This is a genomic window from Agarivorans sp. DSG3-1, from assembly GCF_046774965.1.
Lineage (GTDB): Bacteria > Pseudomonadota > Gammaproteobacteria > Enterobacterales > Celerinatantimonadaceae > Agarivorans.
On the sequence record NZ_CP177241.1, the window covers coordinates 2,591,175 to 2,648,181 of the forward strand.

54 protein-coding genes and 11 tRNA genes (2 of these 65 only partly in view) are annotated in these 57,007 nt (G+C 44.3%); 34 read left to right on the forward strand and 31 right to left on the reverse strand.

Going from position 1 to position 57,007, the window contains the following annotated elements:
- The 3 genes from ACLD71_RS12060 to ACLD71_RS12070 form a co-directional block, all read right to left on the reverse strand.
- A protein-coding gene (locus ACLD71_RS12060; RefSeq protein WP_411990863.1) for a methyl-accepting chemotaxis protein crosses the window boundary here: on the reverse strand, window positions 1-1,041 show its 5' portion. Its footprint begins 621 nt before the window's first position; only the first 1,041 of its 1,662 coding nucleotides appear in the window; it begins with the start codon at window positions 1,039-1,041; its stop codon lies off the left edge, out of view.
- A gap of 159 nt (window positions 1,042-1,200) precedes the next feature.
- Window positions 1,201-2,862, reverse strand: coding sequence for a methyl-accepting chemotaxis protein (locus tag ACLD71_RS12065; protein WP_303510199.1), 1,662 nt, complete (start codon window positions 2,860-2,862; stop codon window positions 1,201-1,203).
- Between the two features lie 112 nt (window positions 2,863-2,974).
- Complete coding sequence (locus ACLD71_RS12070; protein ID WP_411990864.1) at window positions 2,975-3,844, reverse strand: patatin-like phospholipase family protein; 870 nt, start codon at window positions 3,842-3,844, stop codon at window positions 2,975-2,977.
- Window positions 3,845-3,989: 145 nt separating this feature from the next.
- Here ACLD71_RS12070 and ACLD71_RS12075 point away from each other — a divergent pair, with 145 nt between their 5' ends.
- A complete protein-coding gene (locus ACLD71_RS12075) occupies window positions 3,990-4,775 on the forward strand; it encodes an endonuclease/exonuclease/phosphatase family protein (protein ID WP_411990865.1) in 786 nt (261 codons plus the stop codon).
- Here ACLD71_RS12075 and ACLD71_RS12080 read toward each other — a convergent pair.
- Window positions 4,750-6,351, reverse strand: coding sequence for a LysM peptidoglycan-binding domain-containing protein (locus ACLD71_RS12080; RefSeq protein ID WP_411990866.1), 1,602 nt, complete (start codon window positions 6,349-6,351; stop codon window positions 4,750-4,752). The genes ACLD71_RS12075 and ACLD71_RS12080 overlap by 26 nt on opposite strands.
- 61 nt (window positions 6,352-6,412) lie before the next feature.
- The gene (gloB, locus tag ACLD71_RS12085; RefSeq protein ID WP_411990867.1) at window positions 6,413-7,183 is read right to left on the reverse strand and encodes a hydroxyacylglutathione hydrolase; all 771 of its coding nucleotides are present in this window, start codon (window positions 7,181-7,183) and stop codon (window positions 6,413-6,415) included.
- A 71-nt stretch (window positions 7,184-7,254) separates the two neighbouring features.
- Here gloB and ACLD71_RS12090 point away from each other — a divergent pair, with 71 nt between their 5' ends.
- A complete protein-coding gene (locus ACLD71_RS12090) occupies window positions 7,255-7,971 on the forward strand; it encodes a methyltransferase domain-containing protein (RefSeq protein ID WP_137674936.1) in 717 nt (238 codons plus the stop codon).
- On the opposite strand, the gene rnhA is transcribed toward ACLD71_RS12090, so the two are convergent.
- A complete protein-coding gene (gene rnhA, locus ACLD71_RS12095) occupies window positions 7,968-8,441 on the reverse strand; it encodes a ribonuclease HI (RefSeq protein ID WP_137674937.1) in 474 nt (157 codons plus the stop codon). The genes ACLD71_RS12090 and rnhA overlap by 4 nt on opposite strands.
- Before the next feature lie 51 nt (window positions 8,442-8,492).
- Between rnhA and dnaQ the strand changes: the two genes are divergently transcribed.
- The 7 genes from dnaQ (at window position 8,493) to ACLD71_RS12130 (ending at window position 11,079) form a co-directional block, all read left to right on the forward strand.
- Window positions 8,493-9,269 carry a DNA polymerase III subunit epsilon gene (dnaQ, locus tag ACLD71_RS12100; RefSeq protein ID WP_137674938.1) on the forward strand — a complete coding sequence of 259 codons (777 nt, stop codon included), beginning with the start codon at window positions 8,493-8,495 and terminating at the stop codon, window positions 9,267-9,269.
- 5 nt (window positions 9,270-9,274) lie between these two features.
- Window positions 9,275-10,345, forward strand: coding sequence for a TIGR03503 family protein (locus ACLD71_RS12105; protein ID WP_411990868.1), 1,071 nt, complete (start codon window positions 9,275-9,277; stop codon window positions 10,343-10,345).
- On the forward strand, window positions 10,330-10,527 hold the full coding sequence (locus tag ACLD71_RS12110; protein WP_411990869.1) for a hypothetical protein: 198 nt from the start codon (window positions 10,330-10,332) through the stop codon (window positions 10,525-10,527). The genes ACLD71_RS12105 and ACLD71_RS12110 overlap by 16 nt, the downstream gene beginning before the upstream one ends.
- Window positions 10,528-10,673: 146 nt before the next feature.
- A tRNA-Asp gene (locus ACLD71_RS12115) sits at window positions 10,674-10,750 on the forward strand.
- Window positions 10,751-10,786: 36 nt separating this feature from the next.
- Window positions 10,787-10,863: transfer RNA gene (locus ACLD71_RS12120), tRNA-Asp, on the forward strand.
- A gap of 23 nt (window positions 10,864-10,886) precedes the next feature.
- A tRNA-Asp gene (locus ACLD71_RS12125) sits at window positions 10,887-10,963 on the forward strand.
- 39 nt (window positions 10,964-11,002) lie between these two features.
- Window positions 11,003-11,079 (forward strand) — tRNA-Asp (locus ACLD71_RS12130).
- Window positions 11,080-11,150: 71 nt separating this feature from the next.
- On the opposite strand, the gene ACLD71_RS12135 is transcribed toward ACLD71_RS12130, so the two are convergent.
- Window positions 11,151-12,677, reverse strand: coding sequence for an HD domain-containing phosphohydrolase (locus tag ACLD71_RS12135; RefSeq protein WP_411990870.1), 1,527 nt, complete (start codon window positions 12,675-12,677; stop codon window positions 11,151-11,153).
- Window positions 12,678-12,801: 124 nt separating this feature from the next.
- Window positions 12,802-15,273 carry an acyl-CoA dehydrogenase FadE gene (fadE, locus tag ACLD71_RS12140; RefSeq protein ID WP_411990871.1) on the reverse strand — a complete coding sequence of 824 codons (2,472 nt, stop codon included), beginning with the start codon at window positions 15,271-15,273 and terminating at the stop codon, window positions 12,802-12,804.
- Window positions 15,274-15,491: 218 nt separating this feature from the next.
- Here fadE and lpcA point away from each other — a divergent pair, with 218 nt between their 5' ends.
- The gene (gene lpcA / locus ACLD71_RS12145; RefSeq protein WP_137674942.1) at window positions 15,492-16,067 is read left to right on the forward strand and encodes a D-sedoheptulose 7-phosphate isomerase; all 576 of its coding nucleotides are present in this window, start codon (window positions 15,492-15,494) and stop codon (window positions 16,065-16,067) included.
- Between the two features lie 38 nt (window positions 16,068-16,105).
- A complete protein-coding gene (locus ACLD71_RS12150; protein ID WP_411990872.1) occupies window positions 16,106-16,870 on the forward strand; it encodes a class II glutamine amidotransferase in 765 nt (254 codons plus the stop codon).
- A gap of 24 nt (window positions 16,871-16,894) precedes the next feature.
- On the opposite strand, the gene purN is transcribed toward ACLD71_RS12150, so the two are convergent.
- Window positions 16,895-17,536 (reverse strand): phosphoribosylglycinamide formyltransferase, encoded by a 642-nt coding sequence (gene purN, locus ACLD71_RS12155; protein WP_137674944.1) that lies wholly within the window; start codon window positions 17,534-17,536, stop codon window positions 16,895-16,897.
- A gap of 8 nt (window positions 17,537-17,544) precedes the next feature.
- A complete protein-coding gene (gene purM, locus ACLD71_RS12160) occupies window positions 17,545-18,585 on the reverse strand; it encodes a phosphoribosylformylglycinamidine cyclo-ligase (protein ID WP_137674945.1) in 1,041 nt (346 codons plus the stop codon).
- 173 nt (window positions 18,586-18,758) lie between these two features.
- Between purM and upp the strand changes: the two genes are divergently transcribed.
- The 3 genes from upp (at window position 18,759) to hda (ending at window position 21,199) form a co-directional block, all read left to right on the forward strand.
- A complete protein-coding gene (upp, locus tag ACLD71_RS12165) occupies window positions 18,759-19,385 on the forward strand; it encodes a uracil phosphoribosyltransferase (protein ID WP_137674946.1) in 627 nt (208 codons plus the stop codon).
- Window positions 19,386-19,427: 42 nt separating this feature from the next.
- Window positions 19,428-20,423 (forward strand): DUF2066 domain-containing protein, encoded by a 996-nt coding sequence (locus ACLD71_RS12170; protein ID WP_411990873.1) that lies wholly within the window; start codon window positions 19,428-19,430, stop codon window positions 20,421-20,423.
- 71 nt (window positions 20,424-20,494) lie between these two features.
- On the forward strand, window positions 20,495-21,199 hold the full coding sequence (gene hda / locus ACLD71_RS12175; RefSeq protein ID WP_137674948.1) for a DnaA inactivator Hda: 705 nt from the start codon (window positions 20,495-20,497) through the stop codon (window positions 21,197-21,199).
- On the opposite strand, the gene ACLD71_RS12180 is transcribed toward hda, so the two are convergent.
- Genes ACLD71_RS12180 through ACLD71_RS12190 form a run of 3 tightly spaced genes read right to left on the reverse strand, consistent with a single transcriptional unit; the run spans window position 21,196 to window position 23,395 of the window.
- Complete coding sequence (locus ACLD71_RS12180) at window positions 21,196-21,591, reverse strand: DUF2069 domain-containing protein (protein ID WP_137674949.1); 396 nt, start codon at window positions 21,589-21,591, stop codon at window positions 21,196-21,198. The two genes, hda and ACLD71_RS12180, sit on opposite strands and share 4 nt — an antisense overlap.
- On the reverse strand, window positions 21,584-21,934 hold the full coding sequence (gene arsC / locus ACLD71_RS12185) for an arsenate reductase (glutaredoxin) (protein WP_137674950.1): 351 nt from the start codon (window positions 21,932-21,934) through the stop codon (window positions 21,584-21,586). Before arsC ends, ACLD71_RS12180 begins: the two co-directional genes overlap by 8 nt.
- A gap of 21 nt (window positions 21,935-21,955) precedes the next feature.
- A complete protein-coding gene (locus ACLD71_RS12190; RefSeq protein ID WP_137674951.1) occupies window positions 21,956-23,395 on the reverse strand; it encodes a M48 family metalloprotease in 1,440 nt (479 codons plus the stop codon).
- Between the two features lie 129 nt (window positions 23,396-23,524).
- Between ACLD71_RS12190 and ACLD71_RS12195 the strand changes: the two genes are divergently transcribed.
- On the forward strand, window positions 23,525-23,752 hold the full coding sequence (locus tag ACLD71_RS12195) for a sulfurtransferase TusA family protein (RefSeq protein WP_411990874.1): 228 nt from the start codon (window positions 23,525-23,527) through the stop codon (window positions 23,750-23,752).
- 10 nt (window positions 23,753-23,762) lie between these two features.
- The gene (locus tag ACLD71_RS12200) at window positions 23,763-24,845 is read left to right on the forward strand and encodes an AI-2E family transporter (protein WP_137674953.1); all 1,083 of its coding nucleotides are present in this window, start codon (window positions 23,763-23,765) and stop codon (window positions 24,843-24,845) included.
- 10 nt (window positions 24,846-24,855) lie between these two features.
- On the opposite strand, the gene bcp is transcribed toward ACLD71_RS12200, so the two are convergent.
- Entirely contained in the window at window positions 24,856-25,320 is a 465-nt protein-coding gene (gene bcp / locus ACLD71_RS12205; RefSeq protein WP_137674954.1) for a thioredoxin-dependent thiol peroxidase, read from the reverse strand.
- 24 nt (window positions 25,321-25,344) lie between these two features.
- Window positions 25,345-25,872, reverse strand: coding sequence for a glycine cleavage system protein R (locus ACLD71_RS12210; protein WP_137674955.1), 528 nt, complete (start codon window positions 25,870-25,872; stop codon window positions 25,345-25,347).
- Window positions 25,873-26,106: 234 nt separating this feature from the next.
- Here ACLD71_RS12210 and bamC point away from each other — a divergent pair, with 234 nt between their 5' ends.
- Both bamC and ACLD71_RS12220 read left to right on the forward strand, forming a co-directional pair.
- Window positions 26,107-27,294, forward strand: coding sequence for an outer membrane protein assembly factor BamC (gene bamC, locus ACLD71_RS12215; RefSeq protein WP_411990875.1), 1,188 nt, complete (start codon window positions 26,107-26,109; stop codon window positions 27,292-27,294).
- Between the two features lie 218 nt (window positions 27,295-27,512).
- Window positions 27,513-27,878, forward strand: coding sequence for a hypothetical protein (locus tag ACLD71_RS12220; RefSeq protein WP_411990876.1), 366 nt, complete (start codon window positions 27,513-27,515; stop codon window positions 27,876-27,878).
- 177 nt (window positions 27,879-28,055) lie between these two features.
- Here the strand turns inward: ACLD71_RS12220 and ACLD71_RS12225 are convergent, their stop codons facing one another.
- The 9 genes from ACLD71_RS12225 to cysK form a co-directional block, all read right to left on the reverse strand.
- Window positions 28,056-28,226, reverse strand: coding sequence for a DUF2897 family protein (locus tag ACLD71_RS12225; protein ID WP_137674958.1), 171 nt, complete (start codon window positions 28,224-28,226; stop codon window positions 28,056-28,058).
- A gap of 26 nt (window positions 28,227-28,252) precedes the next feature.
- Window positions 28,253-28,954, reverse strand: a complete 702-nt coding sequence (locus tag ACLD71_RS12230; protein WP_411990877.1) for a hypothetical protein — start codon at window positions 28,952-28,954, stop codon at window positions 28,253-28,255.
- Window positions 28,954-29,643, reverse strand: coding sequence for a M15 family metallopeptidase (locus tag ACLD71_RS12235; protein ID WP_411990878.1), 690 nt, complete (start codon window positions 29,641-29,643; stop codon window positions 28,954-28,956). The genes ACLD71_RS12230 and ACLD71_RS12235 overlap by 1 nt, the downstream gene beginning before the upstream one ends.
- Complete coding sequence (dapE, locus tag ACLD71_RS12240; RefSeq protein ID WP_137674961.1) at window positions 29,643-30,779, reverse strand: succinyl-diaminopimelate desuccinylase; 1,137 nt, start codon at window positions 30,777-30,779, stop codon at window positions 29,643-29,645. Before dapE ends, ACLD71_RS12235 begins: the two co-directional genes overlap by 1 nt.
- 5 nt (window positions 30,780-30,784) lie before the next feature.
- Window positions 30,785-31,150: an ArsC family reductase gene (locus ACLD71_RS12245; protein ID WP_137674962.1), complete on the reverse strand. Its 366-nt coding sequence runs from the start codon at window positions 31,148-31,150 to the stop codon at window positions 30,785-30,787.
- Window positions 31,151-31,304: 154 nt separating this feature from the next.
- Complete coding sequence (gene crr, locus ACLD71_RS12250; RefSeq protein ID WP_137674963.1) at window positions 31,305-31,814, reverse strand: PTS glucose transporter subunit IIA; 510 nt, start codon at window positions 31,812-31,814, stop codon at window positions 31,305-31,307.
- A 44-nt stretch (window positions 31,815-31,858) separates the two neighbouring features.
- Complete coding sequence (gene ptsI / locus ACLD71_RS12255; protein WP_303516683.1) at window positions 31,859-33,586, reverse strand: phosphoenolpyruvate-protein phosphotransferase PtsI; 1,728 nt, start codon at window positions 33,584-33,586, stop codon at window positions 31,859-31,861.
- Between the two features lie 47 nt (window positions 33,587-33,633).
- Entirely contained in the window at window positions 33,634-33,891 is a 258-nt protein-coding gene (locus ACLD71_RS12260; RefSeq protein WP_137674965.1) for an HPr family phosphocarrier protein, read from the reverse strand.
- A gap of 418 nt (window positions 33,892-34,309) precedes the next feature.
- The gene (gene cysK, locus ACLD71_RS12265) at window positions 34,310-35,278 is read right to left on the reverse strand and encodes a cysteine synthase A (RefSeq protein ID WP_303516685.1); all 969 of its coding nucleotides are present in this window, start codon (window positions 35,276-35,278) and stop codon (window positions 34,310-34,312) included.
- A 292-nt stretch (window positions 35,279-35,570) separates the two neighbouring features.
- On the opposite strand from cysK, the gene ACLD71_RS12270 reads away from it, so the two are divergent.
- Window positions 35,571-37,046: an HD-GYP domain-containing protein gene (locus ACLD71_RS12270; RefSeq protein WP_137674967.1), complete on the forward strand. Its 1,476-nt coding sequence runs from the start codon at window positions 35,571-35,573 to the stop codon at window positions 37,044-37,046.
- On the opposite strand, the gene ACLD71_RS12275 is transcribed toward ACLD71_RS12270, so the two are convergent.
- Together ACLD71_RS12275 and cysZ are read right to left on the reverse strand one after the other, a co-directional pair.
- The gene (locus ACLD71_RS12275; protein WP_137674968.1) at window positions 37,043-37,339 is read right to left on the reverse strand and encodes a hypothetical protein; all 297 of its coding nucleotides are present in this window, start codon (window positions 37,337-37,339) and stop codon (window positions 37,043-37,045) included. The genes ACLD71_RS12270 and ACLD71_RS12275 overlap by 4 nt on opposite strands.
- 1 nt (window position 37,340) lies before the next feature.
- Entirely contained in the window at window positions 37,341-38,099 is a 759-nt protein-coding gene (gene cysZ, locus ACLD71_RS12280) for a sulfate transporter CysZ (RefSeq protein ID WP_137674969.1), read from the reverse strand.
- A gap of 103 nt (window positions 38,100-38,202) precedes the next feature.
- On the opposite strand from cysZ, the gene smc reads away from it, so the two are divergent.
- The 8 genes from smc to ACLD71_RS12320 all read left to right on the forward strand — a co-directional run bounded on the left by smc (window position 38,203) and on the right by ACLD71_RS12320 (window position 50,205).
- A complete protein-coding gene (gene smc / locus ACLD71_RS12285; protein ID WP_411990879.1) occupies window positions 38,203-41,628 on the forward strand; it encodes a chromosome segregation protein SMC in 3,426 nt (1,141 codons plus the stop codon).
- A gap of 20 nt (window positions 41,629-41,648) precedes the next feature.
- Window positions 41,649-42,611: a cell division protein ZipA gene (gene zipA, locus ACLD71_RS12290; protein WP_411990880.1), complete on the forward strand. Its 963-nt coding sequence runs from the start codon at window positions 41,649-41,651 to the stop codon at window positions 42,609-42,611.
- A 69-nt stretch (window positions 42,612-42,680) separates the two neighbouring features.
- Window positions 42,681-44,690 (forward strand): NAD-dependent DNA ligase LigA, encoded by a 2,010-nt coding sequence (gene ligA, locus ACLD71_RS12295; protein ID WP_411990881.1) that lies wholly within the window; start codon window positions 42,681-42,683, stop codon window positions 44,688-44,690.
- A 177-nt stretch (window positions 44,691-44,867) separates the two neighbouring features.
- Window positions 44,868-45,707: a formate transporter FocA gene (focA, locus tag ACLD71_RS12300; protein ID WP_411990882.1), complete on the forward strand. Its 840-nt coding sequence runs from the start codon at window positions 44,868-44,870 to the stop codon at window positions 45,705-45,707.
- Between the two features lie 248 nt (window positions 45,708-45,955).
- Entirely contained in the window at window positions 45,956-47,266 is a 1,311-nt protein-coding gene (locus ACLD71_RS12305; protein ID WP_411990883.1) for a hypothetical protein, read from the forward strand.
- 150 nt (window positions 47,267-47,416) lie between these two features.
- Window positions 47,417-48,232, forward strand: coding sequence for a GNAT family N-acetyltransferase (locus tag ACLD71_RS12310; RefSeq protein ID WP_411990884.1), 816 nt, complete (start codon window positions 47,417-47,419; stop codon window positions 48,230-48,232).
- A gap of 126 nt (window positions 48,233-48,358) precedes the next feature.
- Window positions 48,359-49,204: a helix-turn-helix domain-containing protein gene (locus tag ACLD71_RS12315; protein WP_411990885.1), complete on the forward strand. Its 846-nt coding sequence runs from the start codon at window positions 48,359-48,361 to the stop codon at window positions 49,202-49,204.
- Window positions 49,205-49,269: 65 nt separating this feature from the next.
- A complete protein-coding gene (locus ACLD71_RS12320) occupies window positions 49,270-50,205 on the forward strand; it encodes a homocysteine S-methyltransferase family protein (RefSeq protein WP_411990886.1) in 936 nt (311 codons plus the stop codon).
- Between the two features lie 433 nt (window positions 50,206-50,638).
- Here the strand turns inward: ACLD71_RS12320 and ACLD71_RS12325 are convergent.
- The 5 genes from ACLD71_RS12325 to ACLD71_RS12345 all read right to left on the reverse strand — a co-directional run bounded on the left by ACLD71_RS12325 (window position 50,639) and on the right by ACLD71_RS12345 (window position 51,315).
- Window positions 50,639-50,714 (reverse strand) — tRNA-Val (locus ACLD71_RS12325).
- A 49-nt stretch (window positions 50,715-50,763) separates the two neighbouring features.
- A tRNA-Val gene (locus ACLD71_RS12330) sits at window positions 50,764-50,839 on the reverse strand.
- Between the two features lie 50 nt (window positions 50,840-50,889).
- A tRNA-Val gene (locus ACLD71_RS12335) sits at window positions 50,890-50,965 on the reverse strand.
- A 148-nt stretch (window positions 50,966-51,113) separates the two neighbouring features.
- Window positions 51,114-51,189 (reverse strand) — tRNA-Val (locus ACLD71_RS12340).
- Window positions 51,190-51,239: 50 nt separating this feature from the next.
- Window positions 51,240-51,315 (reverse strand) — tRNA-Val (locus ACLD71_RS12345).
- Window positions 51,316-51,545: 230 nt separating this feature from the next.
- Between ACLD71_RS12345 and gltX the strand changes: the two genes are divergently transcribed.
- The 7 genes from gltX to ACLD71_RS12380 all read left to right on the forward strand — a co-directional run.
- The gene (gltX, locus tag ACLD71_RS12350; protein ID WP_137674978.1) at window positions 51,546-53,033 is read left to right on the forward strand and encodes a glutamate--tRNA ligase; all 1,488 of its coding nucleotides are present in this window, start codon (window positions 51,546-51,548) and stop codon (window positions 53,031-53,033) included.
- Window positions 53,034-53,655: 622 nt separating this feature from the next.
- Window positions 53,656-53,967, forward strand: a complete 312-nt coding sequence (locus ACLD71_RS12355) for an STAS domain-containing protein (protein WP_137674979.1) — start codon at window positions 53,656-53,658, stop codon at window positions 53,965-53,967.
- Window positions 53,967-55,664 (forward strand): SpoIIE family protein phosphatase, encoded by a 1,698-nt coding sequence (locus ACLD71_RS12360; RefSeq protein WP_411990887.1) that lies wholly within the window; start codon window positions 53,967-53,969, stop codon window positions 55,662-55,664. The genes ACLD71_RS12355 and ACLD71_RS12360 overlap by 1 nt, the downstream gene beginning before the upstream one ends.
- A gap of 144 nt (window positions 55,665-55,808) precedes the next feature.
- A tRNA-Ala gene (locus ACLD71_RS12365) sits at window positions 55,809-55,884 on the forward strand.
- 23 nt (window positions 55,885-55,907) lie between these two features.
- A tRNA-Ala gene (locus tag ACLD71_RS12370) sits at window positions 55,908-55,983 on the forward strand.
- 132 nt (window positions 55,984-56,115) lie between these two features.
- Window positions 56,116-56,514: a hypothetical protein gene (locus ACLD71_RS12375; RefSeq protein ID WP_411990888.1), complete on the forward strand. Its 399-nt coding sequence runs from the start codon at window positions 56,116-56,118 to the stop codon at window positions 56,512-56,514.
- Window positions 56,515-56,660: 146 nt separating this feature from the next.
- Window positions 56,661-57,007, forward strand: the 5' portion of a protein-coding gene (locus ACLD71_RS12380; RefSeq protein WP_137674982.1) for an iron-sulfur cluster assembly scaffold protein. Its footprint extends 346 nt past the window's final position; 347 of the gene's 693 nt are visible here — the first part of the coding sequence; its start codon is at window positions 56,661-56,663; the stop codon falls past the right edge of the window.

The window sequence follows — 57,007 nt, forward strand, 5'->3', positions numbered from 1 at the left end:
CTCTCCAGCGCTATTATCTACTTGTTGAGCAGAGTTTGCGGCTTGATTGGCGTTGTCTGATACATCATGAGCAGATGCGGTCATTTCTGTCATAGCGGTGGCCACTTGCTCGGTTTCTTCACGCTGCTCAACCAACAGCTGGTCTACCGAGTTGGCTCTGTCTGACATAGATGAGGTTTCTTTTGAGACGTCTAAGGCAACTTTACCTACCATGCTGATGATTTCATGTAGCAATTCAATAAAGGCATTGAAGTTACCCGCCAACTGACCAAACTCATGAACATAATCGGTCTTAAGGCGAGCACTTAAATCGGCTTCGCCGGAGGCTAATTTAGCAAAAGACTGATTCAAGTCTTGCAGCGGCGCCATAATGCTTCGGTTAATGAAGTAGCTAATTAACACAGCAAGCCCCAGTAATGCCGCACCAGTAAGGAATATGAAAAACATCGACGATTCTAAGCTAGCTTGTGCTTCTTCTTCCAGTTTTGTGATGAGGGCATCAACATCATCGGTGTAAAACCCGGTGCCAATAAATATATCCCACTTATCTAAATAAATGGCGTAACTAAGCTTAGGAAGCGCTTGATTACCGCCAGGCTTGGGAAAGTAGTAGGTATAAAACTCACCTGATTTAGACGCTTTGAGTAAATCGCGAATGATGTACTGATTTTGTTTATCTTGTAAGGACCAAAAGTTATCGCCAATACCCTTATCATTTTCGCCTAGCAGCACTCGTGTACCGGTTTTGTGGTAGCCAAATAGATAACCTGATTCGCCATACTTTAGGCGTTTAAGTGTTGGCATAGCTTGCTCTAAGCTGCCACCGCTTTCGTAAATGCTGGCGACTGATGAATAAGCCATGTCCATATAAGCTTTTAGCTCGGCTTTTTTCATTTCCATCATGTTTTCTTGAGTTTCTGAGGACTGAGCTTGGCTGAGTGCTTTGGTTTCGTTGTAGCTTAGATACAACATGCTGGTAGCAAGAATAAGAACTGGCCCTAGGGCTAAAACGAGTAAACGTTGGCGAATTGTAAGAGACATAGTTGGATCCTGTCTTGTTGATTTTTATTAGAGGTCTTTTTTATTATTCGGCAAGCTAACGCAAGGCCTTAGTCATTTTTGTGAATTATTCAGGCTAGTTAACAATTGATATAAAAAGCCTCAAATAAATTGAGGCTTTTTGTGAGCGACCTGCTGAGTTTATAAAGTAAATCGTTTAACGAGCTCTTCAAGTTGTTCTGCTCGCTCATTAAGATTGACACTGCCGCTGCGATTTTCCTGCGCAAGACCCGCTGATTGACTTGATTGGTCGGCAATATGCACAATCCGTTGAGAAATTTCTTGCCCCACATGGCTTTGCTCTTCTGTGGCGGTGGCGATTAAGGCGTTCATATCCATAATGTGTTGAATCGAACTTTTAATCAGTTGTAGTGCTTCACTAGCGGCGTTTGCACCAGTTACCGCTTCTCCGCTGCGTTCTTGGCTGCTATCCATGGCTGATACTGCCGCATCAGACCCACTCTTAAGGCGCTCGATCATGCCATGAATTTCACCGGTACTTTGTTGAGTACGACTGGCAAGTTGGCGTACTTCGTCGGCAACTACGGCAAAACCGCGACCTTGTTCGCCCGCACGTGCAGCCTCAATGGCCGCGTTTAGAGCGAGTAAGTTGGTTTGCTCGGCAATGCCTTGAATCACACTTAGTGCTGATGAGATATTTTGTACATCGCCTTCTAGTTTGGCGATAACTTCACTCGCTTGTCCTATCTCGTTTGCCAAGGACTGCACAGTAGCTGCTGCGCTATCTACTGTGGTCATTGCGTCACCAGCGCTGTTATCTACTTGCTGAGCAGAGTTAGCGGCCTGATTAGCATTGTCGGAAACATCATGCGCCGAAGCGGTCATTTCAGTCATGGCGGTGGCTACTTGCTCGGTTTCTTCGCGCTGTTCAACTAAAAGTTGGTCTACAGAATTGGCTCGGTCAGACATCGACGAGGTTTCTTGGGCTACGTCATGCGCCACTTTGCCTACCATGCTGATGATCTCATGCAGCAGTTCAATAAAGGCATTAAAGTTAGTGGCGAGTTGACCAAATTCGTGTACGTAGTTGGTATTTAGGCGCGCACTTAAGTCGGCATCGCCACTGGCCAGTTTCTCAAAAGACAGGGTAAGATCGTGCAGCGGAGACATAATGCTGCGATTAATGAAGTAACCAATTAACAGGGCAAAGGCTAACAGGGCAGAAGCGGTTAAGCCTAAAAATATCAATGAGGAGTTTAGGCTCTCTTCTGCATGCTCTTCAAGCTGAGCGATAACCGCGTCTACATCGTCGGTATAAAAACCTGTTCCCATCATTAGATCCCAGCGGTCTAAGTAGACAGCATAACTAAGCTTGGGAGATGACTCAGTAGCACCTGGTTTGGGGAAGTAGTAGGTATAAAATTCTTCTTTTTGTGATGCTTTGATTAAGTCTTGAATTAGATACTGACCTTGCTTGTCTTGTAAGGACCAAAAGTTATCACCAATGCCCTTATCTAAAGTCCCCATGAATACTCGAACACCTTTATTGGTGTAGCCAAAAATATACCCTGATTCGCCATATTCTAAGCGCTGCAAAATGGGCAGTGCTTGTTCAAGCGTTCCTCCGTTTTCATAAATTTCGGCGACGGCGGAGTAAGCCATGTCCATGTAGGCTTTTAACTCAGCCTTTTTCATGGCAACCATATTCTCTCGCGTCTCGGTTGATTGACCGTGAGTGAGTTTTTGAGTTTCTGAAATTGTCAGTAATAAGATACTAATTGACAAAATAAGTACGGGGGCAAGGGCAAGTATTAACAGTCTTTTGCGAATGGTTAAGGACATAATCTTTCTTCCAAATTGTTTTATTTTACAGCTTTTTATAAGTGTAGACGGCAACTGGAGCTAGTTTGTATTAACCATTAGTCATGACTAAAAACGTGATCAATACATTGTTTTAATTAATTTTTTTGTCATTTTGAGGGGCGGGGTGTTGTTGATGCCAAATTTTAGCTGGAACAATATCAAGTGCAGTTTTATATCCAGTGTCGAATAAGCGAAGCTTTGCTTGATCGTCTAAATGAAAATCTACCGGTGAGGTGTTGCCAGTATTAACCACAATAGTGCGATGCCAGAATTTCTCGTTAACATATTCTCGAGAAATGGTGGTCATAAAAGTACGTATTAATAGTGATATGTATGCCGCGAGTGGAAAAATCCCGTTGGTTTGAAGTGGCTTAATATCGTTATCACCACGTAAGCGAAAGCAAATTACCGGTGTGCCATCGGTGGCCCAGTCTTGATGTAAAGCATCTTCAGACAAAATGCTACCGTCTACCATTAAATGGTCTTGGTAGGGCTTGAATGAAAAGATAAGCGGAATCGACATTGAAAAACGCACAGCCCGAGAAACTTTGAGATCAGGGGTTCTTTTAGCATCAAATACTACAGGTGAACCTGAGCGTACATCGGTGGCTACTACGTGCAGTTGTAAAGGAAGTTCTTTGAACGTAGCACCGTTAAGCAAATCATCTATCCACGCTTCGAATTTGTCGCCTGAACATAGCCCGCCGTTGCGTAATAAACTGATTAAGGAAAAGCCTTTGAACTGTTCGAAATCGGTATCTAGGGCAATGGCTTTGATTTGCTCTACATCCATACCGCTGGCAAACAATGAACTAATAATGCTGCCGCCAGATACTCCCACAATATGAGAGAACTGAACATTGAGCTCTTTTAAGCCCGCGAGGATCCCTATATGTGCTGGTAGCCGAGTTCCACCTCCCGCAAAGATGGGTACCAAAGTCCTTGGCTCATTGGATTGCATTAGCGTTTCCATTGTTTGATGATAGCTCAAGTATGTCGTATTTTTTTTACATCGCTATTGTTTATAACAATAAACTGATTTGTGAGAGCGCCACTTGAGACTGTTTACACCTCTACCATTCGTTAATTTATTGCTTGCGTGCAGTGTGCTATTTAGCATCAGTTGTTTCGCAGAGCTGCCTGCTTGCGATAATCAAGATTTAACTTATCAGCCACCTCTGCCAGAGTTGCTGCAAGCCGAGCCAAGCAGCCGGTCTTTTTCAGTGTTAGTTTGGAATACGTACAAAGGGCAAAATGAGGGATGGATAGAGCAGCTTGAACAGTTTAGCCAGCAGGTAGACTTTATGCTGTTACAAGAAGCGAGCAGAGAGCGTTTTAGCCAATGGAGCAAGCTTAGCCAATGGCATATGTATCAAGCTATTGCATTTGAGTGGTTTGGTGACGGTCTAGGCGTAGTGAATCTTGCAAAACAAGCGAGTAGCAAGAACTGTTTGGTGCTAAGCACTGAACCGTGGATAAGAGTGCCTAAATCGGCATTGTTACAACACTATCAGTGGCAGGATAATAGTTTACTGATTGTTAATGTACACAGTATCAACTTTACTTTGAGTGAAGCCGATTATTTAAAGCAATTACAGCAACTGAGCCCGTGGTTGGCCGCTTATGATGGACCTTTGATTTTAGCCGGGGATTTTAATACCTGGAGTGTTGGACGTTTAGCGGTGTTGGAACAGTTCATTTTGGCACATCAATTAAAAACAGTATCGTTTAAACCCGATGAACGCACTCGCTTTTTTGGTAAAGCTTTAGATTATATTTTTTATCGTGGCTTAACGCTTCAAAGTAGCCAAAGCGTTGCCACTGATACATCGGATCACAACGCCTTAATGGCTAGTTTTGAGTTTTCTACGCGCTCACTTCGGCAACGTTAATGTATAACTTCAACTTTTGACCCGGCTGTAAGTAGTGATTTTTATTTAGGTCATTCCATTTTAATAAGTCGGTTATCGATACTTTAAACTTCTGTGCAATACGAGACAGTGAGTCACCATTTCTTACTTGGTAAGTGACGGTTTGAATATGGTTTTTACTGGCTTTAGATTTTTGCCAAATAACTAACTTTTTACCTGGCTTCAAAGTGTCAGTAGGCGCCATGCTATTCCACTTAGCAACATTTCGGTGGCTAACTTTGTAGGCTTGCGCGATGCTCCAGAAACTATCACCAGACTTTACTGTATAACTAAGTTTGATGTCACCACGTGGCTTGTTTTGCTGGCTAACTAATCGTTGGCTTTGGCTTAGGGTATAAGCGCTTTGTTTGCGAGAAGATACCGGCACCAACAAGTGCTGGCCAATTCGAATCGTATTGTTGTTCAGCTGGTTTAGCTCGCGGATTTGTTTGCTGGTGGTGTTATAGCGTTTTGCAATAACACTTAAGCTATCACCCGATTTTACTTTGTAGCGTGCCCATTGCATGCGTTCTTGTTTAGACAATGATGCTAAAGCAATCTCAAAGTTGGGAACTGTTTTGGTCGGAACCAATAAGTAATGTGGGCCGTCTGGTGCTGTGGCCCAGCGGTTAAAACCAGGGTTTAATTTATGCAGCTCGTCTAGTTTGATACCTGCAAGCTCAGCCGCTAACGCCAAATCAATTTGGCTGTAAGTGGCTACTTTTTCAAAATATGGCTTGTTCGCAATGGCTGGAATGTTCAGTTTATAGTTATCACGCTGTTGTAACATTTGGCTTAAGGCCAATAGTTTTGGTACGTAAGCACGGGTTTCTCTTGGCAGGTTTAATGACCAAAAGTCAGTGGCTTTACCGGCTTTTTCGTTAGCACGAATAGCGCGACGAACTCGACCTTCGCCAGAGTTGTAAGCAGCTAAGGCGTGTAACCAATCGCCGTCGAAATATTTGTTGAGGTATTCCAAGTAATCTAAGGCGGCATGAGTTGCGGCATAAACGTCACGTCGTCCGTCATACCACCAATTTTGCTCTAAGCCAAAGCGCGTGCCGGTACCTGGAATAATCTGCCAAATGCCTGCAGCTCGGCCATGCGAGTAGGCAAAAGGTTGAAAGGCGCTTTCTACAATCGGTAACAGGGCCAGCTCTAATGGCATGTTGCGACGCTCAATTTCTTCAACAATGAAGAACAAATAAGGGTCGGCGCGCACTGATACGCGGCGCATGTAATCTGGATGTTTTAAAAACCAGTTAAGCTGGGCTTGTAGGCGTTTGTTGTTTTCTGGTAGCGGTATCGCCAGTTGGTCTTCAATACGTAGCCACACGTCGTCGTAAACCACAGGCAATGGCGCTTCGACTTTAGCGACAACTTCGGTTTCTTTGCTAAGACTGTCGTCACTGGTTTGACTGTTCGCCGCTACTTCGGTGTTTTGTTCCGGTTGTGTAAGCCCTGAATCGGCGGGAGCCAATTGCTCGGTTACGGTGGGAGTGGTCAGTTGGCAAGCGCCCAATAACAATGAAAAAAGGCCAACAATGAGCGCTTTCATGATTTATCCATCTACTAAAAATTCAGAGCCAATGTTATTGAGGTCGCGTGAAATTAGCAAGTCAGAAGCGGTCTTTCCATGACCTTAGGGCAGCAAACACTGCTATCTCATTGTTTAATGGCTGTAAATTTTCTAGCTCTACGGCAGCTTTAATTGAGGCATTCTGGCAACGTAGGAAAGGATTTATCGCCAGTTGCTGTTCTAAACTTGTGGGTAGGGTGGGTAGTCCCATTTGACGCAGCTTGCTCACTTGTTGCTGAAAGTTCACTAAAGCTTGATTATCAGGTTCTACGGCTAAGGCGAATTGAAGATTTGCTTGAGTATATTCATGCGCGGCATAAATTAGCGTTTCACTATCAAGTTGACAAATTTTGGCTAAAGAGTGGTGCATTTGTTCGGCGCTGCCTTCAAACAGGCGACCGCAGCCAGCTGAAAAAACGGTATCGCCAATAAACAGATGCCCTGGGCTAAAGTAAGCAATATGATCCAAGGTGTGTCCCGGTACTTCAATAACAGACATCTCATCACGTAAACCTTGCGGCGTAATACTCATACCTTCGTTAACAACAGTGTGAGGAAAGTGATATTTGCTATTACTTGGGGCAAATACTTCTGCTGCTGGATAGGTTTCGAGTAACTCTTTTACTCCTCCAATATGGTCGGCATGATGGTGGGTAATAAGGATTGCGCTAAGCTGGCCATCAATTTCTTGTAAACGCTGTTTCACAGGGGTTGCATCACCGGGGTCGACAACGACACAATGGTTTGAATCAACCTCTTTTAATAACCAGATATAGTTATCATTAAAAGCGGGTATATGGATGATTTGCATTATGATATCTCTGTCGTTAAAGTCGATGAGACATTATTGCCTTATCTGCAATAGATTGGTACGGGGAATTGATGAAGCCGGCGAAAATTCGTGAAGTAATTGAAAGTCCTGACTTCTGGCAAGATTTGCCATTAGGTGATTGGCTAATGGATCAGCAGCAAAGTTTGTTGGACCAATATCTGCCAGTAGCTTTTGGTTATCATATGTTAAAACTGGGTAATTTAAGTGCTCAGCTTAATTGTCACGCGTCGATGATTCGTCATCAGCTAAATGTGGCGAAGGAGGGGCATTTAATAGGTTTGCGTGCCAAACCGGAGCAATTGCCTTTTCAAGAAAGTAGTATCGACCTCTGCTTGTTAGCCCACAGCTTAGATTTTTCAAAAGACCCTCACCAATTATTGCGCGAAGTGGAGCGCGTACTCACTGCCGACGGCTACATTATTATTAGTGGTTTTAATCCTTTTAGCTTATTAGGTATGCGCCGTTATTTCCCTTTTAGAAAGCGTGGTTTGCCTTGGTCTTGCCGAATGTTTACTCCTGCGCGAGTAAAAGACTGGCTTAACCTTTTGGGTTTTGAGGTGTTAAATGATGAGCGTTTAGCTTATACCTCTTTTGTTAATAGCCGACCCGCACCGCAATGGTTTGAGCGTTGGGGGAAACGCTATTTTAGAGCGACTGCCTCAGCCTATTTTATTGTGGCGCGAAAACGCAGAGCCCCGCTTACTCCTATTAAAAAAACTTGGCGAGTCAAGCAGCGCATACCTGTAACGTCATCGATTAGTGGCTAATCGTGTAACTGTTCGTAGGCGAGGTCGATTTGCTCTGGGTTATTAGTAGCCGCTTCTCGAGCTAAATCGTCTACCCGTTCGTTTTCTGGGTGGCCTGCATGGCCTTTTACCCAATGCCACTCAACCTGATGACGTTGGCATGCGGCATCTAAACGTTGCCATAAATCAACATTTTTCACTTCGGCTTTGGCTGCGGTTTTCCAAGCGCGTTTTTTCCAATTGTGGATCCATTGAGTAATGCCTTGACGCACATATTGGCTGTCGGTGGTAAGAATGACTTTGCAATCTTGTTTTAAGCTTTCTAGGGCAACAATAGCAGCGAGCATTTCCATACGATTATTGGTGGTGAGGCGAAAGCCTTGGCTGAGTTCTTTGCGATGTTGCTGATATACCAGCAGTGCGCCATAACCTCCTGGTCCGGGGTTACCTAAACAAGAGCCGTCAGTAAACAAGTGAACTTCTTTTGCCATATCTTTGGTAAACTAACAGGATTATCTGCTTAGTGTCGCATAGGAGCTGTTTTGAACCAATCTAAGAGCCATCGTTTAATCGTATTTGATACTGAAACCACCGGTATGAACGATAGTGGCGGGCCTATCTACCAAGGGCACCGAGTGATTGAAATTGGTTGTGTTGAAGTTATTGACCGTAAGCTAACCGGTAATACTTTTCATGTGTATATCAATCCAGAGCAGCTGATTGATGAAGAGGCAATCCAAGTTCACGGTATCACCGATGAATTTATTGCCGATAAACCGCTGTTTAGAGATGTTGCGCGAGACTTTGTTGAGTTTATTCGTGGTGCCGAGTTAGTGGCGCACAACGCAAACTTCGATATTAGCTTCTTAGATCACGAGTTTGCCATGATGTCGCGAACCTTAACTAAAGCGATGCCAAATTGTGCCGATATTTGTACTATCACTGATTCTCTATTGGTGGCAAGACGAGGCGAGTACAATAAACGTGAAGTACAGTTAGCGGGTAATAAACCCTTACCTTCACGGAAAAACTTAGATTCTTTAAGTGATTACTATGGCGTAGACCGCTCTTCACGTACCTATCACGGTGCATTGCTTGATGCTGAGTTATTGGCCGACGTGTTCTTAAAGATGACCGGTGGCCAGAATAAGCTGAACTTAAAGCAAAAGGGCAGTGGTGACGGAGTAGGTGTTCGCTTGGTTGATTCAAACAGGCCTCCACTAAAAGTGGTGTTTGCTAGCGAACAAGAACTTGGTTCGCACCAAGAGCGCTTAGATTTGGTAGAAAAAAAGGGAGGCCAGTGTCGCTGGCGTAACTAGACTGAATGATTAAAAATACTCTGTGGCTGTTGTTATGGCTGGCGCTTCCCTTGCAGGCTAGCACTATTTTTGAAAATCGTGATATCCCTTTAATCGATAACCGCTTTCGTTTAGATCACAGTATCGAGAAAGCCACCTTCCTGCTGTATCGTTCGCCGGGTTCTCCGGCTGCTATTTTAGTACGCCCCGATGGCAGCAAAATCTATGCTTGGGAAGTGCCCAAAAATGTGAGCTGGTTAGAAACCGACGAGCTGGATATTGTGACCATTGAAAACCCAATGCGTGGTCCTTGGCAGGCTGTGGCGGAAAACAACGGGCGTAACCGTATTCGGATTCTCAGTGACGTAGAACTCAACGTTGATCCCATCCCCCATCAACTATATCAAGGCGAACGTTTACGCATCTCGGCACGTTTAAGTTCTAAGGGCGAGCGGATAGATCTAGAGGTCATGCTCAAAGAAGCCTTGATGAACGTAGCGCTAATGCGTCAACAGTTACTGGAAGACCAAACCGTAGAAGTGCGTCGAGATGAACTTGGTAAATTCTATGATGATGGTAAAGACTATGATGAATATGCCGATGACGGTGTATTCACAACCCACATTAAGCTAGAAGCTCGGCCAGGTAAGTATGAGATGGTGGTGAGCACGCTAAACCAAATTTTCACTCGCGCTCAGCTTTCGCCAGTTCTTATTTATCCTAATCCAGTGTCTATAAAGGTGATGTCACCAAAAGACGAACAGCGCCAAGCGCGTATGGCGTTGGTGATAGATACCGATGAAGTGCGGCCTGAGTCGGTAGTGATTAGCGGCAAGGTATATAACAACGTAGGGTGGGAACAAGCTTTTCAAACCTATGCCGACGGTGAAGAGTTTACAGTTGATTTGCCTACACCCACAGAACAAGGCCGCTATCGTGTAATGGGGACGTTATTGGCAACAACGATTCAAAACCGCGAAATTGTGATCGATTTACCTGAAGAAGATTTTGTGATTTTGCCCCCCCCCCTCCGCCGCCAGAACCAGAGGTGGTTAAGACGGTGGTTGTGCCAGAGCCAGAGATGTCGTTGTGGTTAGTTATACTGTTATCGGTATTCGGCTTTGTAGCGGTTGCTGGCTTGGCATTTTTGTTTATTTGGTGGCGCAAACGTAAGGCCTTTGAAGCGGCGTTAAAAAATGCCAAAGAAGCCCCAGTGGCCCAACCAAGCGTTGAGCCTAAAATGGATGAAGCCAGTACTTTAAAAATGCCGTCTGAGTGATTTTTTAACCGTCTTGGCTAAAAGCTCGGCGCATTGGCTAAAACATCGGCGCTTGAACGGGTTTTTAAAGAAATAAGACAATTCTTTGTTGACTCGTAATAGGCATAACCGTATTATCTGCGCCGCACCAGACGAGATGGTTCTGCGGAGTGGTAGTTCAGTTGGTTAGAATACCGGCCTGTCACGCCGGGGGTCGCGGGTTCGAGTCCCGTCCACTCCGCCAAGTCTGTTTTGTCTGTGTGTAATGTTTCGATGTAGCGGAGTGGTAGTTCAGTTGGTTAGAATACCGGCCTGTCACGCCGGGGGTCGCGGGTTCGAGTCCCGTCCACTCCGCCAACGACGAAACAATTTAATGCGTAGGAGTGGTAGTTCAGTTGGTTAGAATACCGGCCTGTCACGCCGGGGGTCGCGGGTTCGAGTCCCGTCCACTCCGCCAGCATTAAAGTAGTAATACAATCGTGACGTTAGTATATGCGGAGTGGTAGTTCAGTTGGTTAGAATACCGGCCTGTCACGCCGGGGGTCGCGGGTTCGAGTCCCGTCCACTCCGCCACTACTAAACATTAGGCCTCGTTAATCGAGGTTTTTTTGTGCCTAAAATTTACCAAGCTAACTCTGGTTTGGCTAATCTTGGTACTTATCTCTAATGGCAGCAAAACGTTCAAAGTTGTTGAGTAACCCGTCTACCAGTTGTGGATCAAACTGCGCACCACGTTGCTGTTTTAAATACTCAATAATGTCTTCATCGTTCCAAGCATCTTTGTAGCAACGAATACTTCCCAGCGCATCAAATACATCGGCTATCGCTGTTAAACGGCCACTCAGTGGGATTTGCTCGCCTTGTAAGCCTCTTGGATAACCGGTGCCATCCCATTTCTCATGATGCGAGCCAGCAATCTCTGAGGCGAGCTGCATGACTTCAATATTTGAGTCTTTCAACATGTTTTCGCCAATGGCGGCGTGGGTTTGCATGATTTCCCATTCTTCAGGACTGAGCTTACCGGGCTTATGCAAGATAGCATCGGGAATGGCAACTTTGCCTACATCGTGTAACGGTGAGGCAAGTTTTAGTTGTTCTACACGCATAGCCGGCAAATTAAGTTGCTCGGCTAATAGCGCGGTGAACAAGGCGACTCGTCGCACGTGCATGCCAGACTCTTTTGAGCGGGTTTCTACTATTTCGCCTAAGCGATACAGCACTTCTTTTTGGTTAGTACTTATCACTTCATTGAGTCGTATGTTTTCCAGCGCTACTACAATGTTTTCACTGAGTAGATTAATGAAGTGTTGGTCGGCTTGATTAAATGGTGTATTACGCGTGATGTAAAACAGTAAGTTGTAGGCACTGTTTTCACAATAAATCACTAAGGCTTCATCGGTGAATACGTTTTGCTTGGTGCTAATGGCTTGGCTAAACATTTGCTGCTGAGCTAGGGGGAAATCTGATAATTGTTGGTGTTGTTGGCTCGGTCGCTGCTGACCTTGGTAGGCCAACAGTTGTAACTGTGTCGCTTTTACCTGATAAGCAAACTGTTCCACCTGATAAATGCAGCTATCTTCTAGATTAAGGATCACCGCTAGTTGTTCAAGAGCACCTTCTACAAAGGTAAATAGGGCATTTTTCTCAAAGATCCCTCGTGACGCTTTAACAACTTTTTCTAAACCGATTTTGTGTTTTTCTAGGGCACAAATATCTCGATAAGAACGTAGGCTTGCTCTAATTAGAGTGCGCAGTTTTTGCGAGGTGAGCTCAGTTTTGTCTTTGTAATCATTAATGTCGTAGTTTTCTACCACTTCATCTTCGGGTGCCTGCCCAGGCTGGCCAGTGCGTAATACGATGCGCACACTTTGATTATTGAGAGTTTGCCTAATGTGTTTAACTAAACGTAAACCGGCATCGTCGGTTTCCATGACTACGTCGAGTAAGATCAACGCTATGTCGGGGTGAGTGGTAAGTAGCTGTTTGGCTTCTTGAGCTGAGTTGGCGTGCAGGAATTGAATAGATTTGTTATCAAATGCAAACTGCGACAAGGTCATTGTCGTGATGTGATGAACTTCTGGCTCATCATCAACCACTAAAAGCTTCCATTGCTCTTTTGATTGCGCTACCTCAGGGGCTGAGTCATCCAGTAAAAAGATGTCATCACTCATTGCTGTACCGTGCCTATTTTTTCTTAGTTTAAAAGTATTTTAGACCCAAATTCAATGTGTTGTTTTTGTTTGTTATAAAAAAAGCGAGCTATGTCAGCTCGCTTTTTTATTATTGATTGTTACTTTACGCAACCGATTCCAAATCACCTGTGTTGGTTTTATCTAGGTCAGGGCGATTCTCCAGTTGCTGGTGGTCAAAGTCGTCCACATTAATTGCATTGAGGCGACCTTGTTCAGTGCGGCGCATTAATGCGGCTTCGTCGGCATTGATAACGCCTAGCTTAATGCCTTCTTCGGCGAGTTTATCTAACATAGTGAATGGACGCTTTTCACCTAGTGCTTTACACACTTTGTCGTAGAGCGCCTCACAAGCCAATACATCTTCTAGGGTTTGTTCTAACTCGCCATATACGTTGCCGGCAACTCGGCTATCAAAACGCCCTTGGCCTACACGATTACGGGTTTCACTCGGTTGCTGCAAAATGCGCGCAAGTTTGTGATCAAGTTTGTCACTTGGCGCACGTAATGGTTTGCCTAATGGGAACATGACTAAACGCATTGCCTTGCCAACCCACTTATTAGGGAAGTTTAGCAGTAGCTCATCTAAGGCTGTTTGTAATTGATAGAGTGAATCTTGCATTGCCCAGTGCAACAGATCTAAATCTTCAGCTTTACGGCCATCGTCAGCGAAGCGTTTTAAGGCTGCTGAACCTAAGTAAAGTTGGCTAAGCATATCGCCTAAACGGGCTGATACACGCTCTTTACGCTTAAGGTTACCACCCAAAGTACCCATGGCTACGTCTGATAACAACGCTAAATTACTGCTAAAGCGTGTGAGCTGTTTGTAATAAACGGCGGTTTGGTCTGAATATGGTGCGCTAACCATGGTGTGGCTACTTAGGCCAAACCAAAAGCTACGTACAAAGTTGCTGGTGGCGAACCCTAAGTGGCTAAATAGCGCTTTATCGAACTGTTTTAGACCTTGGTTGAAGTCTGGGTTAGAGGCTGCTTCCATTTCATTTAGTACGTATGGGTGACAACGTATTGCGCCTTGACCATAAATAATCATGCTACGAGTCAGAATGTTAGCGCCTTCCACTGTAATCGCGATTGGGGCACCTTGATACGAGCGAGCCAAAAAGTTTTTAGGACCTAAGCAAATTCCTTTACCGCCCACAACGTCCATTGCATCAATGCTAGCGCGCTGGCCTCGGTGGGTTAGGTGGTATTTTACTATGGCAGAAATCACCGATGGTTTTTCGCCAAGGTCGATGGCGGTTACGGTTAAGTCTGAAGCCGCTCCCATCATATAGGCGTTGCCTGCTAGTCGAGCTAAAGGCTCTTCCACACCTTCCATTTTACCAATGGGTAATTTGAATTGGCGACGGATACGGGCGTAAGCACCGGTAGCTAAAGCCGCATTTTTAATGCCACCAGTTGCACTGGAAGGAAGGGTAATTCCGCGGCCAACCGACAAACATTCCACAAGCATGCGCCAACCTTGGCCGGCCATTTCTTTGCCACCAATAATGAAGTCGATAGGTACAAATAATTCGTTTGCACGGGTAGGGCCATTCATAAAGGGTATGTTAAGCGGGAAGTGGCGACGGCCCACCTCTACACCGTCTATATCTGTGGGAATGAGCGCACAGGTAATGCCTAACTCTTTTTGCTCGCCCAACAAAGCTTCTGGATCTGACAGCTTAAACGCTAAGCCAAGAATGGTGGCGACAGGAGCCAGCGTTATGTAGCGTTTGTTCCAAGTGATACGCATACCGAGTACTTGCTTACCTTGCCACTCACCCATACATACAACGCCAGCATCTGGAATTGAGCCTGCGTCTGAGCCTGCCTCTGGGCTGGTTAAGGCAAAACATGGAATCTCTTTACCTTCGGCCAAGCGGGGAAGATAGTGGTCTTGCTGTTCTTTAGTGCCATAGTGTTGCAGCAGTTCGCCGGGACCTAGTGAGTTAGGTACACCTACAGTGCTTGAAAGTACGGCTGAAATACTGGCTAATTTTTGTAGGACACAAGATTGTGCATAAGCCGAGAACTCTAAACCGCCATATTGCTTTTTAATAATCATGGCGAAGAATTTGTGTTCTTTTAAGAAATCCCAGACTTCCTCTGGTAAGTCTGCCAACTCATGAGTGATTTCCCAATCATTGGTCATGGCACAGACTTGTTCAACAGGACCATCTAAAAATGCTTGTTCTTCTGGGCTTAAGCGCGGAGCAGGGTAGCTATGTAGTTTTTTCCAATCTGGTGCACCGCGGAACAAGTCGCCTTCCCACCAAGTAGTGCCTGCATCAATCGCTTCTTTTTCAGTTCGCGACATTTCGGGCATGATTTTTTTGAAGATCTTGAAAAGCGGTTTAGAAATTAGCTGCTGACGCAAAGGTTTGAAGTTAAGCCCACCCACAATCAGTAAATAGCCTAGCCAAAATAGCTCACTAAAAGGCGATATAACACTGTAGCCCAGCAGAGCCGCTGTTAGTAACAAGCTAAACGCTAGTAGTGAGGCTCTAAAATAGGCAAGTCCGCCCATCAATAAAATAATGCCAATAGCGGCAATTAAAGGTAAGTAACTTTGCATCAATATCTCCCTGATGTTGGTAAGAGGTCTGACCTCTTCGGGTATTTGTAACGCATTGGTTAATAAAATTCAAGCTATTCACAAATATTCAACATTTAGCTTGGCGTATTGTTTAGTTAACAAATTATTGTTTGAGCTTGATTTCAGCGCTGATCAACGGCAAAAAAAGCGTTATAGTGTGGGAATTAACACGCCTTGCCCCCTAAGGGATAACCTAGATGAAAAAACTGATTGTTGAAGAGTTACAAGAAGCTGCCACGGTATTAAACGCATTTATTGCCGATGAAAAAAATATTGATGCTATTGAGCAAGCAGCCCGCATGCTGGCAGATAGTTTTAAACAGCAAGGTAAAGTGCTTGCGTGTGGTAACGGCGGCTCGCATTGTGATGCAATGCATTTTGCCGAAGAGCTTACTGGCCGATACCGAGAAAACCGTCCGGCGTACCCTGCCATTGCTATCTCTGATCCAAGTCATTTGTCATGTGTGAGTAATGATTACGGTTACGAATTTGTATTTTCGCGCTATCTAGAAGGTTTAGGCCAACCTGGAGATGTACTATTTGGGATAAGCACCAGTGGTAACTCTGGCAATATTGTTAAAGCGATTGAAATGGCTAAAACAAAAGGCATGAAAGTTATTATTCTGTCAGGCAAAGATGGCGGAAAAATGGCTGGCCAAGCCGACGTAGAAATTCGCGTACCGCATTTTGGTTTTGCGGACCGAATTCAAGAGATTCACATTAAAGTGATTCATATTCTGATCCAGTTAATTGAAAAGTATATGGCTGAGTAGGCAATTGTCCTTAAAGAATTTAACGAGCGAGTTGTAGTATGTGTGAGTTACTAGGAATGAGTGCAAACGTTCCTACCGATATTTGTTTTTCTTTTACTGGTTTAGTACAACGTGGTGGAGTGACAGGCCCACATGTTGACGGCTGGGGTATTACTTTTTACGAGGGCAAAGGCTGTCGCAGTTTTAAAGATCCTGCACCGAGTTGCCAATCAAAAGTTGCTGAGTTGGTACAAGCGTTTCCCATTAAAAGCCAAGCGGTTATCGGTCATATTCGCCAAGCCAACCGTGGCTGTGTATCGCTGGAAAATACTCATCCTTTCACGCGAGAGCTTTGGGGACAGAATTGGACTTATGCGCACAATGGCCAGCTGAAAGGGTATAAGCAACTTGATACCGGCTTTTATCGCCCAGTGGGCGATACCGATAGTGAGCGCGCTTTTTGTTGGCTATTAGAGCAATTACGAATTAAGTATCCACGTAAGCCAGCCAATATGGCGGCAATGTTTAAGTTTGTGGCAAGTTTAGCTGACCAGTTACGCGACAAAGGCGTATTTAATATGCTGTTAAGTAACGGTGAGTTTGTGATGGCGTATTGTTCAACAAATTTACACTGGATTACGCGACGCGCACCTTTTGGTGAAGCCCAACTCGCAGATGCTGATGTCACTATCGACTTTTATAAAGAAACCACGCCCAATGACGTGGTGACGATGATCGCCACTCAACCTTTAACCAATAACGAACAATGGCAAAAGATTACTAGCGGTTCTTATGTATTGTTTAAAGATGGGGAGCTGCAATAAAAAAAGCGCCAATTGGCGCTTTTATTAATTATCTGCGTAACCGCTGCTGGGTAACTGCTGGCCGTCGAGTTCGGCGTAATCACCTTGCATGACTAAGCGCTGCTCGATAAACCAATTTACCACTAATGGATAAATAGCATGTTCTTGAACTTGCACTCTATCGGCTAGGTCATCTGCACTATCTTCTTCAAATACTGGCACTTTAGCTTGCAGTACTACCGGGCCGCCGTCTAACTCTGCTGTTACAAAGTGTACGCTACAACCGTGTTCTTGGTCTTTAGCATCAATGGCGCGCTGATGGGTATGTAAGCCTTGGTACTTAGGCAGTAATGAAGGGTGGATATTCAGCATTTTTCCGGCGAAACGCTCCACAAAATGTGGACTTAAAATACGCATAAAACCCGCCATTACAATTAAATCAGCTTGTTGCTGTTCAATGGCTTCGGCTAGGGCAATATCGTAGCTTTCGCGGTCACTATATTGTTTAGGGTTTACAACTACCGTGTTAATTGCTGCCTGCTTGGCACGCTCAAGGCCGAATGCATCGGCCTTGTTGCTTATTACCGCAGAAATAGAGGCGTTAATACGCCCCTCTTTACAGGCATCAATAATGGCTTGCAGGTTAGTCCCTGAACCTGAAATTAATACAACAATGTTGCCAGCCATTAATAATCCTATTTAAATTCTACTTGGCCTTCACCTTCAGCGACATTTTCAATGTGGCCAATTTTCCATGCAGATTCGCCATGCTCGGCCAATAAGGCTAGTGCGGCTTCAACTTCTGCTTCTGGTAGGGCGATTACCATACCTACACCACAGTTAAAGGTGCGGTACATTTCTTCACGTGCAACGTTGCCGTTTTCTTGTAACCAATTGAACACTTCTGGCCACTGCCAGCTGTTTTCATCAACTACCGCTTTAGCACCTGCTGGCAATACGCGTGGGATGTTTTCCCAGAAACCGCCGCCAGTAATGTGTGATAAAGCGTGTACTTCACATTGCTTAAGCAAAGCCAGTACCGATTTAACGTAAATTTTGGTAGGAGTTAATAGTGTTTCACCTAAGGTGCTGTCGCCTAATACTTGTTTAGGGTCGGCATTTGATACTTCTAGGATTTTACGAATTAACGAGTAACCGTTTGAGTGCGGACCGCTAGACGCTAAAGCGATAAGTGCGTCACCCGCAGCGACTTTGGTTCCATCGATAATGTCGGCTTTCTCTACTACACCTACACAGAAACCTGCAATGTCGTAGTCATCGCCATGGTACATGCCTGGCATTTCAGCCGTTTCGCCACCAATTAAAGCACAGCCAGATTGCTCACAACCTTGGCCAATACCTTTCACTACGTCTGCTGCAGTATCTACTTCTAGCTTACCGGTCGCGTAGTAATCAAGGAAAAATAACGGCTCTGCACCTTGTACAATAAGGTCGTTTACACACATTGCTACCAAGTCGATACCAACGGTGTCGTGTTTTTCCAAATCTAATGCAAGACGCAATTTAGTGCCTACACCGTCGGTGCCAGCTACCAATACAGGTTCTTTGTAACCAGTTGGCAATTGACAAAGTGCACCAAAGCCTCCTAATCCACCCATTACTTCAGGGCGCTGCGTACGTTTACTTACACTCTTAATACGTTCAACTAATGCATTACCAGCTTCGATATCAACGCCAGCATCTTTATAACTTAGAGGGGTGTTTTGTTTAGTCACGGGATTACCTTGCAACGAACATGGAAAAAAATTTCGCGATATTTTAGCAGTCTTAGCGTCGCTGGAACAGTATTAAACGATAACTAAGACATTTTGTTGATATTTGCTAACATATCCCCATTGAGCCTGATTTAAACTAGCGGCTCACAATTCGGTAATTCAAAGGAATAGAGATGAAAGTTGTTGAAGTAAAACATCCCTTAGTGCGTCATAAAATTGGTCTAATGCGCGAAGCAGATATTAGCACTAAGCGTTTTCGTGAATTGGCTAGAGAAGTATCGGCTCTACTCACTTACGAAGCTACAGCAAACCTAGAGATAGAAGACGTAACCATTGCGGGTTGGAATGGCCCTGTAACGGTTGAGCAAATTAAAGGTAAAAAGGCTACGGTAGTGCCTATTTTGCGCGCCGGCCTTGGCATGATGGACGGTGTTCTGGAGCACATGCCTTCAGCTAAAACCAGTGTAGTAGGTATTTACCGTGATGAAGAAACACTTGAGCCTGTTCCTTACTTTCATAAACTTGTAGGCCAAATTGATGAGCGTTTAGCGATTGTGGTTGATCCTATGTTGGCCACTGGTGGCTCTATGATTGCCACCATTGACCTATTGAAAGATCAAGGTTGTAAAGACATTGTGGTATTGGTTTTAGTAGCAGCACCAGAAGGTTTAAAAGCGTTAGAAGCTGCACACCCTGATTTGGTCTTGTATACTGCATCAATTGATGAAAAGCTAAACGAGCAAGGCTACATCCTTCCAGGATTAGGTGATGCTGGCGATAAAATCTTTGGTACCAAATAAGGTCCCATCGTTTTATAGAAATTAAATCTCTAGGAGAGTGTAGTGATTAAAAAGTGGTTGTTAATACTGAGTTTGGCCTTTGTGTTTTTCCCCGTGAGTGCTGCGCAGCAAAGCGATTTGTACCGAATTGAAGCAAGCGCTACTGGTGATAACAAGCAAGATCAGCAACACGCTTTTGAATTGTTAATGCTGCGCTTAACTGGAGATGCTATTAGTAGCTCAAATGCTTTAGTGGCGAAAGCAAAGGGTAATATTAACCCTTATATACAACAGTTTTCTTTTGGCGATGACATTATTTCGGTGCTGTTTAACGAGAGCAAAGTTAATCAGTTATTGATGCAAGCTCAGCTGCGTTTGTGGGGTAAACAACGTCCAAACATTATTTTGTGGTATGCCAATGAGCAAAACTTTAATCGTGATTTACTGGCAGACAGCTCTCAGCAAGAGTGGCTGCAACAAAGTCGCCAACAAGCTCAGTTATTAGGTTTGCCTATTCGCTTACCTGTGATGGACTTAGAAGACAGCATGGCGGTTAACGTAAATGATGTATGGGGGGGCTTTGATGGCCCGCTGTACACCGCGAGTGAGCGCTACGCAACGCCATTAATATTAAGCTTTAGACAATATCCTCAAGGTCAAAGTTGGCAAATTCAATGGCGCTTACTTGACGGTACTAGCCAAGTGCAATTAGATAGTGGCCAAGTACAGGCGTCGCTTGAGCAAGTAGGCGCAGAAGCAATGAGTGCAGTGAGCGCGAGTTTGGCTGCACGTTATGGCGTAGTGCTTGGTGAGGGTGAAGCTGAAGCAAGCTTAGTGAGTTTTGCAAATGTAACAAGTATCAACAAGTATGTTGAGCTAGAACGTTTCCTTAACCAGCAGCCTAGTGTAGCAAGCGTAACCCTGCATCATGTTCAGCACGACATTTTTACTTTCGAAGTTCAGTTATTAAGCCCTTGGGAAGACTTACAGGCCTCTTTAGATATCGCGCCAAGGCTTCAGGCTGATGAATTAAGAGCCAAGTACTACTACTTCCAATAGCAAACATTTTTCATCTTAATAATGAGCTGGTACAATGCATCAAGTTTTTGTATCAGCTTTGATTTAACACTTTGACATTTTCCCCGCAATTATCACTTCCTGTACATTTACCTGATGATGAAACCTTGGTGAGTTTTTACCCGGGCGATAATCAACAGTTATTAAGTGCACTGCGAAATCTTGCTTTAGATAAAGGCGAGAGGATGCTCTATTTGTGGGGCAGTGAAGGTTCGGGTAGAACTCATTTACTGCATGCTAGCTGTACCGAAATGGCAGATGTCGGCGCGGCGAGTGCTTACTTACCTTTAGACCTCCATGCGGCAATGTCTCCGCAAATGCTGGAAGGTTTAGAGAGCATGGCCTTAGTATGCTTAGATAACATTGATGCGATTGTTGGTATTGATGCTTGGGAAGAAGCGATTTTTGATTTTTATAATCGTCGTAAAGAATTGGCTTCTACAACTCGTTTGATTGTTACCGCCAATGCGCCTGCGCCACAGCTTTCCTTTGGTTTAGCCGATTTACAATCGCGTTTAAACTGGGGCGTTACCTACAAGTTACATGAGTTGGATGACGAGCAAAAACTGAGTGCCTTGCAGCTACGTGCTGAACTACGTGGCTTAAAAATGCCGTTAGAAGTGGCGCGCTTTTTATTAAAGCGTTTGTCGCGAGATATGCCTACATTATTAACCAAGCTTGATCTGCTCGATCAAGCGTCGATTACCGCACAGCGCAAACTTACCGTACCGTTTGTAAAAGAAATCCTCGAACTTTAATCCGGCGACTTATCTTTTAGCTTTTTTAAGCCGATGCCTAACTCTTTGCCTTTATGTTTTGCGTATTGTAAGCCAAACCAAAAGGCTGCTAATACCAATACTAACTCAACCGCAGCTAACCAGCGCTCACTCTCAGAGACAACCAATAAGGTTGTGCTATGCAATACGTAGAGCAGCAATACAAAGCAACTCCAAGCATAGGTGTAAGGCTTACCGGCGAGTATTCCTTTTAGTGGAAATAACAATGGCACCACCCAAAATGCCAGCATTAAGCCAAGGCTAATGTCGACGGGTGGGGAAAGCCACAAATGCCACATTAACACCCAAGCCAATAAGGCCAGATATGATCCTTTCGCTAAAATCAGCAGTTGTGCAGTGCTAAATTTAGACAATCTCAAGTACCTGCTCTGGTGGACGACCAATGCGTGCTTGGCCTTGGTTGATTACAATTGGGCGCTCAATAAGCTTAGGGTTTGAATGCATTGCAGCGACTAGTTGCGCAGGAGTCAGCGAGGCGTCGGCCAAGTTAAGCTCTTTGTACAAATCGTCTTTTGTGCGCATTAGTTGGCGAGGCTCAAGCTGCAGCATCTTAAGAATATCGTTGATCTCAACTTCGCTCGGCGGCGTTGTGAGATAAAGCACCACCTCTGGCTCAATACCTTTTTCTTGCAATAGTTGTAGTGTTTGGCGGCTTTTAGAGCAGCGAGGGTTATGCAATATTTTAATGTTAGACATGGTTAATCCTTTGGTAACAACTTAGTTGAGCGCTTCTAGTTCTTGCTCAGCAAGTTTGAATTGTTCGATTCTCGCCTGAATGCGCGCTTGTTCGAGATTATTTTTAGTCAGGTTATAGGCGCTGTGTAGCTCATCAATGGCACGCCGATAATCTGAATGTAATGATAAGTACTCTGCCTGCGCCGTATGACTAGCAGCTAAGTTATTTAGTCTTCGCTGAGTACGGCTTAATTCACCCCATCCAAGAGCGTCGTTAGGCTTCTCGCGTAAATAGCGGTCAAGGGTTTTTGCGCCATCTTCAAACTTACCGTTTTCGCTGTAAGCATGAGCAAGGTTAAGTACAATGACTTGGTTATTAGGGTAACGAGTTTGCGCTACTTTAAGCCGCTTAATGGCAGAATCGTATTGTTTAAGCGCTAGGTCGATATCAGTTTGTGTATCGATAATAAATAAGTTGTCTGGATGACGCTTGGCGAGATCATCAATAACCGTTTTTGATTCTTGGTATTTTCCCATTCCAAATAATGCCAGGGATTTACCGTAAAGCGCTGCGTCTTCAATCCGGTATTCTTTTCGCTGAATAACCCGTTGGTAGTACTCAAGGGCGTCAGCAGGCGACAATGTGCCGTGACGAACAATAATTCGTGACTTAGCCAATTGAAAAGACAGGGAGGGCGCAACATATCGATTAGGGTATTGATTAGCGCGTGCTCGGGCTTCACTTACTCGCGTTTCTGGAAGAGGGTGAGTAATTAACATTTGTGGTGGCTTGCTGGCATAGCGATACTTTTCTGACAGCTTACCGAAAAAGTTTCCCATACCACTTGGATCGTAACCGGCCTTTGCTAAGGTTCTTAAGCCGATGCGGTCTGCCTCAAACTCATTTGCACGGGTATAGTTTATTGAGTTTTGTACGCCCGCTGCCATGGTGGCTTGCAATGCTGCAATACCTGCTACGGGGTTAGCTAAGCCCAACAATAATGAGCCTAGCATACCTGCCATTGAAAGGTTTTGTGCTGCCGCTTGGTTTTCAATACTGCGCGCAATATGGCGCTGAGTAACGTGAGCTATTTCGTGAGCAATAACAGAGGCAAATTCACTTTCGGTTGCGGCGTATAAAAACAAACCCGTATGAATTTTCACGTAGCCGCCAAGAAAGGCCGCAGCGTTAATTTCGTTGTCGGTAACTAAAAAAAAGTTAAATGGGGTACGTACGGCATCAGCTTTAGCAACCAGTTGATTACCTAACTCAGTGACATATTCGGACAATACAGGGTCGTTGGTCATACGGCTACTGGCGCGAATAATGCGCATATAGGCATTGCCGTAGATAATTTCTTTATCGATGGTGAGCGCCGATGCCCCAGCAGTACCGATTTCTGGTAATTGATTATTGGCTGACATGAGCGGGGCATAGCAAAATAGTATGCTTGCCATAAGAAACTGGGCGAGACGCGTCATTGATTTCCGATAACTTTCCATATGTATCGCGAGAATACCCCGATTTTGTTTGTTATTCAAAAGCTATAAATTGAGTCCTGAACAATAGCCTGTAATAATGGCATTGTTATTTTATGGTAATTATTACAAATGCTTTGCCTCGATTTCAAAGAACACCAGTGTCCCTATCCGTTATTGGAGAGTAAGCTTTGGCTTAAACGGGCTCAAATTGGTGACCAAATACAATTGTTGTTAGGTGATAGTGGATCGCGTAGTGATATCCCCAAGTATTTTCGTCGACTAGGGCATGCTGTAACTATTGAGCAAAACGAACATCGCTTTAGTGTCACCATTACTGTCCAACCCTTAAAGGATTAAAGCTGTAACTATGTTTAAAGTCTTATCAAACTGGTACCACCGCATGTTCTCTGATCCGGAAGCGGTGGCCATGGCCTTAGTATTAGTCATTGGCTTTGTGCTTTTGTACTTTTTTGGCAACTTGCTCGCACCGTTACTAATTGCATTGGTTTTGGCTTATTTATTGGATTGGCCTGTAAGTTATTTGGCGAGCCATGGCTTTAGGCGTGGATTGGCGACGGCCTTGGTACTATTGGTGTTCTTCCTGATTGCTACTTTTACTGTGCTACGAGTGCTACCCACAGTGTGGAGCCAAGGTATGAACCTAGTGGCCGAATACCCGGTAATGCTTAATAGCAGCCAGCAGTGGTTAGAGTCTTTGCCGCAGCAATATCCAGAGTTTATTGATGGAGCATTGGTAGAAAGTGTTGTCGATAATGTACGAACTCGGCTAATGGGCATGGGAGAGCAGGTTCTACAGTCTTCTTTTTCTTCAATTGTTAATTTAGCAACCGTGTTGGTTTACAGCGTGTTAGTGCCATTAATGGTGTTTTTTATGCTGAGCGATAAAAAAGTACTGTTAAGCAGTGTGACTCGTTTCTTACCTAACGACCGTCGCTTGTTAACCCAAGTGTGGTCAGAGATGAATGGCCAAGTGATTAACTATATTCGTGGTAAAGCTATAGAGATCCTCGTCGTGGGCGGTACCAGCTATATTGTATTTGCGGTGATGGATTTACGTTACTCGGCATTACTCGGTGTGTTAGTGGGGCTGTCAGTTCTGATTCCTTTCATTGGCGCGTTTGCGGTAACGCTACCTGTGGCGATGGTTGGTTTGTTTCAGTGGGGTTTAAGCCCGCAGTTTGGCTACCTAATTTTGGCTTATGGGATTATCCAAACCATTGACGGTAACGTATTAGTACCGATTCTTTTCTCTGAAGCGGTTAACCTGCATCCTTTGGCCATTATTGTAGCGGTATTGGTTTTTGGTGGTTTGTGGGGGTTTTGGGGCGTATTTTTTGCCATTCCACTGGCTACATTAGTAAAAGCAGTGATGAATGCATGGCCGCATGAAAAAGTTGAAGAAGTTGAGGAAGAGCTTCCTCAACCTTAAATGAATAAGCTTAACCAGCTAAATAATCGAGCACTACTTGGTGGTGCTCTTTAGTTTTGAATTTGTTAAACACGTGCTCAATCTTGCCTTGCTCATCAATTAAAAAGCTGATTCGGTGAATACCGTCATACTCTTTGCCCATAAACTTTTTGAGGCCCCAAACGCCAAACTGATCAGCTACCGCATGGTCTTCATCAGAGAGTAAATCGAAGTTGAGTTGATGTTTTTCAATAAACTTGGGTAAGCGTTTTACTGGATCTGGGCTCACTCCAAATACCACAGTATTGGCATCTTTAAGTTGTTCAATACTGTCTCGTAAACCGCAGGCTTGAGTGGTACAGCCTGGCGTTAAGGCTTTAGGGTAAAAATAGACTAATACTTTTTTACCCGCGTAGTCACTAAGCTTAATGCGCTTCTCATCTTGGTTTGCTAGGTCAAATTGCGGTGCTGCTGCTCCGGCCGTCAATGTGTTCATCGAAGGTTCCTTGTTTAATGATGCTTAGTTTGACAAAAATTGCAGGTCGAATTGTTGGCTGCCTAACTCTTGGCACAATTGAGCAAATTCTTGTTCAATAATATTCGGTTGATGCTCTTGATTTAGCTTTACTTCAAATTCAGCATGAAGCATTTCCAATCCTTTCTCGGTAAAAAGATTGGACTTTAAGCCCACCATGCTCATATTGTGATCGCTAATAAACTGGGTCACTTTGCTAATCACGCCAGTAGCGTCGGGTAAGGTCAGTTGCAAAACGGCGGCATGAGAATAATCGATCAGTGTATGGCGCGATGTTTTCTTCATTACTGTGAGCAATTGCAGCTCAAGTGCAGTTACTGGCAAGTGAGTTTCTATTTGCACAATCGCGTTATGCGTACCAGATACCAGCATAATGAGGGTGAACTCGGAGCCAAACAAGGCCATACGACTGTCTACAATATTACAGCCACAACCTGAAACCAATTGGGTTAATTGATTTACAATGCCCGGGCGGTTGCTACCAACCGCTGTAACTACAAGGTACTGACTCATATTCTTTTTTGTATGCTTTGCAAGATTTAGAATCTCAGGATACTTGCTTAAAGAAGGGATTTCTAGCGGATAAGAACTGAGGGAGTATTAAAAGCGGAGTTTGTATCAAGCCCTTACGGTTTTCGCCTTGTGTTTATGAAAGTGGCTAAGTAGTATAGCGCCCTTACTCTGGATAGTTTTCGCTGGACGAAACCGTTTACCAGTTCATGTTTTAGTTTGTAAATGTAGTGGGATATGCAACTAGTTTCTTTTCAAACGATGAAAGTCGTGTTTTTTGGCAGCCTAGTGGCCACCCTTGCCGCGTGCTCAAGTTCCGGTGAAAAAAATCGCCAAGCCGAACGTAATTTTGATTACTTAGAGGCCACTCAAGTAGAGCCTTTAGCTATTCCCGCGGGCGTTAACCCTCCTGAATATAGTTCTGAATTTGTAATCCCTGAACCTAAACCCGACAGTGAAGAGCTGTTTGGTCGAGAAGTTGATGTACGTGCGCCGGTGCAGGTTATTCCGCTTATTGCTGGGAGTCGTATTGAAGATACGGATGATGGGCTGATTTTTTGGTTTGATATTTTACAAGCAGAATCAGCCGTTGAAACCCAATCCACCATGATGCAAACCATTAGTGACTACATTGCTTACCGTAAATCAACGGTTGTTCAACGAAATGATCAACAAGCTTTTATTGCCTCTGATTGGTTGGTTGACCGCGAAACGGTTGAAGGTAACTGGTGGCTTTTTTCTAGCGATACGGTAATGGAACAACGTCAAAAGTTTACTTACCAGTTAGAAGTTAAACCGCATGGTCGAACTGCTGGTTTACGCGTTAGCTTTATCGATGGTGAAATTTATCGAGACGGTAACGATGAAGCACTAGAGCTTGATGATTTTGATAAACAGCGTTTGGCTGTGGTTGAACTTAATCGTTTAATTGGCTACGTAAATGACCGTCGCGAAGAGTTAGAAGCCCAATTAGCCGAGCAGCGCGAGCAAACTCGTATTGCCGCAATGAGTGAAACTGAAAAAGAGCAGCTATTCGACGAAACCGTAAGCTTGGTTTTGGTTAACGATAGTGGAGCCTCTTACTTTAAAGCGCGCGCAGACATGGAAAAAACCATGAAGCGTTTGCGTTTAGTATTGCCATTGGCTGGTTTTACCATCACCGACTACATCGCAAACTCAGGTAGCTTATACCTCACTTACGAGCGTCCTCCAGAGCAAATATTAGAAACCTATGGTCTAACTACCATGGAGTTTGAAGAGAAAGATTATTTATTCACTGTGGGGTCTAACGGTAATGTTACGCAAATTACCTTAGCAGATGCTGAAGGAGTGGTGCTTAAACCAGGTGAGGTTAAAGCCTTATATCCTTATCTAGCGATTCTAATGAAGATGGGCATTGATACCAGCGATAGCTTGTCACGCTAATAACACTAGTCGATTAAGCCGAAACAAAAAAGGTCCCACATGGGACCTTTTTTCTTATACTGAGTATGAGCTTTTTTGTAAATTATTGTTTTTACTTTACAGCTCTATCGAACAGTAAAATTCTTTTTGTTTCTTAGTGTGGCACTTATTCTTGGTAATTAAGTCGTAGCTGAAGTTAAAGACCAAGCTCTGCGAGTCATACTGTATATGGAGGTACAATGATGAAAGCAATTTTAGCGGTTAGTATTTTACTCGCGTTAAGTGCGTGTAGTAATAGTCAACATAAGGGAGCTAGCAATGCCCCTGAAGGTCAGCAACCATTAAGCCAAGAGCAAAGTGGCCTAATTCAAGAGGTTGAGCCCAGTCACTCTAGTGTTGATACTATCGGCGCAAATGCCGATACCAGTGATGTATATATGTCGAGTATCGAGCCAGAAGTAGACGCTATGTTTGAGCAGCTTATTGTGCAAGCGGTTGCCGATGGAGATCATCAAAAGGCATTAAGATTTGTTCAAGATGCAGAGCAAGCTGGCTCTATCAAAGCCAGGAAAATTTACGAGGACGCGGTAAAAGCTCAACCTTAAGTTCAACTTTTATGTCGGCATCAACGTGACTCTGATTACACCATGTTGATATAGGTTACTTGGCATCTAGAGCTTCTCTAGGTATCTTGCTTTTGATTATTCGATTTAAGCGCAGCAGCCTGTATCGATAGGAATTAACATCAGAGCAAATCAAGGCGGGCTGTCTAAACAGTCAGTTTACTGTTCGTCTTGTTCTTCTCTTAAGTCAGCTTTACGGTTGTTTTGTTCGATCTTTTTACGTAGCTCTGGAGTGATGTTAAAGCTGCCCATATGCCTCAACATCATGATGTTTCCAGCAATAAAACCGAGCACTAATACAATGATCAAAATAACATATGGGGTACTCATTTAGGCCGCCTTTGCTAATCGCTCAATCAAGCTACTATTTTGTGTAAGTTTACACTGGATATAAAGCTAAGCACCGTTACGACTAACAATAATTGTGCGGGTGGTGGTGATTTCTTAAATAAGGGCACTAACCACAATAGGGTTGCAGCCAGTAATAGCGTACTCATTATTACAAACTGTTTGACCAAAGTGCTATTTTCATCAAGCTGGCCACTGGTGAGTAAGTATATACAAACGCAAATCAGACTTACCATTGTTGCAGCTAAACCTACAAATGGAAGCAATTTGTCGAAACTGGTGAGTCGATGTTTAGCCTTAACCATTAGCCAGTTGGCCATTGCCACAGCACAAGCAGTAAAGCTAAATACCATTAAGGCATGTTGACTTAGTATGTAAGCTGCACTTAATAATAGCGGAGCCCCCATTGCCCACCAATAGGTGAGTGGCAAGCTACGCTTATGTTTCAGTTTATTGAGCTTAAAACTCAAGACCCAGCCTAAAAATGCACTGATAAATACTAATACCACTAAACCAATAGCTTGCTGGCTTTCATAACCACTTAAGGCCGCTAAAGTAATAAAGCTCACTAAGGTACTTAATTGGCGTTGGATACGGCCGGTTTGTCCTGGGCAGAGTTCGCCTTTATGCAGCACTAACATAAGCAATAAAAAAGCTAAGGCTGAACTGCTTACCAAGCTAACAAATAAGGTTGAGTACAAACTGGGCATTAGTTCTCCGGTGAACAGATGTTAGTAACATATTGGCTAAATATGTTATCTATATGAAGTTTGATGGTGTTAAGGCCAGCAGCGTCAGCCGCTTGTAAGTGACTGAGTGCTGTCTCAGCATTTAAGTCTTTGAGGAATGCGGCACTGGTTTGCTGGTGGCTTAAATGCCAAGGCTCAAATTCTACGCCGCCTTGAAATTGCCGATAGGGATAAAAGAAACCGTATTCCGCAGCATGCTTTTCTAGCCATAATGCTAAAGGGTACTGGCTACCACCAAGAGTATACTCTTGAGGTATCAAGCTTAAAGATTGGTTAGGTGCCAGCAAATCAGGGTCGTAAAAATCAAAATCACAACCCCAGTGGTGACGACTGGTGCCAGGCAAAGCCGACCAGCGTAAAATGGCATGCATTTTTTGCTCGTCGCTTAAACTAGCCAAGTTTAAGGCTTGGCTATCTTTATCAAGTATCGGGCGTAAACCATTCCACTTGTTATTCCAAATAAGCAATTGCCTATGGAAGTCTCTATAGCCGCTAAAAATGCATAAGTTAAAGCCATCTTGTTTCGCAGCTTCAATTAAACTTTGCAAGCTATCTAGCACTGCACAATGAACCCAGCCTAAAGTAGGTTCATTCTGCATTAAGTCCTTACTTAGTCCGTAAAGACCTAAGTGCTTAGACGCATTGCTCATTATTTGCCTAGTACATTAACTAAAAGCTCGTAGTACATGTCTGTAAGCTGTTCTAAATCAGCTACTTTTACGCACTCGTTGACTTTATGAATGGTGGCGTTAATTGGCCCAAGCTCTACCACTTGAGTACCCATTTTTGCAATGAATCGACCATCTGAGGTACCACCAGTGGTGAGTAACTCGGGCGCTGTTTTAGCTACTTTAGTTACCGCTTCGCTAACTGCTGTTAGAAAGTCACCTTCTTCAGTTAAAAAAGGTTGGCCGTTATAGGTCCAATCAAGTTGGTAATCTAAACCGTGGCTATCAAAGATATTATGTACACGCTTCACAATGTCTTGGTCGGTAAGCTCAGTTGAATAGCGGAAGTTAAATTGTACGTCTAATTCGCCTGGAATAACGTTTGAAGCACCGGTACCCGAGTGAATGTTGGCAATTTGAAAACTGGTAGGTGGGAAAAATTGGTTACCGTTATCCCAGTGCATTGCCGCGAGTTCAGCCAAAGCTGGCGCCGCATCATGAATCGGGTTTTTAGCCAAATGAGGATAGGCAACATGGCCTTGAATACCCTTAACCGTAATATCACCAGTGAGTGAGCCACGACGGCCATTTTTAACAACATCACCTACGCGATGAGTAGAAGAAGGCTCGCCTACTAAACACATATCAATAATTTCGTTACGCGCCATTAATGTGTCTACCACGCGGGTAGTTCCATTGATAAATGGCCCTTCTTCATCAGACGTAATCAAGAAAGCGATAGAGCCTATATGATCGGGGTAATCTGCTACAAATCGTTCGGTAGCAACAACCATTGCGGCTAGCGAACCTTTCATATCTGCTGCACCGCGGCCATGTAATACGCCATCAATAACCGTTGGCTCAAAAGGGGGGGTATGCCATTTTTCTGCAGGGCCGGGTGGTACTACATCTGTGTGGCCAGCAAAGCAAAATAGCGGGCCAGTGTTGCCTCTGCGCGCCCACATATTGGTGGTATCTTCAAATACCATTTCTTCGATGTTAAAACCTGCAGGGCTTAGGCGGTCAGCCATCAATTTTTGGCAATCACAATCTTCAGGGGTCACTGATGGACGGCTGATGAGATCTTTGGCTAAATGTAAAACGGGGCTATCAGACATGTAAATTACGCTTCCGGAAAAAAGAGTTGTTGGTAAAGATCGGCTTTAAAGCCTAGAGTGAAATTTTGCTCTACTTGCAGCAAGGGGCGTTTTATCATTGCCGGAAACTGCTCTAGTAGATCAATCGCAGCGCTTTCGTCTAAACCCGCTTTTTGCTCATCACTTAGTTGTCGGTAAGTGGTACCGCGTTTATTGAGTACAGCTTCCCAACCCAACAGTTTGCACCACTGGCCAATTTGTTGTTTAGTGACTCCGTCTTTACGGTAGTCGTGGAAGGTAAATTCGATGTTGTGTTCGCTTAACCAACGGCGGGCTTTTTTTATTGTGTCGCAGTTGGGGATGCCGAACATGACGATATTAGACGCTGACATGTAAGTTCCCTTTTTATATTTTGGCTAAGAATACCAGAGCTAGCAGTAAAGCTCATTGGGCAATTAAGTTTAAGCGGGGAAATAAATTAACATCGGTAAATTTAAGGCAAAAAAAACCACGCAATTAAGCGTGGTTTTTAACAGTAGCGAGCGCTTACTTAATAATAGTAAGTACTGGCGTTTCGGCAATGGTGACAGAGCCTGATTTTTTCACTAACTCTTTAATCTCATCCATGTTAGAGATTACCACTGGAGTCAGCGTTGATTTTGCTTTTTCTTCTAGCAAGGCTAAATCAAACTCGATGATAACATCACCTTGTTTAACGTCTTGACCTTCAGATGCGATACGGGTGAAACCTTCGCCTTTCAGCTCAACTGTATCAATACCAAAGTGAACGAACATCTCGATACCGTCAGTTGATTCCAACGAAAATGCATGGTTAGTTTCGAAAATTTTACCAATGGTCCCATCACAAGGTGCAACCATTTTGTTGCCGGTAGGTTTAATCGCGATGCCATCACCAACGATTTTTTCAGCAAATACTACATCAGGCACTTCTTCAATAGGAACAATTTCGCCAGATAGTGGGGCGATAATATCGATACCGCTTTTGCTTGAACTATCATCTGAAACCATTTTCTTGAATTTGTCGAATAGACCCATTGTGGCGCTCCTAAATTCTTATGTATTGTGCAGTTGCAACTATCTTAACAGACGGAATTTTGTTTAACAAAAGTGTCAACTAACGTTTCAATCTCAGCGGCTGTAGGCAGCGCTAATGCTTGGTCGGCTAATTGCTTCACTTCAGCATAATTTGAATTACGGATCAGTTTTTTGATCCGAGGTATAGAAATGGCACTCATTGAAAATTCATCCAGTCCCATACCCATTAATAACAAAGTAGCGGTTTCATCACCGGCTAATTCACCACACATGCCTGTCCACTTGCCTGCAGCATGAGACGCGTCGATAACCTGTTTAATCAGAGTTAACACCGCTGGAGACATTGGGTTGTATAGCGCAGAAATAAGTTCGTTACCTCGGTCAACCGCTAGAGTGTACTGAGTTAAGTCGTTGGTTCCAATACTAAAGAAGTCTACTTCCTTAATTAAATGGTGAGCAATAGCTGCAGCTGCTGGTGTTTCAACCATTACACCCACTTCAACGTCTTCATCGTAAGCAATACCTGCTTGGCGAAGATCAGCTTTAAGGGTATCTAGTACGCCGTTAAGTTTGCGGATTTCTTCAACCGACACAATCATCGGGAACATAATACGCACTTTACCAAACGCAGAGGCGCGAAGCAGCGCACGCAACTGTGCGTTCATAATCTCTTCACGGTCGAAAAAGATACGAATGGCGCGCCAGCCCAGGAATGGGTTCATTTCTTTTGGAAGATCTAAGTAAGGCAGATCTTTGTCGCCACCAATATCCATAGTACGGATAATAACAGGGTGGCCTTGCATTGCTTCTACAACGGCTTTGTATGCTTCAAACTGCTCATCTTCAGTTGGCAGAGAATCGCGGTCCATAAACAAGAACTCTGTGCGGTAAAGACCAACACCTTCTGAACCGTTGCGATGTGCACCGTCTACATCTTTAATGGTACCAATGTTGGCACATACTTCTATTTGGTGACCGTCTAAAGAGATCGCCGGTAAGTCTTTTAACTTGGCTAACTCAGCTTTCTCATCCAAGTAGGCTTGCTGGCGCTGCTTATAAGTGGCTAACTGTTCATCGCTGGGATTAATTACTACTTCGTTATTGATGGCGTCTAACGCAATAATGTCGCCATTTTTCACTTGCTGAGTAATATCGTTAGTACCCACAATTGCGGGTAACTCTAATGAGCGAGCCATGATTGAGGTGTGCGAAGTTCGTCCGCCGATATCGGTAACAAAACCCAGCACTTTATCGAGGTTTATTTGTGCTGTTTCAGACGGCGTTAAATCATTAGCTACCAATACCACTTCTTCAGTGATAGTGCTAAGCGACACGATTTCGATACCGAGAATGTTTTTAACTAAACGCGAACCAATATCGCGGAAGTCGGTCGCACGCTCTTTTAAATAGGGGTCATCTAATTCGGCTAGCATTTGCGCATTTTGCTCAATAATGGTGTGAGCGGCTTTGTCTGCACTAGCCAAATTGTCTTTGATGCAGGCTAGAATTTCTTCTTCAAGCTCTTCATCTTCTAACAACATGATATGGCCTTCGAAGATAGCTTCTTTCTCTTCGCCGAAGGTTTTACCTGCCATTTGTTTAATTTCTTCGAGCTGCGCCGACGTTTTGTTTCTGCCGTCGAAAAAGCGTTGTACTTCGCTGTCTACTTGCGCTGCATCGATCTTTGCTTGATTAATAACTACTGCTTGCTCAGCAAGTAATAGTGCTTTACCAAATGAAATTCCTGGAGATGCCAGAATACCTGAAATCATAACCTACACCTATTTAGTTGAACTTGTTAAAGGATTGTAAAAAAGACTTATTCAAGTTCATCCATTAACGCAACTAGCTTTTCAACGGCTGCTGTTTCGTCTTCACCTTCAGCACGAATAACAACGCTAGTGCCTTTAGTTAGGCCTAGGGTTTGTAGTTTGAACAAGCTTTTAGCGCTTGCAGATTTACCATTGCTTTCTACTACGATGTCGCTAGAAAATGCTTTGGCTTCTTTAACGAATTGAGCCGCAGGGCGAGTATGAAGACCATTTTCTGCAGTGATAACAACACTTTTCTCAAACATACGAACATTCCTCAAATTTAAATTATGTCGTCTAAAGATTGATATAAGCTTAGACGTTTATTAGTAAAACGTTTTCGTGAAAAAAATAACGCATATCGCGAGCGATAAGTTTAACCTGCGTCAAATTTTCAGGCTAAGTTGTACTGTGTTACGTTAAATTACATAGCTTGTTAGCTATTAAGTATATGTAATTATTGTATTTATACTAATTTGTCGAAGTGAACAATGTATCTATTTTGATACCTTTTGTTACAAACAGATACATTGTAAAGCTCAGTTTTCAGCGGTTTTGAGTATAGTTTTTGCGTTTTTGTTGCACAAGTCGTCTTGGTTAATTTTCTATGGAAATAAAGTTTCTCTTGCAAAAAAAAAGCGACCCATCACAGGATCGCTTTTTATCGCTTGCTTTGAGAAATATTTACTGAACGTTCTCTTGTTCAGTAAAGGTGTCAGCAAACAAAGCACTTGATAGGTAGCGCTCGCCAGAACTTGGCAGAATAACAACGATGTTTTTATCTGCATACTCTGGTTTTTCAGCAATGCGATTCGCTGCTACAACTGCCGCACCAGAAGAGATACCAGCCAAAATGCCTTCTTCTTCCATTAAGCGCTGAGCCATTGCAATCGCGTCTTCATTGGTGACTTGCTCAACCACGTCAACCATTTCCAAATCTAGGTTACCAGGGATGAAACCTGCACCAATACCTTGGATTTTATGTGGACCAGGCGTTAAGTCTTCACCCGCTTTAGCTTGAGCAATTACCGGTGAATCTACTGGTTCAACAGCAACAGAAGTAATGTTTTTACCTTGCTCTAGCTTAATGTAACGGCTAACACCTGTAATAGTGCCACCCGTACCAACACCGGCTACAAATACGTCAATCTCACCATCGGTATCTTCCCAAATTTCTGGGCCTGTGGTTTTTTCGTGGATCTCTGGGTTAGCTGGGTTATCAAATTGGCCCAGTAAAACATATTTTTCTGGGTTGCCATCGCGAATTTCTTCAGCTTTGCCAATAGCGCCTTTCATACCTTTAGCGCCTTCAGTCAATACTAAGTTGGCACCAAGTGCTTTCAGTAACTTACGGCGTTCTAGGCTCATGGTGTTAGGCATGGTTAGGGTAATTGGGTAACCGCGAGACGCAGCAACAAACGCAAGTGCAATACCGGTGTTACCGCTAGTTGGTTCAATGATTTCTTTACCTGGACCCAACAAGCCTTTTTTCTCTGCATCCCATACTAGGTTTGCGCCAATACGACACTTAACACTGAAGCTTGGGTTACGGCTTTCTACTTTAGCTAATACGTTGCCTTTACTTACACGATTAAGGCGAACTAGCGGAGTACGACCGATAGTCAGGGAATTGTCTTCATAAATCTTACTCATTGAAACGTCCTTTTTAGGTTAATACGCTTGCTACAATCAGTGGTTATTAGCACTAAGCAGCATCACTGTTATTACTAGCATAACGCGCGATTTGCGAAGGGGAAGTAACGTTTATTTATAACGTTATGTAATTAAGAGATAAATTGATATGCCCTGATGCACAGACATGTTTACTTTTTGTGACGCTAAATAAGTGAGTTGTCGGGCGAGTTTTTCTAGCACGTATTAAAATTAGTTATAGTATAAACCTATAGCGAACATGGAATTAACGTAGACAAAAGGGCAAAGCTAAATGGTTAAAGTCGCTCGATTAGCTAGCAAACATTGGATTGTGGCATTGGTATTGTTTTCTATTTATGGCATTCAAGTGTGCCCTTTTTTAGAAGCACAAACCCCGTTGCAATTGTTGTTACCTATCGTGCTGGGCTTTATGTTTACCTTGTTATTACGCCGTATTTTCTGTTTGCGGATTGAGAGAAAAGCCAAAGAGTTACAAGTAGCGGCTCAATTTAAACTCGATCTGGCCTTATTCATGTTCATTAGCGTGATAGTGGTGACGTATAACAGCCTAATGTTTGAACCTCCTTGGGAGTCAAACTTAAAAGTAATCATGGGCTTAAGCGCATTGGGTTTCTATATCGCTGCCGATTTGGCGTTACTTAAAGAATGGCAAATAGCCTTAGAGTTAGAGGAAACGCAGCAACACTTGGCCATTCAGGCACAGGGCTTTGCTGTGGGGAGAAAGCTTTCAGTATTTGCAATAAGCAGTGCCTTTGTTTTAGCGGGTGTTATCTTTTTGGTGATTAATAAAGATTTGGAGTGGCTGGTTATGGTGGGCAGCGAGCGCTACCCCCTGCCGCTTGCTCAGCGATACATTGTTACTGAGTTAGCCTTTGTATTGGCGGTGGTAATGGCTTACGTTATTAGAGTGATTTTTTCTTACTCAAGAAACTTACAGCGGTTATTAGAGAATCAAAATAACAGCTTAGCGATGGTCCAAAATGGTCAACTGGATACGCAAGTTACCGTTAGCAGTAACGATGAGTTTGGCATTATTGCTCAGCGTACCAACACTATGATTAGCAGCTTGCAGCGCAGCACCCATTCTTTGCATCAAACTCGTGATATTGCTATTCACAGCCTTGCTTCGTTGGCGGAAACCCGTGACAACGAAACCGGCGCCCATATTTTGCGTACTCAATATTACGTGAAAGCTTTAGCCGAAGAACTGAAACACCAGCCAGGGTTTGTTGAGCTACTCACAGAGCAAAATATAGAATTGATTTATAAATCTGCACCCTTGCACGACATTGGCAAGGTAGGGATCCCTGATGCGATTTTGCTGAAACCTGGCAAGTTAGACGATGAGCAATGGTTGGTTATGCGCCAGCATCCACAAATAGGCGCTAATGCATTGGCTGAAGCTGAGCGTCATTTTGGCAGTGAAGATGCGGCGTTTTTAAAGTTTGCTAAAGAAATTGCTTTATCTCACCACGAGAAATGGGATGGTAGCGGCTACCCGCATGGAGCTGCAGGCAGTGATATACCGCTAAGTGCGCGATTAATGGCCTTAGCCGATGTATACGATGCCTTAATCAGTAAGCGGGTGTACAAGCCTGCGTTTTCTCACGAGAAGGCTAAGCAAATAATATTGGAAGGCAAGGGCAAGCATTTTGACCCAGCAGTGGTAGAGGCGTTTTGCCGTTGCGAGCAGCAATTTGTAGGGATTGCTGCTCAGTACCAAGACAAACCAGGACAAGCAGCTTAGTCGGTGTAAACCACTATAGACACCCGGTAACGGTCCCGTTTTGGGCTACGCTCTACGGTGTACACGGAGTAGTGGGTCGCGTTTAGCGTGGCGGCCCATTCCACGGCGTCTTTTTCTGCAAGATCTAAATCTAACTCACTTAAAAAGGTTTTTTGCGCCACTTTACTTAAGTTCATCTCTTTGGCGTCGCCGTAAGATATTTTTTGTAAGACAGTGTTAGCCATTACAGAGTGTGTGCCCAGTACACTTAGGCTTAACAACAGGCCTGATAATAAAAATGATTTTGCTTTCATGTTATTTTTCCTCAACCAGCTGCTTGCGATAAACATCAACCCAAATCGCAGTGGCACCACATACGGCTACCGGCATAATAATTAAATTTAATAAAGGTACGGTACTACAAAATAAAACGATCGCTCCAAAACCACTGTTACGAATTCGATCCTGTTTCAGATGGTCACGCATTGTGTCGAAGGGAATGCGATGGTTATCAAAAGGATAATCAATGTACTGGATACTCATCATCCAGGCGGTAAATAAAAACCACAAAACAGGTGCGACGGTTTGGCCAATCGCAGGGATTAAAAACAACAATAGCAGCCCAAGTGCTTTAGGGAGCCAGTACCATAGTTTTTGCAATTCACGAGAGAAAATTCGCGGTAAGTCTTTGATTAAATCAACGAAAGACATATCGTCAACTTTTTTGCCGCTTAGGTGTAATTCTACTTTTTCGGCCAGTAAACCGTTAAACGGCGCGGCTATCCAGTTACCAATAATGCTAAAGGTAAAACCAAACACCATTAAAATCGCAATTATGGCGCTTGGCCAAATTAACCAACTTAACCAATCTAACCAGCTTGGTAGGTAATCCATTATTTGTTGTACCCAGCCACCGAGCTGTTGGTACAAAAAGACAAACGCGCCACCAAATAACAAGATGTTAGCTAACAGGGGAATCATTACAAATAGTCGCAAACCGGGTTGAGTAATTAATTGAAAACCTTGTGCGATGTATGAAATTCCGCTGCGAGAGGCTAGCGAACTCTGCGTCATTGTTGTGATCCCTCGTTTGTTTATGGACGCCTATATTACAAAGCGTTGATAGCTCTGGTAAAGTCTTGCTTTACAATAGCAACAAATTAAAGCAAACCAGTTTATGCGCTTGAAGCAAATCCGCCTTGCCGGGTTTAAGTCTTTCGTTGATCGAACCACCATTCCTTTCCCTACCGATATGACCGCCATTGTTGGGCCAAATGGCTGTGGCAAGTCTAATGTGATTGATGCCGTTCGTTGGGTGTTAGGAGAAAGCAATGCCCGCCATTTGCGTGGTGGTGCGATGACCGATGTAATTTTTAATGGTTCTACTAAGCGTGCGGCTGTGTCTAAAGCCATGGTTGAGTTGATTTTTGATAATCAGCAAGGCCGCATTGGCGGTGAATACGCCAGCTACAGTGAAATCGCGGTTCGTCGAGAAGTCACTCGAGATGGCCAAAACATCTATTTATTAAACGGTGCTAAATGCCGTAAACGTGATATTACTGACTTGTTTTTGGGTACTGGTTTAGGCCCTCGTAGTTACGCGATTATTGAGCAGGGCATGATTAGCCGCTTAATCGAATCGAAACCTCAAGAACTGCGGGTATTTATTGAAGAGGCCGCCGGTGTATCTAAATACAAAGAGCGCCGTCGCGAAACCGAGCTACGAATAAAACATACCGATGAAAATATTCTACGGCTTAGAGATATTGAATCGGAACTAGGGCAACAGGTAAACAAACTTAAAACCCAAGCTCAGGCGGCTAAGCGCTATCGCCAGTATCGCGCCCGACATCGCGAGCTAAAAGCGCTGATGTGCTTGCAAGAATTAAGACAGCTTGACGCCAGTATTGATGGCAGCAGTGAAACTAATGCCCAAGCTGAGCAACTGCAACGAGTTGAAGAACACAGTATTACTCAAGCTGAAAATCAGCTGACAATACTGGCTAATAATATTGCCGAGCAGCAAGAGCTCGTGCAGCGTTTACAGCAGCAAAGTTTCGAATTAAGAACCGAGCTGGCCAAGCTTGAGCAGCAGCAATTACATACTCAGCAACAGCAGAACCAATCTGAGCAAAGCCGTATTCGCAATACTCAGCAGCAACACGAGATTAAGCAAAACCTCGATGATTTAGCAGAACAGTTAGCGGTTGAGCAAGAAGCCTTGTTGGAGCAGCAAGAGCAGTTAGCGTTACAACAACAAGTACTGTTAGAGCTAGAGCCGCAACTAGAAGATGCCGAGCAAAATAGCGCTAGCAAGCGCGAACAGCAAGCCAGCAATTTGGCCGCGAGCCAACAAGCACGCCACGCCATTGAACAGCTTCAAGCTCAACTTCGTCATAGCCAACAAATGCAGCAACGTCATCAACAGCAAATTGCTCAGTTGCAGCAACAGTTGAGTGGTTTAGCGAGTAACAACGACACGGTAGTTGAAGAACTGAGTAGCAAACTCAGCGCCGCAGAACCGCAATTACAAGTTCTAGAACAAACGTTAGAAGAGTTGGAACGGGCTAAATTAGTCAAGCAGTCAGAGCTGCAATCTAGCCAGCAACAGCGTCAGCAATTGTCCTTACAATACACTGCCGAACAGACGCGTTTGCAAGGCGTAGATAAGTTGTTAGCGCAAGTAGAAACGAGTGCCACACATCCGTTAATTGATGTATTGAGGGTTAAAGATGGTTGGCAATTAGCGGCAGATGTGGTGTTAGCTAAGTGGTTACAAGCAGAGTGGTGCGAAACCTTAGAACCGAACTTTCCGCTGGCATTATGTCCACCTCTTCATGGGGGCGAAGTTAGCTTTGCCGCAGAGCTTACGCATTTGCAGAGTTTAGCGCAGCAGCTTGAGCAAGTAGATTTGAGCTATTTATGTGGGCAAGTGCTGGTGGTGGATTCCCTAGAAGAGGCTTTTGACTTACGTGAGCATTTAAGCGCTGAACAATCTCTTATTACCGCCAACGGCGAGTGGTTAGGCCGTTACTGGCAGCAACTTAGCCCACCAAGTTATCAACATTCACTCTTGAGCTTGCAGCAAGAACGTTCAGAGCTAAGTGCGAAGTTAACTGAGTTGAATGTCGCTAAGCAGCAACTTGTAGAGCAGCAAACTGAGTTAGAAGCTGAGCAAAGCAAGATAACCCAACAAAACACGCGCGCCAGTAGTGATTTACAACAACTGCAGAACCAGGTGTCGGACTGGCGCAGCCGCTTGGCGTTGTTACAGCAACAGCAAGCATTTGCTAAACAACAGCGTGAGCAACTAGAGCAACAAATTGAAGACTTGGCTATTAACCTAGAGCAAGACCAAGAGTCACAGTTGCAACTTGAAGAACAGTTAGACACCCAGTTAGAAGCATCTCAAGATGAACAACATCAACAACAAATGTGGCAAGAGCAAGCCGAGCAAGCAGCTTCGCTAGTCAAACAGTTTCGCGCTAGTTTTCAGCAGCAACAATCAGCTAATCATCAATTGCAATTAGCTATTGGCCAACAGCAAGCAAAGTGCCAAACCCAGCTACAGCAACAAAGCTATCAGCAACAAAAGTTACAGGATTTAGCCTTGCAGCTTAGCTTGGAGCCAGAGGAGCACAGTGAACAACTTGAGTTGTTAGCCGAACAAATTGAGCAGTTGCTTGAGCAAAGTATACTTCTTGAAGAACAGCAAACCGAAGCAAGCGAGATTCATCATCAATCGCTTACTCAGCAACAAGCTATGCAACAGCAGCTTAAAGACGCGCAAGGCCGGTTAAAGCAATTGCTTGAGCGAGGTACCGAACAGCGAATTCAGCAGCAAAGCTTGTTGGCTCGGCGCACTGTGTTGCTAGAGCAATTGGCAGAGCAAGGGGATAACCTTAAGCACTTAGAATTGTCGTTACCAGAGGCCAGTTTAGAAGAAGACTACGCGGCTGAATTAGACCTAGTAGATGCCCGGCTTAAACGTATGGGAGCAGTGAATCTAGCAGCCGAAGAAGAGTTTGATCAGCAAAATGCGCGTTATCAAGAATTGACTGCTCAGTTAACTGATTTAGAAGCCGCTATTGAGGTCCTTCGTGCGGCGATAGCTAAAATTGATCGCCAAACACGCTCAAAATTTAGTGAAACTTTTGCTAAGGTAGATGCTGATTTACAAGAGCTTTTCCCCAAAGTGTTTGGCGGAGGCAAAGCATGGTTGGAATTATCGTCTGATGACTTACTTGAAACAGGCGTTACCATAATGGCTCGGCCTCCTGGTAAAAAGAATGCTAGCATTAGTTTGTTATCGGGCGGGGAAAAAGCACTCACGGCATTGGCATTGGTTTTTGCTATATTTCGCTTAAATCCTGCGCCATTTTGTATGCTAGATGAAGTAGATGCCCCCTTAGACGAAGTAAATGTGGGACGTTTTGCGGATTTAGTGCATAGTATGTCTGATACGGTACAATTTATATTTATCAGTCACAATAAAGTGACGATGGAAAAGGCCTCGCAGCTTGCGGGGGTAACAATGCAGGAGCCAGGTGTATCACGCTTGGTAGCAGTGGATATCGCAGAAGCGATAGCCATGGTTGAATAATAGCTTTAGAGAACAGTTAAATGCAGGAATTGCGCATCGTACTTATCGTTGTTGGTATCATTTTAATTATTGCTTTGCTCGCCCATGGTTTTTGGAGCAGTCGCAAACAACGACCTGAAAAACTGGTTAGTCCCAAGCAAAAATCAGGGACTAAAGAATCTATACAAGGCCGTGATGACCAAGGCTTTGATGACTTAGGTGTAGGTCAAGCGCGGGTGATCGGTGATCCAATTGACGATGCCATCTTAGATAGCGATGTAGCCGAACCACTTTCTCAGCCACTGCCTAGCCAAGCTAAGCGTGAACCTGAAGTGGCAGAGCCAGTGCAACGAAAGGAGCCTGAGTTTCATTTTTCAGCGGTTGATGAAGCGCCAGAAATTGCTGATGATCAAGGCTTATCAGGATTAGAATCTGAGCCTCACACTAAACCTAAACAAGCCACTCAAACAGAGTTAGAGCCTGAACCTGAGTTTGCTTTTGATATGGATGAGGCAAAAGATACTGTGGCTGAACCGGTGCTTGAAGAAAATAAAGCGGTGAAAGATCCTAATGCCCCAGACGATGTTTTTATTATAAATGTGATGGCACAAAGTGGCCGTTTTTTGAAAGGTGGCCCCTTACTGGCCAGCCTAGAAAAAATTGGCTTACGTCACGGTGATATGGATATTTTTCATCGTCATCTAGATAACAGTGGTACTGGCCCGATTATTTTCAGCTTAGCCAACATGGTTAATCCAGGTACTTTCGATATTAATGCCATGGACCAGCTTGAAACACGCGGCGTGAGTATTTTTATGACGGTACCGTGTAAAGGCGAACCGACTAAAAACTTTGCCTTGATGTATAACGCGGCGATGACCCTCGCTAAAGATTTAGATGCGATTATGTTGGACGATCAACGTAACCCGCTGACCAAGCAAACCGTTAATCATTATGAGCAACGTGTTCGCGAATACGAGCGTAAGCAGTTGCTCGTAAACTAATAAATTGACACCATTTTAAAGCCTTTCCAAGTTAAGCTTCGGGAAGGCTTTTTTATTTAAAGGTCTCCTATGGACAAGCCAGAACAACAGATTGAGCAGCTAATCGCTCAGCTTGAGCATTACAATTACCAATATTATGTACTCGACGAACCCTCGGTTCCTGATGCGGAATACGACCGTGTATTTCGTGAGCTAAAAGCCCTAGAAAAACAGCATCCTGCTTTATTGCGCAGTGACTCACCGACTCAACGAGTGAGCGGCGCGCCGCTATCTGCTTTTGACCAAGTGCAGCACGAAATGCCAATGTTGTCTCTAGATAATGTGTTCAGTGAAGAAGAATTGAATGCATTCAATAAGCGACTACAAGAGCGTTTAGTGACTGCTGACGACATAACCTACTGCGTGGAACCAAAGTTAGATGGTTTAGCGGTAAGCATACTTTATGTTGATGGTGTTATGGTTCAAGCCGCCACTCGCGGAGACGGAAGTACGGGGGAAAATGTAACGGAAAATGTGAAAACAATTCGTTCTATTCCCTTGCGTTTACGCGGCAGGGATTGGCCAGCAAGACTAGAAGTACGTGGTGAAATTTTCATGCCTAAAGCGGGTTTTGAAAAACTTAACCAGCTAGCAAAAGACAAAGGTGAAAAAGCCTTTGCTAACCCACGTAACGCGGCTGCGGGCAGTTTGCGCCAGCTAGATTCACAAATCACTGCCACTCGACCCTTAGCGTTTTATGCTTACTCGTTGGGCGTAATGAGTGAAGACTTAAGTGATAGTCACTACAATAACTTACAAACTATTAAGTCTTTTGGCTTGCCAGTATGTCCAGAGATTAAAACAGTTGTGGGTAGCCCGGCATGTTTTGAGTATTTCCAAGCGATTGGTGACAAACGTAATGCCTTGGCTTATGAAATAGATGGGGTGGTGTACAAGGTAGACTCAATCAAGTTGCAGCAGCAGCTAGGCTTTGTCGCTCGTGCGCCGCGCTGGGCAACCTCGCATAAATATCCTGCCCAAGAAGAAATCACCTTACTGCGCGATGTTGAGTTTCAAGTGGGTCGTACCGGTGCTATTACTCCGGTTGCGCGTTTAGAGCCGGTGTTTGTAGGCGGTGTAACGGTGAGTAACGCCACCTTGCACAATGCAGATGAGATTGAGCGCTTAGGTGTGCGTATTGGCGATAGCGTCATTGTGCGCCGAGCTGGTGATGTGATTCCACAAGTTGCTGGGGTGATATTGGATCGCCGCCCAGAAGACGCCAAAGAAATTACCTTTCCTCAAACTTGTCCAGTATGTGACAGCGCGATCGAGCGAATCGAAGGCGAAGCGGTAGCGCGCTGTGTGGCGGGTTTACGTTGTGGTGCCCAACGCAAAGAAGCGCTAAAGCATTTTGTGGCGCGTAAAGCCTTAGATATCGACGGTATTGGCGATAAGCTGGTGGAGCAACTGGTAGACGAAAACCTCTTAGAAACGCCACTAGACTTGTTCCATTTGCAGCAAAAGCGTGATGTGTTAATGCAACTAGAGCGTATGGGTGAGAAATCGGTAGAAAAGCTATTAGCAGGCATTGAAGCCGCTAAGCAAACCAGTTTAGCGCGCTTTATATACTCGCTAGGGATTCGCGAAGTAGGTGAGGCAACGGCCGCGAATCTAGCCCAACACTTTAAAACGCTAGAAGCGATTGAGGAGGCAAGTGTGGAGCAACTACAAGATGTGCCAGATGTTGGTGAAATTGTGGCTAAGCATGTGCGTTTCTTTTTCACGCAAGAGCAAAATGCACTGTTAGTGAATGACTTAGCCCAACAACTTAGCTGGCCGGTGATTGAAGAAGTGGCAAGCGAAGACTTAGCGATGAACGGCAAAGTAATTGTGTTAACCGGTACGCTTAGCCAACTAGGGCGCACTGAAGCTAAACAGGCGCTGCAGGCTTTAGGCGCTAAAGTTACTGGCAGTGTATCCAAGAAAACAGACATTGTGATCGCCGGAGAAGCGGCGGGTTCAAAGCTGGCTAAAGCACAAGACTTAGGCATTGAGGTGTGGGATGAACAACAGCTAGTAGACTTACTGGCTAAGTAACAAAGCTCCTTTAAAGAAACTAGCGCTTGTAAGCTATTGTTTAAGTATTGATGATGTAAGGCCTTATTATTGTTAATAAGGCCTTTTTTTAATGGTTATTGCTGCTCATGCAAGGTTCAGCCTAGTCAAACTATTCAACTACGCTTAGTTATCCCTCCTTTAAACAAAGCCATTCACATGAGCCAATTTGATTCCTTATTACCACCACAAATGGCAGAAAAAGCTGCTGACGTTGGGGTGAGCAAAGCCACTAAAGATCCACTCAAAGCGTTTATGCTGGCATTAACTGCAGGGGCGCATATTGGTATCGCCTTTGTGTTTTACACCACCGTTACCACTGGCGCGGGAGAGTTCCCCTGGGGTTTTACTCGCTTGATCGGTGGCTTGGCGTTTAGTTTGGGCTTAATTTTTGTGATTATCACCGGAGGTGAGTTGTTTACGAGCTCGGTGCTTACCTTAGTGGCGAGAGCCAGTGGCAAAATCTCCTGGAAAAGCTTGTGTGTGAACTGGTCTTTGGTTTATTTGGGCAACTTGGCCGGCGCATTCATCTTGGTGGTATTGATGTTACTTACCAAGCAATACACCTTTGCTGATGGTGAAGTGGGGATAAATACCATGCGGATTGCTCAACACAAATTACATCATGATTTTTCACAGGCCGTAGCCTTGGGCATTATGTGCAATGTATTGGTGTGTATTGCTGTATGGATGACCTTTAGTGCACGCAGTTTAACCGATAAAGTCATGGTGATGATTCTGCCAGTGGCGATGTTTGTTTCCGCTGGCTTTGAACATTGTATTGCCAACATGTTTCAGGTGCCTATGGCGATAGGGATTAAAACTTTAGCTGGGCCAGAGTTTTGGCAAGCTACGGGTTTAAGTGCCGCCGATTTTGCCGATCTCACGTTTAGTAACTTCATCGTAAATAACCTCATTCCTGTGACTCTTGGCAATATCATTGGTGGCGGAGTATTTGTTGGTTTAGGTTACTGGCTCATTTATTTGCGTAGGCCTTAACGAGGTTCGCCCAGTAATGCCAAATGTCGGTGCTGGTGTGCATCATTAGTAAGCAAATATGCCGGGCAACTATTCAAGGGGGCTTTTAATGGTGAGGTAAAACATCAGTTAATTGGCCGTTTGGTCAAATAAACGCTAATTAAACCAGCAGATAGCGCTAGTAGCCTGAATGTTGAGGTGGTTTGGTGTATATTTTGCTTCGGTTATTCATTGCTAGATATTACTGTTGTTAGCGTTTTAGGTTGCTTATGTCTGTACTTTCCCCAAATAGTGTTTTTACTTCATTACAACAAGACGGCCCATTTGCGGTGAATCGCGATGCTGTCACGGTGCATCCGTTTTCAGTGTCGGTGCGTACTTGGGTAAAACGCTTGCAGCAAGACAGTAATAACGTTTCAAAGTATCGAGCGTTGCGCAGCCAAATCTTTGAGTTTTTGGGCATTGATAGTTTTCAGCAAATTCAAACCTTAATCACCGATACAGAACAGCGTAAGCAACGCAGTGAGCGCGCCCTATTTTTGTTAGGCAATATGTTTGGCATTAATGGCAACTTAAACGAAATTGAAAACCGTATTGATGAATACGCGCGTACAGCTGATGCGGTTATCCATTCGATTAAAGGAAAAATTCTCTCGCCTTATGCTTCACACATTGAAAATACCAACGAAATTGAAGTCACCAACAACCCAGTAGAGTTGTTGTTGATCATGTTCAACGACGAGTACCATAAAAAAGCTCGCTTTGAAGCGCGCCGAAAGCTCATATTAATGACCCTTGCAGGCAGTATTGAGCAACGTGAAAGAGAAACTGAGATTGAAGAGAAATTTTCAGCATTCTTGGCATTTTTAAATGGTTATGTGTGGAGTAGCGAGCTGAAAATAGGCGAGTTGGATCCAGTTTATTTACATTCAAAACATCGGGCCGAAGATTACGCCTGCTCAGAGGTTAGCGTACTTAACCCGCAGCAAGCTAAGTTGGTACAAAGCAACCGATTCGAAAAGCTCACTTTGCTTAAACGGCGCAGTATTACCGTGGGTGAGCGTAAAACGCCGGTTTATGTTTCTATCCGTAAAAAACCGCCAGAAGCCAAAGTGCTTAAGTTATTACGCAAGAATCAAAAGAACCCAGCTGTTGCGGTAGATGATGAGCTCGGTTTAATGGCGGTGCTTGATTCAGTGAGCGATATTAAAACTTTTCAAAAGCACCTTACCCGTAGTGCTTCTCAAGCTAATTCGCTGATGGTGCTAGAAGATATCTCCGATACCCTCACCGACAGAACTGAGTATCGAGGCTCGGCGGTGGGGTCTAGCAATAAAACGCCAATGATGAAGTTTTTTGCGCGTTTAGGCGGTATGCGAGTCGAGTTTATTATTCACACTAACCGCACTTGGCTTAACTACATGTACCAGCAAGACGTGGCGCATAACGAGTATGAAGTGAAGCGTATGTTTGATACTGGGGTGATTGAATTACTGTTTCCTATGGATATATTTCATTTAAATCATCGTAAAACCCGCGACGAGATGATTCAGTTTTTTAGAAAACAAATCGAAGCATAAATTATTTTTGTCTCTATAGGTCTAGCAAGTTGCTAGGCCTTTTTTGTTGGTGCTGATTTTTGGCTAAAACTGTCGCTTTTGTTCAATCCTCGCAAGGTAAACTCAAATATTATTGCCGGGTAATCACAGACGAGTTAGAGCATAAACGCCATGTTAGAAATAAAAAAAATCGATGAAATAAATACTTTGTCAGCGCTAAAAGAACAATACTTCGCTAGCGCCAATAGCGCGTTAGATGGCATGTGGCATGTTGGTTTTGTTGGCATGTCGCAACACTTTGGCTTTTATGAAAACCAGCAACTGGTGGGGTATTGCTGCATTAATGATGACGCTTATGTGCTGCAGTTTTACATGCTAAAAGGTTATGAAGCGAGAGCTCGAGAGTTGTTTACACTTATCGCACAAGGCAATAGTGGGATAATCGGCGAGCTTAAAGGTGCGTTTGTTAGTACTGCAGAAACGGCTTATTTAAGTTTGTGTTTAGACTGTTCCTCGAATTTTTCGGTGAACGCCTTTATGTACCAGTATGCTGCTAATCAAGCCAAATCTCACCCTAAGCTTTTAAGTTTAACCAAGGCGGGTGATGATCATTTAGCCTCATTTGTGGCATTCGCGGCCGAAAATATTGGTGCGCCAGAACAATGGCTGCAGAGTTACTATAGCAACTTGATTCAGCGACAAGAGCTTTGGGGCTATTGGCGTGATGGGCAGCTGTTGGCTAGCGGAGAGTGTCGCTTGTTCGACCAATGGCAAACTGAGTTCGTCGACTTAGGTATGATTGTAGCGAAAAGTGAGCGTGGGCAAGGCTTAGCTGCAAGGATGCTAACTACCTTAGCACGAAGTGCAATAGAGCGTGGTTTACTGCCTATCTGCTCGACAGAGGTGAACAATATCGCTGCACAAAAAGCCATTGAGCGAGCAGGTTTAAGTTCGTCTCAGCGTATAATTCAGTTTGAGTTTGGCTAGTCGAGACACCATCATAAGCCCTAAAGAGCTATCGTGTTGATGTGCGAGTAGAACAAAGCGGTAAAATACGCGGCTGGTGTAGCGTAAAGTGAATAAGCAATAAATTATAAACAAGCGAGATTTGGCATGATTCAATGGCTACAACAGGCTGAAAATCCAACTATTGCTCGCTTTATCGAGTGTTATTGGTTTATAGAAAAAGACCAAGCCGCCGGCAGCGAGCCATTCCCACAGCTAAACCCAGATCCCTGCCCGCATTTAATGTTGTCTCCTTCTAAGCAGTTCTATGGTTACCAATCTAAAGATGTGGTCTATGAAGGGCGGGGCAGCCATTGGATTTTCCCTCATAGCGAAACATTTACCTTAGATCATTCCAAACCGTTCCAACATTTAGGCATTAAGTTTCATGCTGGCGCGCTGTACAGCTTGGTTATACCTGAATACAGCCACCCGAGTTTGAACTCCGTGAGTTGTTTAGGTCTCTCTCACTTAAAGGCTAGCCTGAAAATGGATGAAACTATGTTGCTAAAGTTAGCTCAAACAGATAGCCAAGGCTGCGTGGAGCAACTGGATAGCTTGCTGATGCCCTGGCTAGTAGGCATTGAACAGGATAAACACAGTGAGTTAAGCCAAAAAGCCTTGTTGTTATTAGACTCGTCCAATATAGCTGATTTAGGAGAGCGCTTATTCTGTTCGCAAAGAACCTTAGAGCGCAGCTTTGCGAGAGTGACGGGATTGAGCTTGAAGCAAGTTCAGAGTATGAACAAACTTGAAGCACTGCTAGAGTATTTGTATCAGCGCGGTGTCGCTGAGTTAGATTGGGTAGACATTGCCTATCGTTTTGGCTTTAGCGACCAGCCTCATTTGATTCGTCACCTTAAAAAGCAAATTGGTTTAACGCCGCAACGTTATGCAGAGCAACGGGGCCTAACCATTGATGTTTACGGAGGGGTAGCAGCGAATAAGCGCTAAGCAAGCTAAGCTGTAGTGCAATCAATTCATAGTTGGCCATCTTAGGTCATTCATAGGAACGGCTTATGGCGGCTGCCCGAACACTACCGCAACTGGGTAAGAAAATTTTTGCCTGCTATACCGGAATGGAAACCGATTTAGTCTACAAACACGGGATTGATTTACCTGGTTTTGCGGCTTACCCCTTGCTTCGTCAACCTGATTCGAAAAACCTTTTGCGACAATACTATTATCAGCTTGTTGAGCTTACTCGAGAGCAAAATGTTGGACTCATTTTGGATTCGGTCACCTGGGCGGCTAATCGAGATCGTGGTCAAGCACTTGGCTTTAACCAGCAACAATTGCAGGCTTTTAACCTAGAAGCCGTTGCGCTGATGGCCGAGGTACGGGCTGAAAATGCTGATCTGGACATTGTACTCGCGGGGCAAATTGGCCCGCAGGATGACAGTTATTCACCAAAGTATTTGATGGCAACAGTAGAGGCTAGAGAGTATCACCTAGAACAAATTAAAACTTATGCAGCCACCGACGTGGACTTTATTAGCGCCTTTACTATTTGCTATGCCGAAGAAGCGGCCGGCATTGTTAAGGCGGCTCAGCAATTTTCTCTGCCCGTTGCAATTGCCTTTACTCTGGAAACTGACGGCTGTTTACCTACTGGTATGCCCTTGTCTGAAGCCATTGCACTAGTAGATGCAGAAACTAACAATGGCCCGGCTTACTACTTAATCAACTGCGCTCATCCTGAACACTTTTCACATATATTTGATGGCAAATCATGGGTGAAGCGGATACGTGGAGTTGTTGCTAACAGTTCTCGATGTAGTCATGAGGAGTTAGAGCAGGCTTGTGCGTTAGATGAAGGCAACCCAGAAGAGCTTGCATCGCAGTTGGCTGCATTACGAGCTAAGTACAATCACTTTAATGTGTTGGGCTCTTGTTGTGGTTCAGATATGCGACATATGAAAAGTATATTGGCTAAAGCCAAATTGATTTTATAGCGCTGGTTGTAGCGATACGTTAACTAAACCCTCGCCTAGCAAAGAGGAGGGCGGTGTTCTCCCGCTCTTTGTGGCTAAGCCAGTCTGAGTTTGCTGTTTGGTAGAAAGCAAAAAGGCCTGCAATTATGCAGGCCTTTTAATATGGTGGTCGCAACGGTGCTTGAACCAGTGACCCTCGCCTAGCAAAGAGGAGGGCGGTGCTCTCCCGCTCTTTATGGCTAAGCCAGTCTGAGTTTACTGTTTGGTAGAAAGCAAAAAGGCCTGCAATTATGCAGGCCTTTTAATGTGGTGGTCGCAACGGTGCTTGAACCGGTGACCCTCGCCTAGCAAAGAGGAGGGCGGTGCTCTCCTGCTCTTTACGGCTAAGCGATACGTTGGAGTTTACTGTTTGGTAGAAAGCAAAAAGGCCTGCAATTATGCAGGCCTTTTAATATGGTGGTCGCTACTGGGCTTGAACCAGTGACCCTCGCCTTGTAAGGGCGATGCTCTCCCAACTGAGCTAAGCGACCGAATTTTGTGTTACTAGTAAACCGTTCATAGAACCATTTACTTTAAATATGGTGGTCGCTACTGGGCTTGAACCAGTGACCCTCGCCTTGTAAGGGCGATGCTCTCCCAACTGAGCTAAGCGACCGAATTTTGTGTTACTAGTAAACCGTTCAAAAGAACCATTTACTTTAAATATGGTGGTCGCTACTGGGCTTGAACCAGTGACCCTCGCCTTGTAAGGGCGATGCTCTCCCAACTGAGCTAAGCGACCGAATTTTGTGTTACTAGTAAACCATTCATAGAACCATTTACTTTAAATATGGTGGTCGCTACTGGGTTTGAATCGATGATTCTCGCCATGTAGAGAGTAGGGCGATGCCCTTACCAACCACTAACACTAATCTTCTAGTGTTTAAATATGGTGGTCGCTACTGGGCTTGAACCAGTGACCCTCGCCTTGTAAGGGCGATGCTCTCCCAACTGAGCTAAGCGACCGAATTTTGTGTTACTAGTAAACCGTTCAAAAGAACCATTTACTTTAAATATGGTGGTCGCTACTGGGCTTGAACCAGTGACCCTCGCCTTGTAAGGGCGATGCTCTCCCAACTGAGCTAAGCGACCGTCTTGTGGGGGCGTATTATAGGGTGGTCTGCGGAGGTGTCAACGCAAATTTAAAGGAAACTGACTGCTTGCGCAAATTCTCGTCAAAATGCCCAAATTGGCAGCTTTGATGAGGCAATTATTAGCAAATAAAGCGCGATATGATTATGGCTGCTGTCTAGCGAATTTTAGCGGGTGTGGTAAAATCCGCGCCATTCAACTCGGTCAATTTACTTAACTAGAGAATAAACATGACAGTTCGTACTCGCGTAGCACCTTCGCCAACAGGTGACCCTCATGTAGGTACCGCCTACATCGCACTATTTAATTACTGTTTCGCTAAGCAACATGGCGGCGAATTTATTCTACGTATTGAAGATACCGACCAAGCGCGCAGCTCGCGTGAATCTGAGCAAGCTATTTACGACAGCCTAAGCTGGTTAGGGCTAAGCTGGGATGAAGGTCCAGACTGTGGCGGCAATGCGGGCCCATACCGTCAAAGCGAGCGTAGCGATATTTATAAAAAATATGCTCAACAGCTGATTGATGAAGGTAAGGCATTTTACTGCTTTGCCACTTCTGAAGAATTAGACGAAATGCGCAAGCAGCAAATGGCCGAAGGTTTACAGCCTAAATACGATGGCCGTGGTTTAACGCTAAGCGCCGAAGACATTGCTGCGAACCTGGCAGAAGGTAAGCCTTATGTAGTTCGCATGAAAATCCCAGAATCGGGCAGCTTTAGTTTTAACGATTACCTGCGTGGCAACGTAGAGATCCCATGGGAACAAGTAGACATGCAAGTGCTACTTAAAGCCGATGGTTTGCCAACCTACTTTTTAGCTAACGTGGTAGATGATCATTTAATGGGCATTACTCACGTGTTCCGTGGTGAAGAATGGCTAAACTCGGCGCCTAAACTGCTTAAATTATACTTAGATTTAGGTTGGGAAGCGCCAGTATTGGGCCACATGCCATTGTTACGTAACCCTGATAAGAGCAAGTTAAGTAAGCGTAAAAACCCAACTAGCGTGAACTACTACCGCAAAATGGGCTTTTTACCTGAAGCAATGCTTAACTACTTAGGCCGCATGGGCTGGTCTATGCCAGACGAGCGTGAAAAATTCACCTTGGCAGAAATGATTGAGCACTTCGACATGAAGCGTGTGTCATTAGGTGGCCCTGTATTTGATGTTGAAAAACTTAAATGGTTAAACGGTTTGTGGATCCGCGAAGAACTAAGTGATGAGCAACTAGCCCAACGCTTAGTTGAGTGGGCTTACAATCAAGAAACTTTGATGAACATTATTCCTCAAGCTAAAGCACGTTTAGATGTGTTTAGTGATTTAGCGCCATTAGCTGGGCATTTTATCTCAGGCATGCCTGAATATGCACCAGAGCTACTTACTGGCGGTAAACTAGAAGAAGAGCAAGTTCGTAGCTTGTTACAAATGTTTATTTGGCAGCTAGAAGAGCAGCGCCAGTGGGACAAAGACACGGTGTTTGCTGTTGCTAAGCAATTGTCTACTCACTTAGATGTGAAAATCCGTGACTTCCTAGAGCCTATTTTTGTGGCGATTACTGGCAAAACCAGCTCTACCTCTGTGGTAGATGCAATGGCTATTCTAGGATCAGATATGAGCCGAGCGCGATTACGTTTTGCGCTAAGCCATATTGGTGTGAGTAAGAAACAAGCTAAATCGTTAGATAAAGCTTACCGCGCCTATAAAGCTAGCTGGTAAGCCTTTTCGTTTAATGTAAAAAGCCAACTCTTAGAGTTGGCTTTTTTTGTATTTTCTAAAGTGAATTGTTATACCAATAACATGCTGCCACAGGCCGCAACCAGTAAACCTAGCGCCAGCAAGAACTGCAATTGAAGCTTAATACTCATCGGGTTCCTTAAATATGCATCAGTAGTAGCGTCATCATGCTACAAGCTTCCACCTCAAAACCATGAAACGCTTCACAGTTTGTTTTTTGAACAAACAGTTAAGTGTGAAAATCCTCGGTAGATCTCATTTATTTTGTGATTTTTTATTAGTTTGTTAACTAAATTGACACAATCGTTCAACATGCTGTTTTCTGCTGATATTTCGTTGGCTATTATGGCTTAACGTAAATCAACTTTTTAAATGACTTTTATGTAAATAGGAGTATGTGTTAATCGCATCAACTGCTATTGTTGCTAGGGTGATTGTCACTAATGGAGTGTTGTTTTTATTGATTAATTGGAAACAATAAACCCATTCAATAATCACCAGTGTTGCAAGCAAGGAATGCTTGTATAGGGCTTGAACGCAGTGCTAAATATGAGGCATGTAAGGGTGATTCCTTGCTGCTCATTATTCGCTATAAGGAGATCTGATGTCTATCAGTAGTCAATTAAATCAAGATTTGGGTCAGTTAATTATTTGTATCACTGGGCGCTTTGATTATTCACTGCACCGAGATTTTCGCGCTTGTTATGAAAATATATCAGTTGAAGGAGTGCAACTTATCCTTGATTTAAGTGCCGCTGATTATATGGATAGCTCAGCGCTTGGCATGATGTTGTTACTAAAAGAGCACGCCGAAAAGAGCCAAGCCTTGGCCTTAACCATACGTAAGCCATCGCCCGCTATTCTAAAAATATTAGAAATAGCCAACTTCGACAAATTGCTAAAAATAGAAAACTAGTGCACGAAGATCTTACGTTTAGTTTTCTAAACAAAGCCGTTAAAGGCACCGCCTTAGTGGTGGACGATACACGTATTAATCGCCTGTTGTTAGGCAAAATATTGGGCGACATAGGCTACCAAGTAGTACATGCTGAAAACGGTGAAGAAGCGGTTGAGGTATTTAAGCAGCAGCCAGTCGATATTGTTTTTATGGATATATTGATGCCGGTGATGGACGGTTATCAAGCCACTACCGAAATCAAAAAGCTTTGTGGCAGTAAGTTTGTCCCGGTATTGTTTGTTACCGCTCAGAATGAAGTGGACGCATTGGTTAAGTGCATAGCCAGCGGCGGGGATGACATTTTATTTAAGCCAGTCCACCAAGCAGTGCTAAAAGCCAAAGCCCTGGGTTTTGAGCGCACCAAAGCTATCTACAACGAAATAAGCCGATTACATAATCAACTGCAAGAAGAAGAAGAGCTGGCCGAGCGAGTATTTAGTAGCGCAGTGGCTAATTCTTACTGCGCAGATCGCGAGTTACTGGTGTCTTTAAATAGCGCATCTACTTTTTCAGGAGATGTTGTGCTGGCCGAATATCGACCGAACGGTGATATTCATCTGTTGTTAGGCGACTTTACCGGCCATGGTTTGCGTGCGGCTATTGGTGCCATGCCAGTGGCGGATATCTTCAGGGGTATGACGCGAAAGGGATACACTGCAGACGCTATTTTGCGGCAAATAAACAAACGGCTGCATCGATTGTTACCTACCGGAATGTTTATGGCGGGTACATTTGTTGAGGCATCGTTACAACAAAAGTCGCTTACTGTTTGGAATGGCGGCATGCCAGAACTACTTATCTACAATACTCAGCAGCAAGCAATGCGTGAACGTTTGATCTCTGAGTCACTGCCTCTTGGCATTCAAACTACAGTAGAGCTCAATCTAAAAACCATCCCATGGTTGCCTAACGACCACATCGTATTGCTTAGCGATGGCGTAACAGAAGCGGTGAACATAGAGGGAGAAATGTTTGGCGAGCAGCGCTTAGAAGCCGCCTTTAATAGCCGTAGCGGGCAACCTTCTTTTATCGCTTGTATTCAACAGCATTTGGAACGTTTTTGTAATGGGGCAGAGCAGTTAGACGACATCAGTATGGTGGAAATCCCTGATTTGCTTAATCGGCCTAACGCAGAAGCCGCCAGTACTTTTGCTGGTTCAAATCGGCCTAGAGGGAAGTGGCGCTGGCAACTTTGTTTAGACGTAAACAGCCTACAGCAGTTTACGCCAATCCCCTTGTTAATGACCACGCTGCAAGAACTCTCGGTTCATCAAACCGACCGAAATATTTTATTTACCATTGTGAGTGAGCTATTTAATAATGCCTTTGAGCACGGCGTACTTGGGCTTGAGTCTTCGATTAAAACCTCGGCTGAAGGTTTTGAAGAGTATTACCGCCAGCGTAAGCGCAGAGCTAAACAGTTAAGTGAAGGCTGGGTTAACATTACAATTGATTTTGATGGTCAAGCTAGTCGCCAATTTACTATTGAAGTCAGCGACAGTGGCAAAGGCTTTGATTTAAGCAAAACCGCCACAAACGATCCTGCACAGCAATATTCTGGGCGAGGGCTAAAATTGGTGGAATCCCTTTGCGAAAGCTTAGATGTCTTGGATAAAGGGACAAAGGTGAGCGTTATTTATCGCTGCCAACATTAAGCCAAATTTGAGTAATCCTCCGCTAATTGTTGGCTAATTGAGCAAGTGGCGCGTTTCTTAGGAAAAACGGTTGACACTATTCCGCTGGCTGCTTAGAATTCTGCTCGCTTTCAAGGCTTATTGTGTTGAAAGCAGTGTGATTTTGGGGCTATAGCTCAGCTGGGAGAGCGCTTGCATGGCATGCAAGAGGTCCGCGGTTCGATCCCGCGTAGCTCCACCAATTCACATCCCATACCGTATATCGGGGCTATAGCTCAGCTGGGAGAGCGCTTGCATGGCATGCAAGAGGTCCGCGGTTCGATCCCGCGTAGCTCCACCAAATTTCCTTTTTGTTATTCCTATGTAATGGTTTGCTCACACCTGTGAGGCATCTATTCACTCCCCCTTTGCTGTGATTATCCCCCACAAAACACTAAACTGTTTTTGTTGTTTACTCCACAGAGCAGTTCTTATGTTGTTAGCAAACTTTAGGTCTAAAACACTGTGTTTACTCGGCTTGCTTAGTATTGTTAGTTCAGTACAGGCAGAGCCACTGCCTACCCGCGATCATGCCGCTCAGGCTCTGGCTGCCAGTTATAACCTCCAATCGCCAAGCTTTGAAGATAAAGCGCTCGCCAGCCATGCCAGTGCGCAGGGCGATTTAGTTCACTATCTGCTTACTTTGCCCAATACCGCCTCAAATCAACAAGTTCAACAGCTTGCTGCCCAACTTAATAATGATATTTGCAAATATGACCAAGACGCTTTGTACCGAGGAGTAAGGGTTAAGCTAAGTATTAGCTCGGGAGACGGCTCGCTGCTTTACCAAAGCATTCAAAGTGATAAAAACTGCTCGCGTTTGCCTTATTAGGCGGAATGTTTAGGCTCTATTGGCTTCAACCAATAAGGGTGTATATTTAGTTTACCAATTATACGATTAGTTGATAGCTTGCGGTGTTATCGCTGAGCTTATCGTCTATCCTCTTGATAAGAAAAGTGTATTGAGGAGCTGAAAGTATGTCTTTTACAAATACCATCGAATCTATGTGTCCAATTGCCCGTGGGCCAGATCACCGTAACTCGCCGATACCTATGGAAGGGAAGTGGGTGAATGCGATTGAAGTCACCGACATTTCGGGGTTATCTAATGGTGTGGGTACTTGCGCGCCGCACCAAGGCGCCACCAAAGTATCCATCAATGTTAAAAACGGCATCATTGAAGAATGCTTGATTGAAACGGTGGGCTGTTCAGGCATGACACACTCCGCTGCTATGGCTTCGGAAATACTCACTGGCAAAACCATACTCGAAGCACTCAATACCGATTTAATTTGTGATGCCATAAATGTTGCCATGCGCGCAGT

Bases quoted from the DNA above. Each gene is read 5' to 3' on its own strand.
- ACLD71_RS12065 (WP_303510199.1), bottom strand. From the start codon at position 2,862: ATGTCCTTAACCATTCGCAAAAGACTGTTAATACTTGCCCTTGCCCCC.
- ACLD71_RS12070 (WP_411990864.1), bottom strand. From the start codon at position 3,844: ATGCAATCCAATGAGCCAAGGACTTTGGTACCCATCTTTGCGGGAGGT.
- ACLD71_RS12080 (WP_411990866.1), bottom strand. From the start codon at position 6,351: ATGAAAGCGCTCATTGTTGGCCTTTTTTCATTGTTATTGGGCGCTTGC.
- gloB (WP_411990867.1), bottom strand. From the start codon at position 7,183: ATGCAAATCATCCATATACCCGCTTTTAATGATAACTATATCTGGTTA.
- ACLD71_RS12090 (WP_137674936.1), top strand. From the start codon at position 7,255: ATGAAGCCGGCGAAAATTCGTGAAGTAATTGAAAGTCCTGACTTCTGG.
- rnhA (WP_137674937.1), bottom strand. From the start codon at position 8,441: ATGGCAAAAGAAGTTCACTTGTTTACTGACGGCTCTTGTTTAGGTAAC.
- ACLD71_RS12105 (WP_411990868.1), top strand. From the start codon at position 9,275: ATGATTAAAAATACTCTGTGGCTGTTGTTATGGCTGGCGCTTCCCTTG.
- ACLD71_RS12110 (WP_411990869.1), top strand. From the start codon at position 10,330: ATGTCGTTGTGGTTAGTTATACTGTTATCGGTATTCGGCTTTGTAGCG.
- ACLD71_RS12135 (WP_411990870.1), bottom strand. From the start codon at position 12,677: ATGAGTGATGACATCTTTTTACTGGATGACTCAGCCCCTGAGGTAGCG.
- fadE (WP_411990871.1), bottom strand. From the start codon at position 15,273: ATGCAAAGTTACTTACCTTTAATTGCCGCTATTGGCATTATTTTATTG.
- lpcA (WP_137674942.1), top strand. From the start codon at position 15,492: ATGAAAAAACTGATTGTTGAAGAGTTACAAGAAGCTGCCACGGTATTA.
- ACLD71_RS12150 (WP_411990872.1), top strand. From the start codon at position 16,106: ATGTGTGAGTTACTAGGAATGAGTGCAAACGTTCCTACCGATATTTGT.
- purN (WP_137674944.1), bottom strand. From the start codon at position 17,536: ATGGCTGGCAACATTGTTGTATTAATTTCAGGTTCAGGGACTAACCTG.
- upp (WP_137674946.1), top strand. From the start codon at position 18,759: ATGAAAGTTGTTGAAGTAAAACATCCCTTAGTGCGTCATAAAATTGGT.
- arsC (WP_137674950.1), bottom strand. From the start codon at position 21,934: ATGTCTAACATTAAAATATTGCATAACCCTCGCTGCTCTAAAAGCCGC.
- ACLD71_RS12190 (WP_137674951.1), bottom strand. From the start codon at position 23,395: ATGACGCGTCTCGCCCAGTTTCTTATGGCAAGCATACTATTTTGCTAT.
- ACLD71_RS12195 (WP_411990874.1), top strand. From the start codon at position 23,525: ATGCTTTGCCTCGATTTCAAAGAACACCAGTGTCCCTATCCGTTATTG.
- ACLD71_RS12200 (WP_137674953.1), top strand. From the start codon at position 23,763: ATGTTTAAAGTCTTATCAAACTGGTACCACCGCATGTTCTCTGATCCG.
- bcp (WP_137674954.1), bottom strand. From the start codon at position 25,320: ATGAACACATTGACGGCCGGAGCAGCAGCACCGCAATTTGACCTAGCA.
- ACLD71_RS12210 (WP_137674955.1), bottom strand. From the start codon at position 25,872: ATGAGTCAGTACCTTGTAGTTACAGCGGTTGGTAGCAACCGCCCGGGC.
- bamC (WP_411990875.1), top strand. From the start codon at position 26,107: ATGCAACTAGTTTCTTTTCAAACGATGAAAGTCGTGTTTTTTGGCAGC.
- ACLD71_RS12220 (WP_411990876.1), top strand. From the start codon at position 27,513: ATGATGAAAGCAATTTTAGCGGTTAGTATTTTACTCGCGTTAAGTGCG.
- ACLD71_RS12225 (WP_137674958.1), bottom strand. From the start codon at position 28,226: ATGAGTACCCCATATGTTATTTTGATCATTGTATTAGTGCTCGGTTTT.
- ACLD71_RS12230 (WP_411990877.1), bottom strand. From the start codon at position 28,954: ATGCCCAGTTTGTACTCAACCTTATTTGTTAGCTTGGTAAGCAGTTCA.
- ACLD71_RS12235 (WP_411990878.1), bottom strand. From the start codon at position 29,643: ATGAGCAATGCGTCTAAGCACTTAGGTCTTTACGGACTAAGTAAGGAC.
- dapE (WP_137674961.1), bottom strand. From the start codon at position 30,779: ATGTCTGATAGCCCCGTTTTACATTTAGCCAAAGATCTCATCAGCCGT.
- ACLD71_RS12245 (WP_137674962.1), bottom strand. From the start codon at position 31,150: ATGTCAGCGTCTAATATCGTCATGTTCGGCATCCCCAACTGCGACACA.
- crr (WP_137674963.1), bottom strand. From the start codon at position 31,814: ATGGGTCTATTCGACAAATTCAAGAAAATGGTTTCAGATGATAGTTCA.
- ptsI (WP_303516683.1), bottom strand. From the start codon at position 33,586: ATGATTTCAGGTATTCTGGCATCTCCAGGAATTTCATTTGGTAAAGCA.
- ACLD71_RS12260 (WP_137674965.1), bottom strand. From the start codon at position 33,891: ATGTTTGAGAAAAGTGTTGTTATCACTGCAGAAAATGGTCTTCATACT.
- cysK (WP_303516685.1), bottom strand. From the start codon at position 35,278: ATGAGTAAGATTTATGAAGACAATTCCCTGACTATCGGTCGTACTCCG.
- ACLD71_RS12270 (WP_137674967.1), top strand. From the start codon at position 35,571: ATGGTTAAAGTCGCTCGATTAGCTAGCAAACATTGGATTGTGGCATTG.
- ACLD71_RS12275 (WP_137674968.1), bottom strand. From the start codon at position 37,339: ATGAAAGCAAAATCATTTTTATTATCAGGCCTGTTGTTAAGCCTAAGT.
- cysZ (WP_137674969.1), bottom strand. From the start codon at position 38,099: ATGACGCAGAGTTCGCTAGCCTCTCGCAGCGGAATTTCATACATCGCA.
- smc (WP_411990879.1), top strand. From the start codon at position 38,203: ATGCGCTTGAAGCAAATCCGCCTTGCCGGGTTTAAGTCTTTCGTTGAT.
- zipA (WP_411990880.1), top strand. From the start codon at position 41,649: ATGCAGGAATTGCGCATCGTACTTATCGTTGTTGGTATCATTTTAATT.
- ligA (WP_411990881.1), top strand. From the start codon at position 42,681: ATGGACAAGCCAGAACAACAGATTGAGCAGCTAATCGCTCAGCTTGAG.
- focA (WP_411990882.1), top strand. From the start codon at position 44,868: ATGAGCCAATTTGATTCCTTATTACCACCACAAATGGCAGAAAAAGCT.
- ACLD71_RS12305 (WP_411990883.1), top strand. From the start codon at position 45,956: ATGTCTGTACTTTCCCCAAATAGTGTTTTTACTTCATTACAACAAGAC.
- ACLD71_RS12310 (WP_411990884.1), top strand. From the start codon at position 47,417: ATGTTAGAAATAAAAAAAATCGATGAAATAAATACTTTGTCAGCGCTA.
- ACLD71_RS12315 (WP_411990885.1), top strand. From the start codon at position 48,359: ATGATTCAATGGCTACAACAGGCTGAAAATCCAACTATTGCTCGCTTT.
- ACLD71_RS12320 (WP_411990886.1), top strand. From the start codon at position 49,270: ATGGCGGCTGCCCGAACACTACCGCAACTGGGTAAGAAAATTTTTGCC.
- gltX (WP_137674978.1), top strand. From the start codon at position 51,546: ATGACAGTTCGTACTCGCGTAGCACCTTCGCCAACAGGTGACCCTCAT.
- ACLD71_RS12355 (WP_137674979.1), top strand. From the start codon at position 53,656: ATGTCTATCAGTAGTCAATTAAATCAAGATTTGGGTCAGTTAATTATT.
- ACLD71_RS12375 (WP_411990888.1), top strand. From the start codon at position 56,116: ATGTTGTTAGCAAACTTTAGGTCTAAAACACTGTGTTTACTCGGCTTG.